At 58.8% G+C, this 57,671-nt stretch carries 47 protein-coding genes and 3 tRNA genes (1 of these 50 running past the window's edge); 12 read left to right on the plus strand and 38 right to left on the minus strand.

The features are described from left to right. Positions 1 to 35 precede the first annotated feature (35 nt). The 4 genes from AC3WP4_RS17855 to ptsP form a co-directional block, all read right to left on the minus strand. Positions 36 to 1,577, minus strand: a complete 1,542-nt coding sequence (locus AC3WP4_RS17855) for an alkaline phosphatase D family protein (RefSeq protein ID WP_102616054.1) — start codon at positions 1,575 to 1,577, stop codon at positions 36 to 38. Positions 1,578 to 1,663: 86 nt separating this feature from the next. After that, positions 1,664 to 3,403, minus strand: a complete 1,740-nt coding sequence (locus AC3WP4_RS17860; RefSeq protein WP_102616055.1) for a PTS fructose-like transporter subunit IIB — start codon at positions 3,401 to 3,403, stop codon at positions 1,664 to 1,666. Between the two features lie 11 nt (positions 3,404 to 3,414). Further along, the gene (gene pfkB, locus AC3WP4_RS17865) at positions 3,415 to 4,356 is read right to left on the minus strand and encodes a 1-phosphofructokinase (RefSeq protein ID WP_102616056.1); all 942 of its coding nucleotides are present in this window, start codon (positions 4,354 to 4,356) and stop codon (positions 3,415 to 3,417) included. Continuing rightward, positions 4,356 to 7,217: a phosphoenolpyruvate--protein phosphotransferase gene (ptsP, locus tag AC3WP4_RS17870; protein ID WP_074873696.1), complete on the minus strand. Its 2,862-nt coding sequence runs from the start codon at positions 7,215 to 7,217 to the stop codon at positions 4,356 to 4,358. Before ptsP ends, pfkB begins: the two co-directional genes overlap by 1 nt. Positions 7,218 to 7,505: 288 nt before the next feature. Here ptsP and cra point away from each other — a divergent pair, with 288 nt between their 5' ends. Both cra and AC3WP4_RS17880 read left to right on the plus strand, forming a co-directional pair. Then, positions 7,506 to 8,501 (plus strand): catabolite repressor/activator, encoded by a 996-nt coding sequence (gene cra / locus AC3WP4_RS17875; protein ID WP_074873694.1) that lies wholly within the window; start codon positions 7,506 to 7,508, stop codon positions 8,499 to 8,501. A gap of 3 nt (positions 8,502 to 8,504) precedes the next feature. Further along, on the plus strand, positions 8,505 to 9,284 hold the full coding sequence (locus tag AC3WP4_RS17880; RefSeq protein ID WP_074873693.1) for a TatD family hydrolase: 780 nt from the start codon (positions 8,505 to 8,507) through the stop codon (positions 9,282 to 9,284). A 118-nt stretch (positions 9,285 to 9,402) separates the two neighbouring features. Here the strand turns inward: AC3WP4_RS17880 and AC3WP4_RS17885 are convergent, their stop codons facing one another. The 4 genes from AC3WP4_RS17885 to AC3WP4_RS17900 all read right to left on the minus strand — a co-directional run bounded on the left by AC3WP4_RS17885 (position 9,403) and on the right by AC3WP4_RS17900 (position 15,398). Continuing rightward, on the minus strand, positions 9,403 to 11,433 hold the full coding sequence (locus AC3WP4_RS17885; protein ID WP_102616057.1) for a methyl-accepting chemotaxis protein: 2,031 nt from the start codon (positions 11,431 to 11,433) through the stop codon (positions 9,403 to 9,405). A 296-nt stretch (positions 11,434 to 11,729) separates the two neighbouring features. Further along, a complete protein-coding gene (ampE, locus tag AC3WP4_RS17890) occupies positions 11,730 to 12,566 on the minus strand; it encodes a regulatory signaling modulator protein AmpE (RefSeq protein ID WP_074873688.1) in 837 nt (278 codons plus the stop codon). Further along, positions 12,563 to 13,123 carry a 1,6-anhydro-N-acetylmuramyl-L-alanine amidase AmpD gene (gene ampD, locus AC3WP4_RS17895; protein ID WP_074873686.1) on the minus strand — a complete coding sequence of 187 codons (561 nt, stop codon included), beginning with the start codon at positions 13,121 to 13,123 and terminating at the stop codon, positions 12,563 to 12,565. Before ampD ends, ampE begins: the two co-directional genes overlap by 4 nt. A gap of 64 nt (positions 13,124 to 13,187) precedes the next feature. Next, entirely contained in the window at positions 13,188 to 15,398 is a 2,211-nt protein-coding gene (locus AC3WP4_RS17900; protein ID WP_102616058.1) for a DUF1631 domain-containing protein, read from the minus strand. A 276-nt stretch (positions 15,399 to 15,674) separates the two neighbouring features. Here AC3WP4_RS17900 and nadC point away from each other — a divergent pair, with 276 nt between their 5' ends. After that, positions 15,675 to 16,523 carry a carboxylating nicotinate-nucleotide diphosphorylase gene (gene nadC, locus AC3WP4_RS17905; protein WP_074873682.1) on the plus strand — a complete coding sequence of 283 codons (849 nt, stop codon included), beginning with the start codon at positions 15,675 to 15,677 and terminating at the stop codon, positions 16,521 to 16,523. Positions 16,524 to 16,573: 50 nt separating this feature from the next. Here nadC and AC3WP4_RS17910 read toward each other — a convergent pair whose 3' ends face one another. From AC3WP4_RS17910 to rlmE, 17 genes are all read right to left on the minus strand, one after another. Beyond that, positions 16,574 to 16,879: a DUF6388 family protein gene (locus tag AC3WP4_RS17910; RefSeq protein ID WP_074873679.1), complete on the minus strand. Its 306-nt coding sequence runs from the start codon at positions 16,877 to 16,879 to the stop codon at positions 16,574 to 16,576. Between the two features lie 137 nt (positions 16,880 to 17,016). Then, a tRNA-Thr gene (locus AC3WP4_RS17915) sits at positions 17,017 to 17,089 on the minus strand. A gap of 139 nt (positions 17,090 to 17,228) precedes the next feature. Further along, positions 17,229 to 19,334: a polyribonucleotide nucleotidyltransferase gene (gene pnp, locus AC3WP4_RS17920; RefSeq protein ID WP_008005453.1), complete on the minus strand. Its 2,106-nt coding sequence runs from the start codon at positions 19,332 to 19,334 to the stop codon at positions 17,229 to 17,231. A 197-nt stretch (positions 19,335 to 19,531) separates the two neighbouring features. After that, positions 19,532 to 19,801 (minus strand): 30S ribosomal protein S15, encoded by a 270-nt coding sequence (gene rpsO, locus AC3WP4_RS17925; protein WP_003176135.1) that lies wholly within the window; start codon positions 19,799 to 19,801, stop codon positions 19,532 to 19,534. Positions 19,802 to 19,918: 117 nt separating this feature from the next. Continuing rightward, entirely contained in the window at positions 19,919 to 20,836 is a 918-nt protein-coding gene (gene truB / locus AC3WP4_RS17930; RefSeq protein WP_074873678.1) for a tRNA pseudouridine(55) synthase TruB, read from the minus strand. Between the two features lie 3 nt (positions 20,837 to 20,839). Beyond that, positions 20,840 to 21,241, minus strand: a complete 402-nt coding sequence (gene rbfA / locus AC3WP4_RS17935) for a 30S ribosome-binding factor RbfA (protein WP_008149016.1) — start codon at positions 21,239 to 21,241, stop codon at positions 20,840 to 20,842. A 159-nt stretch (positions 21,242 to 21,400) separates the two neighbouring features. Next, positions 21,401 to 23,929: a translation initiation factor IF-2 gene (infB, locus tag AC3WP4_RS17940; RefSeq protein WP_033058116.1), complete on the minus strand. Its 2,529-nt coding sequence runs from the start codon at positions 23,927 to 23,929 to the stop codon at positions 21,401 to 21,403. A 27-nt stretch (positions 23,930 to 23,956) separates the two neighbouring features. Next, positions 23,957 to 25,438, minus strand: a complete 1,482-nt coding sequence (gene nusA, locus AC3WP4_RS17945) for a transcription termination factor NusA (RefSeq protein WP_008024459.1) — start codon at positions 25,436 to 25,438, stop codon at positions 23,957 to 23,959. A gap of 47 nt (positions 25,439 to 25,485) precedes the next feature. Next, a complete protein-coding gene (gene rimP / locus AC3WP4_RS17950; protein WP_010463487.1) occupies positions 25,486 to 25,944 on the minus strand; it encodes a ribosome maturation factor RimP in 459 nt (152 codons plus the stop codon). A 138-nt stretch (positions 25,945 to 26,082) separates the two neighbouring features. Next, positions 26,083 to 26,159, minus strand: a tRNA-Met gene (locus tag AC3WP4_RS17955). A 96-nt stretch (positions 26,160 to 26,255) separates the two neighbouring features. Then, positions 26,256 to 26,341: transfer RNA gene (locus AC3WP4_RS17960), tRNA-Leu, on the minus strand. A gap of 22 nt (positions 26,342 to 26,363) precedes the next feature. Then, positions 26,364 to 26,747: a preprotein translocase subunit SecG gene (gene secG / locus AC3WP4_RS17965; protein ID WP_030128079.1), complete on the minus strand. Its 384-nt coding sequence runs from the start codon at positions 26,745 to 26,747 to the stop codon at positions 26,364 to 26,366. Positions 26,748 to 26,751: 4 nt separating this feature from the next. Further along, the gene (tpiA, locus tag AC3WP4_RS17970; protein WP_074873676.1) at positions 26,752 to 27,507 is read right to left on the minus strand and encodes a triose-phosphate isomerase; all 756 of its coding nucleotides are present in this window, start codon (positions 27,505 to 27,507) and stop codon (positions 26,752 to 26,754) included. A gap of 66 nt (positions 27,508 to 27,573) precedes the next feature. Continuing rightward, a complete protein-coding gene (glmM, locus tag AC3WP4_RS17975; RefSeq protein WP_076028694.1) occupies positions 27,574 to 28,911 on the minus strand; it encodes a phosphoglucosamine mutase in 1,338 nt (445 codons plus the stop codon). 16 nt (positions 28,912 to 28,927) lie between these two features. Continuing rightward, positions 28,928 to 29,779 (minus strand): dihydropteroate synthase, encoded by an 852-nt coding sequence (folP, locus tag AC3WP4_RS17980; protein WP_102616059.1) that lies wholly within the window; start codon positions 29,777 to 29,779, stop codon positions 28,928 to 28,930. 8 nt (positions 29,780 to 29,787) lie between these two features. After that, complete coding sequence (ftsH, locus tag AC3WP4_RS17985) at positions 29,788 to 31,701, minus strand: ATP-dependent zinc metalloprotease FtsH (RefSeq protein ID WP_076028695.1); 1,914 nt, start codon at positions 31,699 to 31,701, stop codon at positions 29,788 to 29,790. A 202-nt stretch (positions 31,702 to 31,903) separates the two neighbouring features. Then, positions 31,904 to 32,533 (minus strand): 23S rRNA (uridine(2552)-2'-O)-methyltransferase RlmE, encoded by a 630-nt coding sequence (rlmE, locus tag AC3WP4_RS17990; protein ID WP_008005470.1) that lies wholly within the window; start codon positions 32,531 to 32,533, stop codon positions 31,904 to 31,906. A 105-nt stretch (positions 32,534 to 32,638) separates the two neighbouring features. Here rlmE and AC3WP4_RS17995 point away from each other — a divergent pair, with 105 nt between their 5' ends. Beyond that, positions 32,639 to 32,947 carry a YhbY family RNA-binding protein gene (locus AC3WP4_RS17995; RefSeq protein ID WP_008005472.1) on the plus strand — a complete coding sequence of 103 codons (309 nt, stop codon included), beginning with the start codon at positions 32,639 to 32,641 and terminating at the stop codon, positions 32,945 to 32,947. Positions 32,948 to 32,956: 9 nt separating this feature from the next. Here the strand turns inward: AC3WP4_RS17995 and AC3WP4_RS18000 are convergent, their stop codons facing one another. The 8 genes from AC3WP4_RS18000 to grpE form a co-directional block, all read right to left on the minus strand. Continuing rightward, on the minus strand, positions 32,957 to 33,361 hold the full coding sequence (locus AC3WP4_RS18000) for an MFS transporter (protein WP_074873667.1): 405 nt from the start codon (positions 33,359 to 33,361) through the stop codon (positions 32,957 to 32,959). A gap of 28 nt (positions 33,362 to 33,389) precedes the next feature. Further along, the gene (gene greA / locus AC3WP4_RS18005; RefSeq protein WP_019651075.1) at positions 33,390 to 33,866 is read right to left on the minus strand and encodes a transcription elongation factor GreA; all 477 of its coding nucleotides are present in this window, start codon (positions 33,864 to 33,866) and stop codon (positions 33,390 to 33,392) included. Continuing rightward, positions 33,863 to 37,084, minus strand: a complete 3,222-nt coding sequence (carB, locus tag AC3WP4_RS18010) for a carbamoyl-phosphate synthase large subunit (protein WP_102616060.1) — start codon at positions 37,082 to 37,084, stop codon at positions 33,863 to 33,865. The genes greA and carB overlap by 4 nt, the downstream gene beginning before the upstream one ends. 118 nt (positions 37,085 to 37,202) lie before the next feature. Continuing rightward, complete coding sequence (gene carA, locus AC3WP4_RS18015; protein WP_074873662.1) at positions 37,203 to 38,339, minus strand: glutamine-hydrolyzing carbamoyl-phosphate synthase small subunit; 1,137 nt, start codon at positions 38,337 to 38,339, stop codon at positions 37,203 to 37,205. A gap of 260 nt (positions 38,340 to 38,599) precedes the next feature. Continuing rightward, entirely contained in the window at positions 38,600 to 39,406 is an 807-nt protein-coding gene (gene dapB, locus AC3WP4_RS18020) for a 4-hydroxy-tetrahydrodipicolinate reductase (RefSeq protein WP_074873660.1), read from the minus strand. Between the two features lie 9 nt (positions 39,407 to 39,415). Next, positions 39,416 to 40,540, minus strand: coding sequence for a molecular chaperone DnaJ (gene dnaJ, locus AC3WP4_RS18025; protein ID WP_074873658.1), 1,125 nt, complete (start codon positions 40,538 to 40,540; stop codon positions 39,416 to 39,418). A gap of 297 nt (positions 40,541 to 40,837) precedes the next feature. Then, on the minus strand, positions 40,838 to 42,754 hold the full coding sequence (gene dnaK / locus AC3WP4_RS18030) for a molecular chaperone DnaK (protein WP_102616061.1): 1,917 nt from the start codon (positions 42,752 to 42,754) through the stop codon (positions 40,838 to 40,840). A gap of 102 nt (positions 42,755 to 42,856) precedes the next feature. Then, entirely contained in the window at positions 42,857 to 43,423 is a 567-nt protein-coding gene (gene grpE, locus AC3WP4_RS18035; RefSeq protein WP_102616062.1) for a nucleotide exchange factor GrpE, read from the minus strand. Between the two features lie 241 nt (positions 43,424 to 43,664). On the opposite strand from grpE, the gene recN reads away from it, so the two are divergent. Then, the gene (recN, locus tag AC3WP4_RS18040; protein WP_102616063.1) at positions 43,665 to 45,338 is read left to right on the plus strand and encodes a DNA repair protein RecN; all 1,674 of its coding nucleotides are present in this window, start codon (positions 43,665 to 43,667) and stop codon (positions 45,336 to 45,338) included. Between the two features lie 75 nt (positions 45,339 to 45,413). Here the strand turns inward: recN and fur are convergent, their stop codons facing one another. Next, the gene (gene fur / locus AC3WP4_RS18045) at positions 45,414 to 45,818 is read right to left on the minus strand and encodes a ferric iron uptake transcriptional regulator (RefSeq protein ID WP_003197684.1); all 405 of its coding nucleotides are present in this window, start codon (positions 45,816 to 45,818) and stop codon (positions 45,414 to 45,416) included. Between the two features lie 97 nt (positions 45,819 to 45,915). Here fur and AC3WP4_RS18050 point away from each other — a divergent pair, with 97 nt between their 5' ends. Next, positions 45,916 to 46,443: an outer membrane protein assembly factor BamE gene (locus AC3WP4_RS18050; protein WP_074873650.1), complete on the plus strand. Its 528-nt coding sequence runs from the start codon at positions 45,916 to 45,918 to the stop codon at positions 46,441 to 46,443. Between the two features lie 61 nt (positions 46,444 to 46,504). On the opposite strand, the gene AC3WP4_RS18055 is transcribed toward AC3WP4_RS18050, so the two are convergent. From AC3WP4_RS18055 to AC3WP4_RS18065, 3 genes are read right to left on the minus strand one after another with little or no spacing between them, the layout of a single operon-like run. Further along, entirely contained in the window at positions 46,505 to 46,819 is a 315-nt protein-coding gene (locus AC3WP4_RS18055) for an RnfH family protein (RefSeq protein WP_102616064.1), read from the minus strand. Next, positions 46,812 to 47,246 (minus strand): type II toxin-antitoxin system RatA family toxin, encoded by a 435-nt coding sequence (locus tag AC3WP4_RS18060; protein WP_033058141.1) that lies wholly within the window; start codon positions 47,244 to 47,246, stop codon positions 46,812 to 46,814. Before AC3WP4_RS18060 ends, AC3WP4_RS18055 begins: the two co-directional genes overlap by 8 nt. A 7-nt stretch (positions 47,247 to 47,253) precedes the next feature. Continuing rightward, the gene (locus AC3WP4_RS18065) at positions 47,254 to 48,657 is read right to left on the minus strand and encodes a sodium-dependent transporter (RefSeq protein ID WP_074873646.1); all 1,404 of its coding nucleotides are present in this window, start codon (positions 48,655 to 48,657) and stop codon (positions 47,254 to 47,256) included. A 118-nt stretch (positions 48,658 to 48,775) separates the two neighbouring features. Here AC3WP4_RS18065 and smpB point away from each other — a divergent pair, with 118 nt between their 5' ends. Beyond that, positions 48,776 to 49,258 (plus strand): SsrA-binding protein SmpB, encoded by a 483-nt coding sequence (smpB, locus tag AC3WP4_RS18070; RefSeq protein ID WP_008149046.1) that lies wholly within the window; start codon positions 48,776 to 48,778, stop codon positions 49,256 to 49,258. A 128-nt stretch (positions 49,259 to 49,386) separates the two neighbouring features. Here the strand turns inward: smpB and AC3WP4_RS18075 are convergent, their stop codons facing one another. Next, positions 49,387 to 50,154 (minus strand): GntR family transcriptional regulator, encoded by a 768-nt coding sequence (locus AC3WP4_RS18075; RefSeq protein ID WP_074873644.1) that lies wholly within the window; start codon positions 50,152 to 50,154, stop codon positions 49,387 to 49,389. Between the two features lie 262 nt (positions 50,155 to 50,416). Between AC3WP4_RS18075 and AC3WP4_RS18080 the strand changes: the two genes are divergently transcribed. From AC3WP4_RS18080 to AC3WP4_RS18100, 5 genes are all read left to right on the plus strand, one after another. After that, positions 50,417 to 52,111: a lactate permease LctP family transporter gene (locus tag AC3WP4_RS18080; RefSeq protein ID WP_074873641.1), complete on the plus strand. Its 1,695-nt coding sequence runs from the start codon at positions 50,417 to 50,419 to the stop codon at positions 52,109 to 52,111. A gap of 152 nt (positions 52,112 to 52,263) precedes the next feature. Then, on the plus strand, positions 52,264 to 53,088 hold the full coding sequence (locus AC3WP4_RS18085; protein WP_102616065.1) for a (Fe-S)-binding protein: 825 nt from the start codon (positions 52,264 to 52,266) through the stop codon (positions 53,086 to 53,088). Then, positions 53,085 to 54,539 carry a LutB/LldF family L-lactate oxidation iron-sulfur protein gene (locus AC3WP4_RS18090; RefSeq protein ID WP_102616066.1) on the plus strand — a complete coding sequence of 485 codons (1,455 nt, stop codon included), beginning with the start codon at positions 53,085 to 53,087 and terminating at the stop codon, positions 54,537 to 54,539. The genes AC3WP4_RS18085 and AC3WP4_RS18090 overlap by 4 nt, the downstream gene beginning before the upstream one ends. Next, complete coding sequence (locus AC3WP4_RS18095) at positions 54,539 to 55,210, plus strand: LutC/YkgG family protein (RefSeq protein ID WP_074873635.1); 672 nt, start codon at positions 54,539 to 54,541, stop codon at positions 55,208 to 55,210. The genes AC3WP4_RS18090 and AC3WP4_RS18095 overlap by 1 nt, the downstream gene beginning before the upstream one ends. Continuing rightward, positions 55,207 to 57,671 carry the 5' portion of an FAD-binding and (Fe-S)-binding domain-containing protein gene (locus AC3WP4_RS18100; RefSeq protein WP_102616067.1) on the plus strand. Its footprint extends 355 nt past the window's final position, so only the first 2,465 of its 2,820 coding nucleotides appear in the window; its start codon is at positions 55,207 to 55,209; its stop codon lies beyond the right edge, outside the window. The genes AC3WP4_RS18095 and AC3WP4_RS18100 overlap by 4 nt, the downstream gene beginning before the upstream one ends.

The following is a 57,671-nucleotide window of genomic DNA, read 5'->3' on the forward strand; positions in this document are numbered from 1 at the left end:
GGGGGGGGTGGGGGGGGGGGGGGGGGGCGGGTCTGTCAGACTGGTTGCAATCGTTGCTCAAACACCCCAACCCCATCCAGATCCCGCAACACCACACTCATCTCCCCCGTCTGCCCATCAATATTCACCTCACCAAAAAACTGAAACCCGGCAAACGGCGAGGTGTTCTGTGCCGGTGGTGCTTTCTCGAACACCACCTGCGGACCAAAGGTCTTATCCAGCGAATCAGGCCCGAAACTCCCCGCATTCAAAGGCCCGGCGACAAACTCCCAGAACGGTTCGAAATCCTGAAATGCCGCTCGATCCGGGTGGTAATGGTGCGCGGCGCAGTAATGCACATCCGCCGTCAGCCAGACAAAATTGCGCACCTGCTGCGCCCTCAGAAAACCGAGCAATTCGGCGATTTCCATTTCACGCCCCTGGGCCGGTCCCGGCTCGCCATTGGCCACGGCTTCCCAACGCGTCACGCCAGGGCTGACTTCACCGTCCGGTACGCCGAGGCCAATCGGCATATCAGCAGCGATGACTTTCCACTGGGCCTTGGAGGCCTTCAACTCACGTTTGAGCCAGTCCAGTTGTTCACGACCCAGGAACGGTTTGGCGGCGCCCAGATTGTCGTCATTGGCCCCGCGATAACTGCGCAAGTCGAGCACGAACACATCGAGCAACGGACCGTAACCGAGCTTGCGATAAATCCGCCCACCGCCATCGGCGCTCTGCAACCGCATCGGTGCATATTCGAGCCAGGCCTGACGCGCGCGACCGACCAGGCTGTGGATATCTTTACTCTTGTAGCGCTCATCCAGTTGCTTGCCCGGCGACCAGTTGTTGACCACTTCATGGTCGTCCCACTGCCAGATCTGCGGAACCTCGGCATTGAAGCGGCGGATGTTTTCGTCCATCAGGTTGTAACGGTAATTGCCGCGATAATCGTCGAGGGTTTCGGCGACTTTGCTCTTGGCTTCAGAGGTGATGTTGCGCCACACGCGGCCGCTCTCTGTGGTGAGCTGCGCAGGTATCGGGCCGTCGGCGTAGATGGTGTCGCCGCTGTGGATAAAGAAGTCTGGCAGGCGCAAACGCATGGCTTCGTAGATGCGCATGCCGCCGATGTCCGGGTTAATGCCGAAGCCCTGGCCGGCGGTGTCGCCGCTCCAGACGAAACGGAGGTCGCGACGGGTTTGCGGCACGCTGCGCAGATGGCCGAACCACGGTTCGCTGGCGACGCCGCTCTGGGCGTCTTCGAAGTGCACGCGGTAGAAAATCGCCTGGCCCGCGGGCAGGCCGGTGAGTTCGACACGGGCCGTGAAATCGGTATCGGACACGGCCAACGGCGAGACAAAACGACGGGGATTGCTGAACAGGCTGCGGGTGTCCCATTCCACCACCATGCGCGCAGGGCGATCGCAGCGGCTCCAGATCATCGCCCGGTCACCCAGCACGTCGCCGGACTGCACGCCATCGGTGAGTTGCGGCCGATCCTTGACCGAGGCAATGACGGCCGGCGCCAGGCCCGGCAACAACAGCCCGGCACCCACGGCTTGTATGACACGACGGCGGCCGAGGTCGAATTCGCTCATGGTGTTCTCCCTGAAAAGGAAAACTTAAGCACATGCCCATGAAACCGGTGTGACACCGCTCTACCCTGTGGGAGTGCGGTGGAGTATCAGGCGCTGACGGGCTCTATCGCCAGCCCAACGACCTCCGGCCGCTTGACCACCGCATAAACCACCGCCGTCAGCAAACTCCCGGCCACAATCGCCAGCAAATACAGCAGCGCATGGTTGATCGCATTCGGGATCGCCAGTACGAACAACCCGCCGTGCGGCGCCATCAGTTTGCAGCCGAAATACATCGACAACGCACCGGTCAGCGCACCACCGGCGATGCTCGCCGGGATCACCCGCAGTGGGTCTTTCGCGGCAAACGGAATCGCGCCTTCGGAGATGAAGCACAGCCCCAACACCAACGCCGCTTTACCGGCTTCGCGTTCGGTCTGGGCGAACTTGCGCCGCGCAATAAACGTAGCGATGCCCAGGCCAATTGGCGGCACCATGCCGGCCGCCATGGTCGCGGCCATCGGTGCATAACTTTGCGACGCCAGCAGCCCCACCGAGAATGCATACGCGGCTTTGTTGATCGGCCCGCCCAGGTCGACGCACATCATCGCGCCCAGCAGCACACCGAGCAGAATCGCATTGGTGGTGCCCATGCTGTCGAGGAAGTGCGTGAGGCCTTCGAGCATCCCGGCCACCGGTTTGCCGACCACGTAGATCATCACCAGGCCGGTGAACAGACTCGCCAGCAACGGGATGATCAGGATTGGTTTGAGCGCCTCAAGACTTTGCGGCAAGCGCGCATAACGGTTGATCGCCTGCGCCGCGTAACCGGCGATGAAACCGGCAATGATCCCGCCGATAAAACCGGCGCCCAGGGTGCTTGCCAGCATGCCGCCAATCATCCCCGGCGCCAGGCCCGGACGGTCGGCGATCGAGTAGGCGATGTAACCCGCCAGCAGCGGCACCATCAGCTTGAACGCGGTCTCGCCGCCGATCTGCATCAGCGCCGCCGCGAGGGTGCCTTGCTCCTTGAATGCGGTGATGCCGAACACGAACGACAAGGCGATCATCAAACCGCCTGCCACCACCATCGGCAGCATGAACGACACGCCGGTCAGCAGGTGTTTGTAGACGCCGGTTTTCTCTTGCTTGGCCGGGCCTTTGGCACCGCTCGCAGCGGTTTCCTGCGTGCCTTCGGCCAGCGCTTTATTCAGCGTCGCTTCGGCTTGTTTGAGGGCGATGCCGGTGCCGCAACGGTAAATCTTCTTGCCGGCAAAACGATCGGTGGCGACTTCGATATCGCAGGCCAGCAGCACCACGTCCGCATCGGCAATTGCCGCTGCACTCAACGGATTGCGCGCACCGACCGAGCCCTGGGTTTCCACTTGCAGGTCGTAGCCCAGACGCTTGGCCGCTTGCTGCAAGGCTTCAGCGGCCATGAAGGTGTGAGCGACGCCGGTCGGACACGCGGTAATCGCGACCAGACGCGGAGCGTTTTTAACGACGACAGCAGGTTCGGCCACGGCTTCGGGGGCGACGTAAACCTGAGCCTCTTCAGCACCGCGACGCAGCACCGCTTCGACATCTTGCAGGGCTTGCGCCGGGGTACTCTGGAACACCCGCTTGCCGACGAATCGCGACATATCCACCGGTGTGCTGGTCACCAGCAATACCCACTCGGCCGCCTCGATCGTGGCCGCCGACAATTGGCGTTCAGGGTGCGCGGCATCGTTGACTTCGACACTGGTGCTCCAGCCCTGACGCTGGGCCGCCGCGTCGAGCAAGCGGGCGCACAGCACACTGGTAACCATGCCGTTCGGGCAGGCCGTAACAATGGCTAACTTCATGACAAACCCTCTTATTGTTCTGTCAGGGGGCGCACGCGCACACCCTGTTCGAGCCGCGCCAACTGCGTGGCGTCGCCAATACCGAAACCGATCTGGGTGACCGCCATCGCGGCAATCGCCGTGGCGGTGCGCAACGTCTGCTCAGGCGTATCGGCGCTGAGCAAACCGTGGAGCATGCCGGCCAGTAACGAATCGCCCGCGCCCACGGTGCTGACGACACTGACCTTGGGCGGCGTAGCATGCATCGCCGAGCCGATACTGAACCAGTTCACGCCATCGGCACCGTCGGAGATCACCACGTGCTCGATGCCTTGAGCATGCAAGCGGCTCGCGGCTTCAGCCTGTGCCGCGACCGAAACCATCTCGCCGCCCATCACGTCGGCCAGCTCTTCGGTGTTCGGTTTTATCAACCATGGACCGGCATTGAGCGCGGCCCGCAAGGCTTCGCCACTGCTGTCCAGCGCCACGTTCAGACCGAGATTTTTCAAACGCACAATCAACGCCTGCAACCACTGCGGGCTGATGCCTTGTGGCAGGCTGCCGGCAACGACGACCGCGTCATGATCGGGTGCAATCTGATCGAGTCGATCAAGCAATGCCTGCTGCGCGGCTTCACTGACCAAGGGGCCGGGACCGTTGATGTCGGTGATGCGCCCATCGCTTTCCGCCAGTTTGATGTTGCTGCGCGTCTCACCCGGAACACGGATGAACGCGTCGACAAAACCGCGTTTGGCAAACAGCGTTTCGAACGCTTGAAGATTGTCCTCCCCGAGGAAGCCGCTGACCGTGAGCTGATGCCCAAGGTCCGCCAGCACTTGTGCCACGTTCACGCCTTTACCGGCGGCATGCGTGTGCATCTCGTCGCTACGGTTGACTTGGCCGGGGGTAAGCAGCGGCAACTGGACCGTGAGGTCCAGCGCCGGGTTGAGGGTCAGGGTCAGGATCTTGGCCATTACAGGGCCTCCACTAGTGCGCGCACTTCATTGGCGCTGCCCACGGCCAGGGCCTGTTGGGCAAGGATTTGGGTCTGGGCCAGGCTGAGCTCGCGAACCCGCGCCTTGACCTCGGCAATGCTGCGACCTGACACACTGAGCTCGTCCACACCCAGGCCGACCAGCACCGGCACCGCCAGCGGATCGGCCGCCAGCTCGCCGCACACGCCGACCCACTTGCCGTGGGCATGGGCCGCGCGCACGGTGATGTCGATCAGTTGCAGCACCGCCGGGTGCAAGCCGTCAGCCTGGGCCGACAAGGTCGGATGACCACGGTCGATGGCCAAGGTGTATTGGGTCAGGTCATTGGTGCCGACGCTGAAGAAGTCGACCTCTTTGGCCAGCACCGGCGCCAGCAATGCAGCCGACGGCACTTCAATCATGATCCCCAGTTGCAGGTCGGCAACCGGAATTTCCAGACGCAGACGTTCGGTCATGTCCCGGGCCTGACGCCATTCGTCGACGCTGCCGACCATGGGGAACATGATCCGCAGCGGACGGTTGTCCGCCGCACGGAGCAACGCGCGCAATTGCGCTTCCATGATCTGCGGACGTTGCAGGGTCAGGCGAATACCGCGCACGCCGAGGAACGGGTTTTCTTCTTTGGCAATCGGCCAATACGGCAGCGGTTTGTCACCGCCAACGTCGAGAGTGCGGACCACCAGCGGCCGACCGGCCAGGCCATCGAGCACGCGACGGTATTCGACTTCCTGGGTCGCCTCGTCCGGCGCCTGCGAGTGGGCCATGAAAATCAGTTCGGTGCGCAGCAGGCCAATGCCTTCGGCACCCTGCTCCACCGCGCTGGTCACGCCCGCGCTTTCGCCGATGTTGGCGAACACTTCGACCGCATGCCCATCAGTGGTCAGTGCCGGTTGATGACGTTGTTCGGCGGCCGCTTTCAAACGTTGCTCGCGGGTGTCGCGCTCTTCGGTGGCGCGCTGCAAGGTCGCCGCGTCGGCGTCCACGTGCAGGCGACCGCGTTGACCATCAATCAGTAACGGCGTGCCCGGCGCCAGCAGCAACACGGCCGGGCCGGCGCCGACCAGCGCCGGAATACCGAGGGCTCGGGCGACAATCGCACTGTGCGCGGTAGCACCGCCACGGGCGGTGAGGATGCCGGCGACACGCGCCGGATCAAGGCGGGCGACATCGGACGGGCCGACTTCATCCATCACCAGAATGTACGGTTGCTCAGGTTCGCTCGGGGTTTCGACGCCACTCAGTTGCGCGAGCACTCGACGGCCGATATCACGCAAGTCGGCGGCGCGTTCGGCGAGCAAGGCGTCCTGCAGCGACTCCTGTTGTTTGGCCGCTGCTTCAATCACCGCCATCCACGCCGCTTCAGCGCTTTCGCCCTGCTTGAGACGGGTGTCGACTTCATCGGTCAATTCCGGGTCGTCGAGCATTTCCTGGTGGGTGATGAAAATCTCGCGAATGGCCTTGGATTTGCTGCGTTCGATCAGGCCTTCGATGTCGCGACGTACGTCCGCCAACGCCTGCTGGAGACGCTCGCGCTCAATCGCAGCAGACTCGCCGCGCAGCGGGTAATCAATGGTTTGCAGCACTTGAATGTGCGCCGGGCCGATGGCGATGCCCGGTGCGGCGGCGATGGCCTGGATCAGGCTGCCGGAGGCTGGCGCGAGGATTACCTCGGCTATATCGGCGATCACTTCGCGCTGCTGGCTGACGGCTGGCAACGGCTCGACTTCTTCACCGAGGCCTTCTTCGATGGCGGCCAGCAAGGCTGGCAAGGCATCGGCGGCGATGCTCGGCTCGGCAACAAATTCCAGCACCTGACCGCGACGGGCGCCGAGGCTGAGCAGTTTGCTCAAGCTCTTCACCGACACCGCGCTATCCTGGCCATCGACGATGCGTACGCGGATTTCACCTTCAAAGCTTTTCGCCAGTTGCGCGAGGATCTTCGCCGGACGCGCGTGCAAGCCGTGGGCGTTGGCCAGGGCGATGCGAGCGCTCGGCCAATCGGCTGGCAGTTCACCGCCCAGGACTTCAAGGACTTTACGGCTGCTGGTGGCGCGGCCCAGTTCGTGGCCTCGACCTTCGATCAGCAACGCACAAAGGCGTTCGAGCAAGGCTTGGTGAGCTTCACCGAGGCTGGCCAGGCAGAACAGACCGCTGAGCGGCTGACCAAGGTAACGCATCGGTTTGTCCGGCGTGACGAAGGCCAGGCCCGGACGCTTGACCGTTTGCTCGCTGTGCAACCACCACAGCCCATCGCCCAGCGGCAGCGCGTCGACCTGCTGCAACACGGCGGAGAAACCGTTGCTCACACAATCGGCCTGACGCAGCAAACGTGCACCGCGCCAGACCAGCTCTTCGAAGTCGTCGGCGGACACACCGAGGCCGATCATCTGGGCATCCAGCGCCAGTTCTTGCGGCGCGCCTTGCAGCAGTTTCAACAAGGCTTCGGCGGAACTGGCGCGGCGTAGCGCCTGGCCCAGGTCGGTTTCGCCGAGGGCGCGGGTCAGCAGTTGCAGCAAGCGCAGGTGTTCATCGGATTTGGCCGCAATACCAATCGCCAGGTAGACGATCTGACCGTCGCCCCAGTCCACGCCTTCAGGGAACTGCATCAGCCGCACGCCGGTGGAAAACACCAGATCGCGGGTTTCCGGCGTACCGTGAGGGATGGCAATACCTTGACCGAGAAAGGTCGAGCCCTGGGCCTCGCGCGCCTGCAACCCGGCGAGGTAACCCTCGGCCACCAGACCATCGGTGACCAGATGCTGCGCCAGCAGGTGCAACGCTGCGGACTTATCCACGGCCGATTGGCCCATGGATATCTGCTCTATAGTGAGCTCGAGCATGCTTTCTCCTTTTTGGCGTCTTGTGACGCCAGGTATTGTTTTGAATGATTCAGCTTAGGCTCTTGGTCATCACTTTTGGCGGTTTCGCGGCAGAACCGGCAAAGAAGCCCATAACGTAGAAAATACGCTTGCTGAAACGTTTAATCTAGAATGATTGGCACGTTACTCGATTATGTCTCATCCTTGAAGTCCAATTGTCGGATGCGTCGCGACGATGGTCGTCTGCCTTAATCGGGTAGGATTGGCGAAAATGTCGAGGCAAGCTCGAAAAAACAAGGAAAAACCGGGTTGAAACTCAGTGATATCGCCCAGTTGGCCGGTGTGTCCGTAACCACCGCCAGCTACGTCATCAATGGCAAGGCAGAACAACAACGTATCAGCAGTGCCACCGTCGAGCGCGTACGCGCGGTCGTTGAAGAACATGGCTTTACGCCCAATCCGCAGGCCGCCGGGTTGCGCAGTCGGCACACCCGCACCTTGGGTTTCATTCTGCCGGACCTGGAAAACCCCAGTTACGCGCGCATCGCCAAACTGCTGGAACAAGGCGCCCGGGCTCGCGGCTATCAGCTGCTGATCGCCAGTTCCGACGATGCACCGGACAGCGAACGACAATTGCTGAAGCTGTTCCGGGCCCGGCGCTGCGATGCATTGATCGTTGCCAGTTGCCTGCCGGCCGGCGATGACAGCTACCGCCAGTTGCAGGCCAAGGGCATTCCGATCATCGCGATCGACCGGGTCATGGAGCCTGAGCATTTCTGCTCAGTGATCAGTGATGACCGCGAGGCCAGCCTGCAACTGACCCGCAGTCTACTGGCCCCGTTGCCCAAGCAGATCGCACTGATCGGCGCACGCCCCGAACTGAGCATCAGCCAGGAGCGGGCGGCCGGTTTCAAAGGAGCGTTGAACGGGTTCAAAGGCGAGGTGCTGATCGAGCACGGCGAGTCGTTCAGCCGTGAGTGCGGCAAACAGTTGATGGAAGAACTGCTACAGCGTCTGGGCCATTTGCCGGATGCGCTGGTGACCACGTCCTACGTGCTGCTTCAGGGCGTGTTCGATGCCTTGCACGACTTCCCGCTCAAAACCCGCCCGTTGCGCCTCGGCACCTTCGGCGACACGCAGTTGCTGGATTTCCTGCCGCTGCCGGTCAACGCCATGGCCCAGCAACATCAGCTCATCGCCGACAAGGCGCTGGAACTGGCCCTGGCCGCCATCGAGCAATCGGATTACCAACCCGGCGTGCAGGCCATCGCGCGGACCTTCAAGCAGCGTATTCGCCAGGACTGAACCGTGGAGCTGATCGACAGCCACACTCATCTGGACTTTCCGGACTTCGACGAGGATCGCGCGGCGGTGTTGGCCGAGAGCCGCGCCCTCGGAGTGCGGCGGATGGTGGTGCTGGGGGTTTATCAGGGCAATTGGCAGCGGGTCTGGGACCTGGTGCAAAGCGATCCCGACCTGTATGCGGCGTTCGGTTTGCATCCGGTGTATCTGGATGATCATCGCCCTGAAGACTTACACGAACTGGGTGATTGGCTGACTCGGTTGGCGGGTCATCGACAGTTGTGCGCGGTGGGCGAGATTGGCCTGGATTACTTTATCGAAACCCTGGATCGTGAACGCCAACAGGTGCTGTTCGATGCGCAGCTGCAACTGGCGGCGGACTTCAATCTTCCCGCGCTGATTCATGTGCGACGCAGCCACGCGGCGGTGATTGCCACGCTCAAGCGGTTTCGCTTGAAACGCGCGGGGATCATTCATGCCTTCGCCGGCAGCAAGGAAGAGGCCCGCGAGTACATCAAGCTTGGTTTCAAACTGGGTTTGGGTGGTGCCGCGACCTGGCCTCAGGCCTTGCGCATGCATCGTGTGCTGGCCGAACTGCCGCTTGAATCAGTGGTCCTGGAAACCGACTCGCCGGACATGGCGCCCGCCATGTTCCCCGGTCAACGGAATAGTCCGGCGCATCTGCCGGCGATCTGTACGGCGCTGGCGGGGATCATGGCGATCACGCCTGAACAACTGGCCGTCGCCAGCACTGCAAATGCCTGTGAACTGTTCAACTGGCGTTAGTCACCGATCGTTCCCACGCTCTGCGTGGTAACGCCTCCTGTGACGCTCTGCGTCACGACTTTTGGGACGCGGAGCGTCCCGGGCTGCATTCCCACGCAGAGCGTGGGAACGATCCTGCTTAAACCCGGAACGCGCTGATCAGCTGCTTCAATTCCACCACCTGAGCCGACAACGCACGACTGGCATCCTCAGTCTGGTGCGCACCTTCGGCAGTACGCTCACCGGCGCGGTTGATTTCGACAATATTCTGGTCGATGTCATGGGCCACGGCGGTCTGCTGCTCTACCGCGGCGGCGATCTGTTGGTTCTGATCGACGATCATGCCGACCGCACCGAGGATGTTTTCCAGCGCTTGCTGAACCTTTTCCGACTGCCCCACCGTGCCGTTGGCCATCTGATGACTGGTACCCATCGCCTTCACCGCAGCGCCGACACCGCTGTGCAGCTTGGCGATCATCTGCTCGATTTCCTCGGTAGATTGCTGGGTGCGCTTGGCCAGGGTCCGGACCTCGTCCGCCACCACCGCAAAACCACGACCTTGCTCACCGGCCCGAGCGGCTTCGATGGCCGCGTTGAGCGCCAAGAGGTTGGTCTGTTCGGCGATGCTCTTGATCACCTCCAGCACACGGCTGATGGACTGGCTGTCGCTGGCCAGTTGATTGATCACCAGCACCGACTGGTCGATCTCACTGGCCAGTGCCGCGATGCTGCCCTGCTGGGATTCCACCAGCCCACGACCGCTGATGGTCTCATCGTTGACGCTATGAGCGCTGCTGACCGCTGCCGCGGCACTGCGTGCAACCTCCAGGGAGGTGGCGGACATCTGGTTCATGGCCGTGGCGACCTGCTCGATCTGCGTGCGCTGCCCCGCCACCGCCTGGTTGCTCCGGGCGGAAACGTTCTCCACCTGCCCGGCCTGGCGCTCTACCTCACTGACGGTCTGGCCAACCCGCTCGATCAGGTCATGGATTTTCTTCACGGTGCCGTTGAACACCTCGCCCAGCTCGCCCAGTTCATCGCGGCTGTTGGCGCTGAAGGTCACTGTCATGTCGCCGGCCGCGACCTTGTCCATCACCGCGCCAAGACGCTTGAGGGTGGTGCGGGTCGAGGCGTAGAAGCCGCCATAGAGGTAAAAAATCAACACGAACACCACCGACAGCGCCAAGGCCTGCAAGACCATGTGGGTGCGGTTCTGCTCCAGTCGCTGCTGCAATTGGGTGCCAAGAAACTTCAGCGTGGCTTCGTTGAGTTGGTAGGTCTGGTCCATCAGGCCCGTGACCTGGTCGTAAAAGCCCTGCCAGGGCGCATCCAGCGTGTCGGCCATCACTACCTGTTCTTCGAACAGTTCACTGGCCTTTTTCAGCGATGCCTTGCTGTTTTCGGCCTGCGCCGCCAGGGTTTCGCGTGCCGCTTTGCTGGAGCCCAGCGCGTCCTGCAACTTCAGGGCATATTCGGCCTGCAGTTTTTCGATCTGCGCCAGCAACTCATCAAAACGGGTACTCGATGCCGAGTTGAGAAAACCCTGCCCCAGCGAAAAAGAGCCCATCGCCCGGCCTTCGCCCAGAAGCTGGGTCACGGGCGGGGTGACATTGGTAATGAGTTCGCTGAGCTGGCGCATGTCGCTCTGGGTGTCGCGGCTGAGGCCGGCCTGACTGGCGATGACCTGGCTGAAAATTTGGGCGTTGCCGAGCAGCTTGCCGATCATCGCACTTTTGCTTTGCAGGGAGCTTTCCGCTTGCTGGGCCTTGAACGCGGCGATCATCTCATCGCGTTTGCCATCGAAAACCGTGATCTGCTCGGGGTCCGTGGTCATCGCCGTCAGCCCTTGCAAACGGGTCAGCACATTTTGCCCCAGGGTACTGATCTGCGACTCGACATTGCCGGCCTTGCCGGACTGACCAAGGGTGACGTTGATCTGCACCAGGTTGTTCAGGGTTTCCAGATCGCGCCGCAACGTCAGGCTGCTGCCCAACAGGTCAAGGCTCTGCAGCTCGACCCGGGTGCCCTGGAATTCTCGATAAGAATCGCGCACCAGATAGAAGTTGGTCACCAGCATCGGCACAAGGAACAGCACGCTGATCAGGCTGAACTTCATGCCAAAGCTCAGGCGGTTCATCAGCGCGACGGCGGGATAGAGCAAGCTCTTCACTATGAAGTCTCCCTTCGATTTCTTATTTTTATTGGCAGGCGCAGGTCGAGAGCAGATAGCCACTATTCGGCGCTGTCTCTGTATAGCTTAAATCGGCGGGATGTTTTGTAACTTAAGGTTAACGGCGAGATGCACACTTAGGACGATAGATACCCCTGTGGCGAGGGGGCTTGCCCCCGTTCGGCTGCGAAGCAGTCGCAGAACCTGATTGCACAGTTTGACTGGAAAAATGCTAGGGGCCGCTTCGCGACCCAACGGGGGCAAGCCCCCTCACCACAACGGAGTCCACTCCAGAACTAAGCAAGAACGGTCCACAGCGCGAAACCGGCATACCAGAGCACTGCCGCGCGCAGCAGCAGTTCCCAGATCCGGTCGAGGCTGTTGATGCCGTCAGGCCCGACCATTGGCGCCGGAATTTCACCGGCCACCAAGCCCACCTTCTCGATCAATTGGGCGGCGCTGATGTTCCAGTTCAGCAGCTCGTTCAACATTACCCGGCCGACCGCGACAAAGTTGCCGACCAACGCAAAACTCGCCGCCAACAGACGCACCGGCACCCAGTCGAACGCATGACGCAGTTTTGCGGCGCGCTCGACCACGGCCGGGGTCTGCCCATGTTCTTCGGCCAGGGCCAGCAGTCGATAGCTCAGGGCTGCGACCGGCCCCAGCAGGAAGTACCAGAAAATCACCGCGAAAAAGCCCTGATAAGCCTCCCACAGCAAATGCCCTTCGACCCGTTCCAGCAATTGTTCGCCGCTATCGGCGCAGATACCCACATCACGGTCCGCTACATGAGCGGCCGCTTGCAGGTCTTCCCGGCGCCAGGCATCGCGAAACGGCCCCAGACCGGCCAGCAGATCACCGCGGCCCAGACTGTAAATCACCACCAGCAGGTGCACCGGCAACGCCAGCAGACCGTAAGCCACCGGGTCCAGAACCAGTAGCAGCAAACCCAGCAATGCCACTGGCAACAACACCAGTATCACCAGGATCAGCCACGGACTTTTCGCCAGACGCGGACTGACCTCAAGCTTGTTCAGCTCGCGAACCCATCCACCATCGCGCTGAATCCGATGACGCAGGGCCGAGAATTTCTCGATCCAGACCGCCAACAGCAACACCAGAAAACTCATTGTTGTTCCTCTTTTGCCAGGGCGGCGCGATAGCGTGCCCAGTCGAATGCAGGCCCGGGATCGGTTTTACGCCCCGGTGCAATGTCGCTATGCCCGCAAATGCGCTCTGCGGTGATGGCCGTGAACGTGCTTTGCAACTGCCGGGTCAGGGTCGTCAACGCTTGATACTGGGCATCGGTGAACGGCAGATCATCCGTGCCTTCAAGTTCAATGCCCACGGAAAAATCGTTACAGGTTTCCCGTCCTTCGAAACTCGAGACGCCGGCATGCCAGGCACGCTCAAGACAAGAGACAAACTGAGTGACGGTGCCGTCACGTTCGATCAGAAAGTGCGCAGATACACGCAGGTCGGCGATCCCTTCAAAGTAGGGATGTTCCGTGACATCCAGACGATTCTGGAAAAACGCCTGCACCTTGCCGGTGGCGAATTGCGCAGGCGGCAGGCTGATGTTGTGGATCACCAGCAGGGAAATTTCATCCGAGGGGCGCGCATTGAAGTTGGGCGATGGGCAAATATCTACGCCCTGACACCAACCGCTCGCGGGGTCCAACTGCATACAGGTTCCTTCAACGACGACTGTGTTGGCGCCCAGTATGCCGCGATAGCCCCTCCGGGCGCGATCACTTGCCGCGATTGAGGCGCCGCAGGTTGCCAATCACCGACTCCAGCGCCCGGTCGAACAGCAAAGTGTCGTCCAGTGTGCGCACCGCGCCACGACGGAATTCCAGCGCCAGGCCGGTGCGGCTGCGTTCCAGCACTTTCATCCCGGTGCGGTTGACGAAAATGTATTTGCCGGTGGCTTCAATGATCGCCGCCAGTTTGCAGCGAAGGGTGTTTTCCTCGTCTTCCTGAAACTCGACCCAGCCCCCCAACCGCAGTTGATCGACCTGAAGCAGGCCGGCATCGTCTTCCGGCAAGCGCACTGACGCCGTATCGACCGGCCCTTCGTCGGCGGTTCGCAGGACAACTTCCTGCTGCACTTCGACCATTACCGGCGTATCGACAGACTGTGCAAGCTTTGGCCCTGGACGTTCGAACAGCTGAACGTGCAAGGCTTCCAGCTCACTGAAAAATTCGCTGGTGGCGAACGGATCGAAGGCCGAACGGCTCAACCCGTCGCGCAACGACTTGAGCAAGCCAGGCACCAGCGCCAACAAGCGCTGGCTCGCATCGGGCTCATCATGACGCTGCACGCTCCAGATCAATTGCTCCATGGTCTGCACATCGGCGTGCCACTCGGCCGCCTGATCGCCGTGCTTGAGGCACGTCAGCAGCAACACCTGGCTCCACGCTTCCTGGACAAATACCACCACCCGCTGCGGCAATACTTGGCCCAACAAGGCCTGATTCAGCACCTGTTCGACGCGCTGGCGGGCCAGTTCAGTCCTGGCGCGGCCCTCTTCGGCGTCGCGGGTGCGTTGCTCTAGCAGCTCACTGCGACGGCGTTCATCGCTGGTGAAGGCGAGAAAATCCGCGAGCAATTCGGAGAAGACCGCCGGATCATCGACAAAATCGTTGAGCAAGCGTTGCACCACCTGTTCGATGCGCAGATACAGGCTGTCGCGCTCATGGTCATCGCACTCCCCCCAACCCATGGCGGCGGTGGCGATTTCATTGAGCAGGCGTCGGGCCGGGTGACTGCTGCGGCTGAAGAAGCTCTTGTCGAGCACCGCCACTTTCAGCATCGGAATCTGCAAACGGCCGATCAACGCCTTGAGCGAATCCGGCAGGTTGCGGTCATCGAGGATGCATTCGAAGAGCATGGCAATCAGGTTGATCACGTCTTCGTCGGCCACCCCGACCACGCGTGACTTGCCACTTTTGACGCTGACCCGGGTCAGCAGCTCTTCGAGCTGGTTTCGCAGATCGAAGTCGTCCTGGGCTTCCGGCGCCGGCACGTATTGCTGCAGGTGCGAGAGCAGGCGCATCAGGTCACGGGTGGTAATCGGCTGTGTCTGGGCGCTGGCTTCAAGCGTGGGCGCGACACTGCCACGCACGTTAAGCAGCAACTCCTGCAACGCCGCGAAAACTTCCTGCACGCTGTCGTCGGTCGGCGGGCCACTGGCGCGAGTGTTGGCGTGAGCCGGTTCAGTATCAACGTCGGCTGCCGCACGCTCCTTGACCCGGCGCGCAGGCGCAGGCTTGAGCTCAGGCAGAACACCGGTGGCGAGCAGCAACTGATTGGCTTCGGCGTAAAGCTGATTGGCATCCCTGAGCACATAGCGGTCGAACAGTTTGAGGATGATCAGCTTGACCTTGATCTCCACTCCCAGGTTGCGCCCGGCCTGCAAAAAGTACTCGCAGAGCATCGACGGCGCCATGGGATTGTGCTGATCGAGCAACTCCCTCCCCAACAGTGCGCTGAAGCGGGCGGTCAATTGGCCGAGGGCGAAACCGTCGCGGCTCAGCACTTTGCTGACCATTGCCTCCACTGCCACCCTGCGCTCCACGTCGTCATCGGGCGGTGCCACCGAGGCATCGAAGGCCAGCGACTGGGGCAAGGCAGATTGAGTGCTGTCGTACCGGGTGAGGCTGACAAAAGCCTCGAAGAATTGTTCGAGAAAGCCGCGTTCGATGTTTTTGCGCTTGAGGCGCAAGTCGCGCATGGCTTCGAAGAACAGGTTCTGTTCGACGTCATCGCGGGCCCGGTCGGCCATTTCGAACAGCGTGTCGTCGGCGTTATCGAACAGTTCCTGCAAACCATGCCTGAGCTGTTGCGCGGCCTTGTCGCGAACCTGAAGCAGAATCACAGGCAGGCGGGCGAGCGGCGAGTGAGTCGCCTGGTCGGTAGCGACCTTGTGCAAAGGCACTACATTCCCGTCGTTGTGCATTCAGCCCTCCTGAAACGGTGAGTCTTCAAAGTCGTCAATCACGTCAAAGCCATGACGTCAAAAGCAAGGCGGATTATCTTGCAAAAGATGTCTTCTCTACCAGCAGACTCTGCGTTTCCTTTTGAAATAGACGCTCGCGGCAGACGCTGACTTAGTACCGATTGCTCAGGCGAATCGACCAAATGCAGGTTTCAGAGCGATGGGAACGCCTCTGATGCCTTGGGTTGCCCAGCACCATGGCCCTATAATCGGGCCACTTTGTTTGTGGAGTCCGTTATGCCGAATCTACGTCTCGCCGATTTGACCGCCGAAATCGAAGCCAACGTGCGCCGTGCGTTGCTCGAAGACATCGGCAGCGGCGACATCACCGCACAGCTGATCCCGGCCGAACGCCTGGCCAAAGCCACGATCATCACCCGCGACGCTGCCGTCATCTGCGGCACAGCCTGGGTTGATGCCGTGTTTCGGCAGCTGGACCCACGTGTTGCGGTGCACTGGCAGGTGCGTGATGGCGAGCGGGTGAAACCCAATCAGGCGCTGTTCCACCTGGAGGGCCCGGCGCGTTCGCTATTGACGGGCGAACGCAGTGCACTGAACTTCCTGCAGTTGCTGTCTGGCGTGGCCACGCGCGCGCAATACCTGGCGGATTACGTTGCCGAGACTCAAGTGAAGTTGCTCGACACCCGTAAAACCTTGCCGGGGCTGCGTCTGGCGCAGAAATACGCCGTGACCTGCGGCGGGTGCCACAACCACCGCATCGGCCTGTACGACGCCTTCCTGATCAAGGAAAACCATATTGCCGCCTGCGGTGGCATCCCGGAGGCCATCAAGGCCGCGCACAAGATTGCCCCGGGCAAACCGGTGGAGATCGAAGTGGAAAGCCTGGAAGAGCTGAAGGAAGCCCTGGCGGCTGGTGCCGACATCATCATGCTCGATGAACTGAGTCTGGATGACATGCGCGAAGCCGTGCGTCTGAACGCAGGCCAGGCGAAACTGGAGGCCAGCGGCGGCATCAACGAAAGCACGCTGCTACCGATCGCCGAAACCGGGGTGGATTACATCTCGATTGGTGCGATGACCAAGGATGTGAAAGCTGTCGATCTGTCGATGCGCCTGAGCCTTTGATAACGCCTGTGTGAATGAAAAACGCCAGCCTCGTGAGGCTGGCGTTTTTGTCAGACCACCAGATTATTCATCTCGCAGTACTCTTCCCACTCGACACCCAACACCTCGGCAGCCTCCTTGTGCAGAACAAGGCGCGCAGCCTCGAACTCTTCAGGGGTTGAGGTGTACTTGAGCGTCAGCTCCCACGGCTGCAAGCCCTGGGACTCTGCCTCATCCTCGAACGCCCACTGGATCTGGTCTTTCTGATCGTCAGCGGGCAAGTCCTTGATCTCTTCGGCTAGCTGAGGCGACTCCGCCAAATACTTCTCCAGCGCTTTTTCGTGTCTGGCTTCTTGGGTCAATTCTTTAACGGTCATGGCGTTCTCTTTGATCTGAGGAATGGAAGATGGATCTGGATCATCAAGGATCTCTCTGACGCAAAAAAACCGTTTGAAGCCCGGTTTGTCTGGCCTTCAGAACCATTCGGGATCATCTGAAAACAACGTGTCGCTCGTGCCCGAGACAGGAATCGAACCTGCGACCTTCGCGTTACGAGTGCGCTGCTCTACCAACTGAGCTACACGGGCAGTGGGCTAAACCTAGCACTGACTTTGGGGTCAGGCAACTTCATGGCTCGTCTCATTTTTTTGCAGGCAAAAAAATGCCCCGCAGCTTTCACTGCAGGGCATTTTTTACAACGTTGAAGCGGTCAGGCGTGGGGAGTGATTAAACGCCCGAAGCCTTGGCTGCTGCTACGTCTTTGATGGACAGCTTGATACGGCCGCGGTTGTCCACGTCCAGTACCAGTACTTCCACTTCCTGGCCTTCTTTGAGGATGTCGGTCACTTTTTCTACGCGAGCGTCGCTCAGCATCGAGATGTGAACCAGACCGTCCTTGCCCGGCAGGATGTTGACGAATGCGCCGAAGTCGACGATGCGCTCAACCTTACCAACGTAGATCTTGCCGATTTCAGCTTCTGCGGTGATCCCCAGAACGCGCTGACGTGCAGCTTCAGCAGCTTCTTTGGTTTCGCCGAAGATCTTGATCGAGCCGTCGTCTTCGATGTCGATCGAAGCCTTGGTCTCTTCACAGATCGCACGAATGGTCGCGCCGCCTTTACCGATGACATCACGGATTTTGTCGGTGTCGATTTTCATCGCGATCATGGTCGGAGCGTTTTCCGACAGCTCGGTACGCGACTGGCCAATGATCTGGTTCATCTGACCGAGGATGTTCAGGCGCGCTTCCAGGGCTTGGCCCAGAGCGATCTCCATGATTTCTTCGGTGATGCCCTTGATCTTGATGTCCATCTGCAACGCGGTCACGCCTTTGGCGGTACCGGCTACTTTGAAGTCCATGTCGCCCAAGTGGTCTTCGTCACCCAGGATGTCGGTCAGGACGGCGAATTTCTCGCCTTCTTTAACCAGACCCATGGCGATACCGGCAACCGGTGCCTTCATCGGAACGCCGGCATCCATCAGAGCCAGGGAAGCGCCGCAGACCGAAGCCATGGAGCTCGAACCGTTGGACTCGGTGATTTCCGACACAACACGGATGGTGTACGGGAACACGTCGGCAGCAGGCAGCATGGCCTGAACCGAACGACGAGCCAGACGGCCGTGACCGATTTCGCGACGACCAGCGCCACCCATGCGACCACACTCACCTACCGAGAACGGAGGGAAGTTGTAGTGCAGCATGAACGGGTCTTTTTTCTCGCCTTCCAGGGTATCCAGCAGCTGTGCGTCACGGGCGGTGCCCAGTGTTGCAACTACCAGAGCCTGGGTTTCGCCACGGGTGAACAGAGCCGAACCGTGGGTCTTCGGCAGAACGCCGACTTCGATGTTCAGCGGACGTACGGTCTTGGTGTCGCGACCGTCGATACGTGGCTTGCCGTTAACGATGTTTTCGCGAACGGTGCGGTATTCGATTTCGCCGAAAGCCGCTTTGACTTCAGCGGAAGTCGGTTGGCCTTCTTCGCCGGACAGCTTGGCAACCACCTGGTCTTTCAGTTCGCCCAGACGAGCGTAACGGTCGGCCTTGATGGTGATGGTGTAGGCCTGGGAGATCGCGTCGCCGAACTCGGCACGGATAGCGCCCAGCAGAGCAGTGGCTTCTGGCTGTGGAGCCCAGGTCCAGGTCGGCTTGGCAGCTTCAGCGGCCAGTTCTTTAACGGCGTTGATCACCACCTGGAACTCGTCGTGAGCAAACAGTACCGCGCCCAGCATCTGGTCTTCGGTCAGCTCTTTGGCTTCCGATTCAACCATCAACACGGCTTCCGAAGTACCGGCAACGACCATGTCCAGGCTCGAAGCTTTCAGTTGTTCGTAAGTCGGGTTCAGCAGGTAGCCGGTGCTTTCGTGGAACGCAACGCGGGCAGCGCCGATCGGGCCATCGAAAGGAATGCCGGAGATGGCCAGCGCAGCCGAGGTACCGATCATCGCAGCGATGTCCGGATCGGTCTTCTTGCTGGTGGAAACGACGGTGCAGACAACCTGCACTTCGTTCATGAAGCCTTCTGGGAACAGCGGACGGATCGGACGGTCGATCAGTCGGGAAGTCAGGGTTTCTTTCTCGGAAGGACGGCCTTCACGCTTGAAGAAACCGCCAGGGATCTTACCGGCAGCGTAAGTTTTTTCCTGGTAGTGAACAGACAGAGGGAAGAAGCCCTTGCCTGGATCGGCTTGCTTGGCGCCGACCACAGTCACCAACACGCTGACGTCGTCGTCAACGGTGACCAATACTGCGCCGGAGGCCTGACGGGCGATACGGCCAGTCTCGAGGGTAACGGTCGACTGACCGAACTGGAATTTTTTGATTACCGGGTTCACGGTGTCCTACCTTCTTTTGTGGCTCTTGGGGAACTTGTCTTCTTGCGAAATTCTTGGGCAACGCCGGGAATCGGCCCGACTGTCATTGTCCAGGTAAAGCAGGTATCCAGATAAAACTTGAGGCTGGGAGCCTGCCATGCGCCAGCGGGAAACCCACTGACGTACGACAGACAACCAACCTCTAGCGCAATCGCTTATTAGCGACGCAGACCCAGGCGACCGATCAGAGCCTGGTAACGGCCCAGATCCTTGCCTTTCAGGTAGTCCAGCAGCTTACGACGCTGGTTTACCATGCGGATCAGACCACGACGGGAGTGGTGATCTTTACCGTTGGCCTTGAAGTGACCTTGCAGCTTGTTGATGTTGTGGGTCAGCAGTGCAACTTGCACTTCTGGCGAACCAGTGTCACCAACAGCTTGCTGGTAGTCAGCTACGATTTGAGCTTTTTCTTGAACGTCGAGAGCCATGAGGCAATCCTTTTATCAGGAAACTGTTTCAAAGAAACAGTTTCAACAGGCCAGGGACAAATCCCTGTATCTAAAAATGAGTAGTGACCGTGCCTGTTAACAGCCACCCTCGTCCGGTCATTCTGACCGAATCAGTCGACGTGGCGCGATGCGCCCGTCTTCGCTCACTTCACCGATACCGATGAAGCGGCCATTGTGATCCTGTACCCGCACCATGCCGAACTTCGGTGCATCCGGGGCTCGTACCGGTTGGCCGTTAAGCCAGTAGAACGAGCTGTGCTCCGAGAACTGCAACAGTGGCCAATCCAGCAGGCCGCTGTCCGAGGGCATCAAAAAGCGGTCGACCGCTTCGTTGCCGCCTTCGGCATGTACCGCTTCCAACTCTTCCAGCGTGACTGTCTGTGCCAGCGTGAAGGGCCCGGCCTGGGTACGTCGCAGTTCTGCAACGTATGCGCCACAACCGAGTTGCTCACCGATATCCTCCACCAGGGTGCGGATATAGGTGCCTTTGGTGCAATCCACTGCAAGCCGCGCAGTATCACCTTCAAAGGCCAGTAATTCCAAGCGCGTAATAGTAACAGAACGCGGTTCACGCTCCACTACTTCACCTGCCCGGGCCAGCTTGTACAACGGCTGGCCATCACGCTTGAGCGCCGAGTACATGGGCGGTATCTGGCTGATTTGCCCACGAAATTTCGGCAGTACCGCTTCGACATCGGCGCGACCAACGGTCACCGGGCGCTCCAGCAAAACTTCACCTTCGGCATCGGCCGTGGTGGTGGTCTTGCCCAGTTGCGCCAGGGTTTCGTAACCCTTGTCGGAATCGAGCAGGTATTGCGAAAACTTGGTGGCCTCACCGAAGCACAACGGCAACACGCCGGTGGCCAGCGGGTCGAGACTGCCAGTGTGCCCGGCCTTCTCGGCGTTCAGCAGCCAGCGAACCTTCTGCAACGCCGCATTGGAGGTGAACCCCAAAGGCTTGTCGAGCAGGATGATGCCGCTGACGTTACGACGGATACGTTTGACCTGAGCCACCGATTACTCCTTGGTGTCTTCGGCTTCTGCCGCAACCGGATGCTGATTGTCTTCAGCGACCGCACGTTCGATCAATGCCGACAGATGAGCACCACGCACGACGCTTTCGTCGTAGTGGAAGTGCAACTGCGGAACGCTGCGCAACTTCATTTCGCGAGCCAACTGCATGCGCAGGAAACCGGCGGCGGAGTTGAGCACCTTGATGCTTTGCGCGATGTCTTCGGCGTTGTCCTGCCCCATCACCGTGATGAAGATCTTGGCGTGACCGACGTCACGGCTGACTTCAACAGCCGTAATGGTGACCAGGCCGACGCGCGGGTCTTTGACTTCACGACGGATCAGCTGTGCCAGCTCACGCTGCATCTGATCGCCGATACGTTGGGTACGGCTGTATTCTTTTGCCATGTCTTGTTACCTGTTACTGCCCCACGGTGAAACCCGAAGGGTCTGAAAGCGGCAAACGCCCGGCCTGACAAAAGCCAGACCGGGCGTTGCGTTTAGAGTCCTGACGATGCGCCGTGCATCTGCATGCGGCGGCTCATCGTGGCCCTTGAAGTGCGCGAGTTAGAGGCTGCGAGCAACCTGAACCTTCTCGAAGACTTCGATCTTGTCACCGACTTTGACGTCGTTGTAGCTCTTCACGCCGATACCGCATTCCATGCCGGCACGTACTTCGGAAGCGTCATCCTTGAAGCGGCGCAGGGATTCCAGCTCGCCTTCGAAGATAACGATGTCTTCACGCAGTACACGGATTGGACGGTTACGGTGAACAACACCTTCGATAACCATGCAACCGGCGATCGCGCCAAACTTCGGCGAACGGAACACGTCACGCACTTCAGCGGTACCCAGGATGTTCTCGCGAACATCGCTGCCCAGCATACCGGTGAGGGCTTTCTTGACGTCTTCGATGATGTCGTAGATCACGTTGTAGTAACGCATATCCAGACCTTCCTGCTCGACGATCTTGCGAGCGCCAGCATCGGCACGCACGTTGAAGCCGAACAGTACAGCGTTGGAGGCCAGTGCCAGGTTGGCGTCGGATTCGGTGATACCACCGACACCGCCACCGACAACACGCACTTGCACTTCGTCGTTACCCAGGCCGTTCAAGGCACCGTTCAACGCTTCCAGCGAACCACGGACGTCGGATTTGAGGACGATGTTGAGCGTCTTCTTCTCTTCCTGACCCATGTTCTCGAAGATGTTTTCAAGCTTGCCAGCGTGAGCACGGGCCAGTTTGACTTCGCGGAACTTGCCTTGACGGAACAGAGCCACTTCACGGGCTTTCTTCTCGTCAGCAACTACGCTCATCTCGTCGCCAGCGTCCGGGGTACCGTCCAGGCCGAGAATCTCGACAGGGATGGAAGGACCGGCTTCCTTGATTGGCTTGCCGTTCTCGTCGAGCATGGCGCGAACGCGGCCATAGTTCGAACCGACCAGCACCATGTCGCCTTGGCGCAGGGTACCGTCTTGAACCAGAACGGTAGCAACCGGGCCACGACCTTTGTCGAGACGCGATTCAACCACGACGCCACGGCCAGGAGCCGAAGGAGTCGCTTTCAGTTCCAGAACTTCAGCTTGCAGCAGAACAGCTTCGAGCAACTCGTCCACGCCAGTACCGACTTTCGCCGAAACCGATACGAACGGGGTGTCGCCGCCCCACTCTTCCGAAGTCACGCCGTGAACCGACAGTTCGCTACGGATGCGATCGAGATCAGCGCCCGGCTTGTCGATTTTGTTCACCGCAACAACCAGTGGAACACCAGCGGCCTTGGCGTGCTGAACGGCTTCAACGGTCTGCGGCATTACGCCGTCGTCCGCTGCAACCACCAGGATCACGATGTCGGTCGCCTTGGCACCACGGGCACGCATGGCGGTAAACGCGGCGTGACCAGGGGTGTCGAGGAAGGTGACCATGCCGCGTTCGGTTTCAACGTGGTACGCACCGATGTGCTGGGTGATACCACCGGCTTCGCCAGCAGCTACCTTGGCACGACGGATATAGTCGAGCAGCGAGGTCTTACCGTGGTCGACGTGGCCCATTACGGTCACAACCGGTGCACGGGAGAACGCTTCACCTTCAAACTTCAGGGACTCGGCCAGGGAATCTTCCAGGGCGGTGTCGCTGACCAGGGTCACTTTGTGGCCCAGCTCTTCGGCAACCAGTTGGGCAGTTTCCTGATCCAGTACCTGGTTGATGGTCGCTGGAGTACCCAGTTTGAACATGAACTTGATGATTTCAGCAGCCTTGACCGACATCTGCTGGGCAAGATCGCCAACAGTGATGGTCTCGCCGATCTTCACTTCGCGCACTACAGGGCCGGTTGGGCTCTGGAAACCGTGAGCGTTGCGTTTCTTCAGCTTGGCCTTGCCGCGACCACCACGACGGAAGCCATCGCTTTCTTCGTCGGTAGTACGTGGAGCAACGCGTGGAGCAGGCGCTTTCTCTTTGACCGAAGCACGATGCGGAGCGTTTTTGCGCTCACCATCGCCACTGCCACGACGACTGTTATCGTCGGCACGTGGTTTGTCCGGACGGCGCTGTTCGTTCTGCTTGTTACGAACGTCGGCAGACGGTGCTGGTGCAGCCGCCACAACCGGCGCGCTTTCACGTACTGGCTCGGCAACTGCAGCAGGCGCTGCAACGGCGTCGTTAGTAGCGGATTGCGCAGCAGCAGGCTGGCGACGTGCTTCTTCTTCGGCGCGACGCTTGGCTTCTTCTTCAGCCTTCTGACGTGCAGCATTTTCTACTGCGCGACGTTCTTCCAGTTCGCGTTTGCGCTCGGCTTCGATTTCTTCCGGGCTGCGCTGTACGAAAACTTTCTTTTTACGTACTTCAACACTGATGCTTTTGCTGCCAGCAACACGCAATGTGCTGGTGGTTTTACGCTGCAGTGTGATCTTGCGTGGTTCTTCCACTTTCGCCTTGTGGCTGCTTTTCAAGTGAGTCAGCAAAGATTGCTTCTCACTGTCAGTCACATGTTCTTCGGCGGCGGTGTGCGGCAGACCTGCCTCACGCATCTGCTGCAACAGGCGCTCTACCGGTGTTTTGACCTCATCGGCCAGTTGTTTCACCGTGACTTGCGTCATGCACTTCTCTCCTCAGGCCGCGCCTAATTACTCGAACCAGTGGGCTCGGGCGGCCATGATCAACTTGCCGGCACGATCATCGTCAATGCCGTCGATGTCGAGCAGGTCGTCAATAGACTGCTCGGCCAGGTCTTCGCGGGTAATTACGCCGCGCACCGCCAGTTCCATCGCCAAATCCTTGTCCATACCCTCAAGCGAGAGCAGGTCTTCGGCCGGATGGGCGTCTGCCAGCTTTTCCTCAGTAGCGATGGCTTTGGTCAACAAACGATCCTTGGCGCGAGCGCGAAGCTCGTTGACGGTTTCTTCGTCAAAGCCGTCGATGTTGAGCATTTCTTCCAACGGTACGTAGGCAATCTCTTCCAGGCTGGTGAAACCTTCATCTACCAGCACCTGTGCCAGGTCTTCGTCGACTTCCAGCTCGTCGATGAAGTTGCGCAGGATGTCGCCGGTTTCTGCTTGCTGCTTAGCCTGGATGTCCGATTCGGTCATCACGTTCAGGGTCCAGCCAGTCAACTGGCTAGCCAGACGCACGTTCTGACCACCTCGACCAATGGCCTGAGCCAGATTGTCTGCGCCAACGGCGATGTCCATTGCATGGGCATCTTCGTCAACGATAATTGCCGCCACTTCAGCCGGCGACATTGCATTGATTACAAACTGAGCCGGGTTGTCGTCCCACAGGACGATGTCCACACGCTCACCGCCCAACTCACCCGACACTGCCTGGACGCGCGAACCGCGCATACCGATGCAAGCGCCTTGCGGGTCGATGCGTTTGTCCTTGGAACGGACCGCGATCTTGGCGCGCGAACCCGGGTCACGGGATGCTGCCATTACTTCGATCAGGCCTTCAGCGATTTCCGGCACTTCGATGCGAAACAACTCGATCAGCATTTCCGGCGCGGTACGCGACAGGATCAGCTGCGGGCCGCGGTTCTCGGTGCGGATTTCCTTGAGCAGCGCACGCAGGCGCACGCCAACCCGGAAGGTTTCGCGAGAAATGATGTCTTCACGAGCCAGCAACGCTTCGGCGTTGTTACCCAGGTCGACGATCACGTTGTCGCGGGTCACTTTCTTCACGGTGCCGGAGATGATCTCCCCCAGGCGCTCGCGATAGGCATCAACGACTTGAGCGCGCTCGGCTTCGCGAACTTTCTGCACGATGACTTGCTTGGCAGTCTGCGCAGCGATGCGACCGAACTCAATGGACTCGATCTTTTCTTCGACTACGTCACCAACCTGAGCACCAGGATGCGTTTCGGCAACCTTGCTCGGCCAGGTTTCGATGGCCGGATCGTCCAGGTCTGCTTCCTCGACGACCGTCCAGCGACGGAATGTCTCGTAAGCACCGGTGTGGCGATTGATTTCCACACGCAGATCGACTTCGTCCTCGAAACGTTTTTTGGTAGCAGTGGCCAGAGCCAGCTCCAACGCTTCAAAAATTACGTTTGCCGGTACGCCCTTTTCATTGGATACCGACTCAACAACCAGCAGTACTTCTTTGCTCATCGTACGCCTCGCCTTTCGCAAGCCATTGGATCCGCGGGATCCGCGTCTCAGTCAAAACTGGGAATAATGTTGGCCTTGTCGATCATATCGATCGGCAACAGGAACTCATGGTCTTCTACCTGCACCACGACGTCCTGCTCTTCTACACCGCGCAGAAGGCCCTGAAAGTTGCGTCGGCCTTCAAAAGGCGAGCGCAGCTTGATCTTCACTTGTTCACCGGCAAATTTTGCAAACTGCTCAATAGTGAACAGCGGGCGTTCCATGCCAGGCGAGGAAACTTCAAGGGTGTATTCAACGGCGATTGGATCTTCAACATCCAGAACACCACTGATCTGACGGCTGACAATGGCACAATCGTCCACCAGCACACCGCCCTCTTTATCGATATAAACGCGCAACATTGAGTGGCGACCTTGAGCCGAAAACTCAATACCCCAGCATTCATAGCCTAGGGCCACGACCACCGGGGCCAGCAAGGCCTGCAACTCTTCTAGCTTGCTCGACACCTGAACCCCCTCGTGCATGTATGTGCATGCTGTGCAAAATAAAAAAATGGGCGAAACGCCCATCCTTGAAACGCCGTCGAACAGCGGCGTTGAAAGTGTCCAGCTAACAAAAAGCCCCTTAAAAGGGGCTCCTTAAACTGGTTGCGGGGGCCGGATTTGAACCGACGACCTTCGGGTTATGAGCCCGACGAGCTACCAGACTGCTCCACCCCGCGACAAAGCTGGGGCGGAAGTATACGACCGATCCCTGACAGGGTCAATGTAACCTTCCACCTACAAGAAAGCCCGCTACTGCGGGCTCTCCTGATAATTGGTACCGAGAAGGGGACTCGAACCCCTACACCCTATGGGCACAACCACCTCAAGGTTGCGTGTCTACCAATTCCACCACCTCGGCAATACTACGTTTGAAACTCTTCTTACTTTTGCTCTTGAGCTGGAGGCACGTCAGTCGCTGGAGTAGCCGACTTTTGCTCTTGAAGCACCGGTACATCATCAGAAGCCGGTTGTTGCTTTGGAACTTCCAACACTGCTGGATTTGGCAAACCTACTTGAGTCAGCTCATGAGCCTTCTCTTTAGCAAAGTAACCTAACCCTAAGCTGGTTATGAAGAAACCGGCGGCAAGTATAGCAGTAAACTTACTAAGAAAGGTAGAGGAACCTTGGCTTCCGAACACAGTATTTGAAGCACCTGCTCCGAAAGACGCGCCAGCATCCGCACCTTTACCCTGCTGAAGCAATACCAGAGCAACTACGCCCAACGCACCCAGCAGATGAAAAACGACTACGACTGTTTCCAGCATTTTTTCAGTTTCCCGCGGCGCGACAAATCGCACCGAACTCATCTGCATTCAGGGAAGCCCCACCAATGAGCCCCCCATCGATATCCGGCATGCCGAACAGTTCGACCGCATTGGCCGCCTTCACGCTGCCGCCGTATAGAAGCCGCACACCTTGTGCGACCTCAGAATTCTCTGCCGCCAACTGAGCGCGAATGGCTGCATGCACATCCTGCGCTTGTTGCGGCGAAGCAGTCAGTCCGGTGCCAATGGCCCAGACCGGCTCGTAAGCGATTACTGCCTTTGCAAAAGCACCAACACCGAGCTCCTCAATGATACTGCCTAGCTGACGCCCGACAACCTCAAGAGTTTTTCCAGCTTCGCGCTCTTCAAGGGTTTCCCCTACGCACAACACTGGAATCAAGCCACATGCCTGTGCCGCTGCGAACTTGCGAATCAGCATTCCGTCCTGCTCGCCCATTATCTGGCGGCGCTCGGAGTGCCCGACAAGCACCAGGGAACAACCTGCATCCACCAACTGACTCGGCGAAATCTCACCAGTCAATGCACCTTGCATGGATTCCACCGCAGAATTCTGCGCGCCGACCGAAATCGACTTTCCTTCCAGGCCATCAATCACTTGATTGATATGCAAGAAAGGCGGGAATACCGCAACATCAACATCGCTCGGCAAGGCCAGATGACGAAGGCCATTGATCAGCTCAGCGACGCTGGCGCGGGTACCGTGCATCTTCCAGTTACCAGCTACCATAGGGCGACGCATGCTGTACCTCGTCGGTCAAAGTGGGCGCAGATGTTACCCAACACAATCATGGCTGGCAAGCCGAAATCAGGCAGAAACTTCAGTAACCAGTTTTGCCAGCTCTTCGGCATAGCCGCGAACCTGTTTTTCGTCCTCGCCTTCGACCATGACCCGCACCAGCGGTTCCGTCCCGGACTTGCGCAGCAGCACGCGCCCACGACCAGCCATGGCCTGGGTAACGCGCTCGCTTGCCTCTGTGACGAACGGGTGATCAAGAGGGCTCGCACCGCCGCCGAATCGAACATTGATCAGCACCTGAGGACACTTGCGCAGCGCCTGACGCGATTGCGCAAGCCCCTCGGAGCGAGTCTTCAGCGCCATCAATACCTGCAATGCAGCAATGATCGCGTCACCGGTGGTGGTGTGGTTGAAGCAGACAATGTGCCCCGAGTTTTCACCACCCACCAGCCAATTGCGCTCCAGCAACTCGGAGATTACGTACCGGTCGCCAACATTGGCCCGCACAAAAGGAATTGCCAGATCCGCCAGGGCCAATTCCAACCCCAGGTTACTCATCAGCGTACCGACCACGCCGCCCTGCAACTTGCCCTGCACATGCAGGTCGCGAGCAATGATGAACAGCAACTCATCACCGTCGACGACAGCACCGGTATGGTCAACCATCTGAACGCGGTCGCCATCACCGTCAAAGGCGATACCCAAATCAGCATGCTCGGCCAAGACGGCAGCTTGCAGCGGCTCCATATGGGTCGAACCGCAGTTTTCGTTGATGTTCAGGCCATTAGGATGAGCAGAAAGTACAACGACTTCGGCTCCCAGCTCACGGAATACACTCGGAGCCACCTTGTAGGTCGCGCCGTGAGCGCAGTCGATCACGATCTTCAAGCCCGCGAAACTGGTGCCTGTAGGGACGCTACTTTTGCAGAATTCGATATAGCGACCTGAAGCATCGTTGATGCGCGATACCTTGCCGATCTTGCTCGACTCGACCACGGTCATCGGCGTGTCGAGCAACTCTTCGATCATATGTTCGACTTCATCAGGAAGCTTGGTGCCTTTCCCGGAGAAAAACTTGATGCCATTGTCATCGTGAGGGTTGTGCGAGGCACTGATGACGATACCCGCTTCGGCCTGGAAGGTACGCGTCAAGTAGGCGATGGCCGGTGTAGGCATCGGCCCCAAGAGCATGACATCGGCACCCGCTGAAGTAAGTCCGGCCTCGAGCGCAGACTCGAACATATATCCGGAAATCCGGGTGTCCTTGCCCACCAACACCTTACAGGCGCCCATTTTGCGGAACGCCATGCCCGCAGCCCAGCCGAGCTTGAGCATGAAGTCAGGAGTAATCGGATACTCGCCCACCCGACCACGAATGCCGTCGGTACCAAAGTATTTCTTAGTCATAAGTACTCCATCATTCTTATTCGGCTGATTCTACTGCAGCGATCATTTGCACCACATCGACAGTTTCGGCCACATCATGGACGCGCAATATACGCGCCCCCTTAACCGAAGCCAGCGCTGCCAGCGCCAGACCGCCATATAGACGCTCGCCAATCGGGCGATTCAAAGCCTGACCGATCATGCTCTTTCGCGAAACCCCGACCAACAGGGGCCGCCCCAATGCATGCAAGGCTTCCATATGTTTGAACAAGCTTAAATTGTGTTGCAAGGTTTTTGCGAAGCCAAAGCCCGGATCAAGGATGATCCGGTCCGCTGTAATTCCTACCGACGCACACTGGGCCATGCGCTCGGCGAGAAACTCGCCCACCTCTTTCGTGACATCCCGATACTGCGGATTATCCTGCATGTCGCCCGGCTCACCAAGCATATGCATCAGACAGACTGGCAGGCCAGTGGCCGCAGCCGCATCCAGAGCGCCATCGCGCCGCAGAGAACGCACGTCATTGATCAACCCTGCGCCAAGTCGTGCAGCTTCGCGCATCACAGCTGGCGTCGAAGTGTCGACCGAGATAATGACATCCAGCTCCCGGTGAATTCGCTCGACGACCGGAGCTACGCGCTCAAGCTCTTCCAGCGGTGAAACCACCCTGGCACCTGGCCGGGTCGATTCGCCACCAACATCAATCAACGTCGCGCCAGCCGCCACCATAGCCTCGGCATGACGCAAGGCCGCATCGAGCTGGCTATATTGGCCGCCATCAGAGAAGGAATCGGGAGTGACATTGAGAATACCCATGACATGCGTCAGGGCTAAATCAAGAACCCGATTGCCGCAAGGCAACCGGGTCGAGGACTGAACAGAAGTCATTTCAAACCTTAAACGTCAGCAGCCGGACCGCCGATCGGTGTTTCCGGACGCGGATCCTGTGCCACCGGAGGCGTTCCGGAGCTACCGGCGCCGCCGCCTGACCAGTCGCGAGGCTCACGAGGCGTACGACCCGCCATGATGTCGTCGATCTGATCAGCGTCGATCGTTTCGTACTTCATCAAGGCATCAGCCATGGCATCGAGCTTGTCACGGTTATCGGTGAGGATCTGCTTGGCCGTGCCGTAGCACTGATCAATGATGCTGCGTACTTCGGAGTCGATCAACTTGGCTGTCTCACCGGAGAAGCTTGCACCCTGACCGCCACCGCCGCGACCGAGAAAAACCTCGCCCTCTTCTTCTGCGTACATCAACGGGCCGAGTTTTTCCGACAAGCCCCACTTGGTGACCATGTTCCGTGCAATCTGGCTGGCACGCATGATGTCGTTGGACGCACCGGTGGTGACGCCGTCGAAGCCCAAGGTCATTTCTTCAGCAATACGGCCGCCGTACAACGAGCAGATCTGACTGATCAATGCACGCTTGGACAGGCTGTAGCGATCTTCTTCCGGCAGGAACATGGTCACACCCAGCGCACGTCCGCGCGGGATGATCGACACCTTGTAGACCGGATCATGCTCAGGCACGACACGACCAACAATTGCGTGGCCAGCCTCGTGGTAAGCGGTGTTCTGCTTCTCTTTCTCGGACATAACCATGGATTTGCGCTCGGCGCCCATCATGATCTTGTCCTTGGCCAATTCGAACTCTTTCATTTCGACGATGCGCTTGCCAGCCCGGGCCGCGAACAACGACGCCTCGTTCACCAGGTTAGCCAGGTCAGCACCAGAGAAACCTGGGGTACCACGAGCGATCACAGCCGGAGCGACGTCGTCACCCATTGGCACTTTGCGCATGTGAACCTTGAGAATCTGCTCGCGACCACGGATATCCGGCAGACCGACGACGACCTGACGGTCGAAACGGCCCGGACGCAGCAGCGCAGGGTCCAGTACGTCCGGACGGTTGGTTGCAGCGATGACGATAATGCCGTCATTCATTTCAAAGCCGTCCATCTCTACCAGCAACTGGTTGAGAGTCTGCTCGCGTTCGTCGTGACCGCCACCCATGCCGGCGCCACGGTGGCGACCGACGGCGTCGATTTCATCGATGAAGATGATGCATGGCGCGTGTTTCTTGGCCTGTTCAAACATGTCGCGAACACGGCTGGCGCCGACACCGACGAACATTTCAACGAAGTCGGAACCGGAAATGGTGAAGAACGGCACTTTGGCTTCGCCGGCAATCGCCTTGGCCAGCAAGGTTTTACCGGTACCAGGAGGACCCACCATCAGCACACCGCGAGGAATACGACCGCCCAGACGCTGGAATTTGCCCGGATCACGCAGGAACTCGACCAGCTCACCAACCTCTTCCTTGGCTTCGTCACAACCGGCAACGTCACCCAAGGTGGTTTTCACCTGATCTTCGGAGAGCAGGCGCGCCTTGCTCTTGCCGAAGCTCATTGGCCCGCCCTTGCCACCGGCGCCGCCCTGCATCTGCCGCATGAAGAACATGAACACGGCGATGATCACCAGGATCGGGAAGCTAGCGACCAGGAGTTGAGTCCAGATGCTTTGCTGTTCAGGCTGCTTGCCTTCGACTACGACATGGTTGTCCACGAGGTCGCCAATCAGACCGTTGTCCTGGATTGCCGGACGAATCGTCTTGAAGCTGTCGCCATCGTTGCGTTTGCCGGTAATCACGTAGCCATCAACCGCTACGCGCTCGACCTTTCCATCCTTGACCTGCTGGATGAAATCGGAATAGTTGAGGGTCTGCGGCTCGTTAGGGCTGGAGAAGTTGTTCATCACTGTCACCAGGACAGCCGCGATGATCAACCACAGGATCAGATTCTTTGCCATATCGTTCAATTAACTACCCTCTGAAGCAAGCTCCGCTAATGGCGCGCGCTTCGCATGATATTCACCGGCCTAACTTACTACATTACCTACGGCTCTGGCAGGCGCCGTCTGTAACCCTTTGTGAAACACTTTCTACACAGTATTCGCTAATGCTCACGGGGCGAAATACGAAAAACCTATCGACCCGCAAAAAAACCTCGATTTACTCACTACGGCCGCGATAGCCCCAAGCCAGCATGTATTGCTCGCGGGAACTGCCACGGGAAGAGTCCGGCTTGATCATCTGAACCTTGTCGAATTTCTGACGAGCGTCCTTCACGTAAGCATCAAACCCTTCGCCCTGAAACACCTTGATCACGAAATTACCACCCGGCTTGAGTATCCGAGCCGCCAGATCAAGAGCCAGCTCACATAGAAACATGGCTTTTGGCATGTCCACCTCAGGCGTACCACTCATATTGGGGGCCATATCGGAAATCACAAGGTCCACCTGCGAATTACCTACGGCTTCAAGGATCTGAGCGAGCACTTCGTCCTGGGTGAAGTCACCCTGGATGAAAGTCACGTCCGGAATGCTGTCCATTTCCAGGATGTCCGAGGCGATCAGACGCCCCTGACCACCGATCAGCCGACTAGTGACCTGCGACCAGCCGCCGGGCGCCGCACCCAGGTCGACAACGCTCATACCCGGACGGATCAGCTTGTATTTCTCCTGGACCTCCAGAAGCTTGTAACTCGCACGCGAGCGGTAACCATCCTTCTGCGCCTGCTTCACATAGGGATCATTGACATGTCTTTGCAGCCACTTAAGGCTTGTCTTGGAACGGGCCACAGGCCACCTCGAAAATAAAACGGGTCGTGATTAATTGGGCGGTCCCGGACTCGCTCGGGTAAACTGGCCGCCGCTTTTTACAAGATCAGACGCAGGGGTCAGATTATGCCGCTCACTCAAGAGCAGAAGAAACAGTACAAATCCATTGGCCACCATCTGAAACCAGTTTTGACTGTGGCTGACAACGGCTTGACTGAAGGTGTGTTAGCCGAACTTGAACGCGCGTTGGCGGATCACGAGCTGATTAAAATCAAGCTCAACATCCTCGATCGCGAGTCGCGCCTGGCGAACATTGCAGAACTGTGCAAGGTCGGCAAAGCGGACCTGGTTCAGGTCATCGGCAAGATGGCACTGATTTACCGCAAGAACTTCAGCGTCAACAAGCAGCTGTCGAACGTTCATCGCTTCAAGTGATGACAAGGGTCAAGGGTGTGCTTCGCGCACCCTGGCACCCCACCCTGGCACCGGCTGCAACACCAGCACCAGTCCGGAAAAACCCAGGACAAGATAGCTGAACACCTGCCAACGCACGGCATCCGGCCAGCCAATACGCACCGCGACATACATCGCACACGCATACAGCGCCATCAGCAGCAGTTGCCCGCGAATATCCCGCCATAGACTGGCAAGGCCCTCGGCCTGAACCAGCACCAAAGCCTGAAAGATCACACACGCTGCGGCGAACCCCACCATCAGCGCATCAAACATGCCTGCAATTTCGTCGATCAGCAGCGGCGCCAGGCCAATTTTGCCCAGCACCGGCAGCAGACCGATATGCAACAGCCACAGACCACCCACCCACAACATCTGAGCGAGCTGCCAAAGCATGGCGCCCGCACGTAGCGGGCGCCTGCGTTTAGATGTGGCGAACTTCGACAATCTCGTACTCGATAACGCCGCCAGGCGTTTTCACGGCAACCACATCACCCTCTTCCTTGGCAATCAAGGCGCGAGCCAGTGGCGAGCCGACCGAAATCTTGCCGAGTTTGAAGTCAGCCTCATCCTCACCCACGATGTGGTAAGTGACGCGCTCGTCAGTCTCGACATTGGCGATTTCAACGGTGGTGCCGAAAATCACTTTCCCGGTGTGAGGAATGGTCGTGACATCAATGATGACCTGATTCTGAATCCGGCCTTCAATGTCACGAATCCGCGCCTCAACCATACCTTGCTGCTCGCGAGCAGCGTGGTATTCGGCGTTTTCTTTCAAGTCACCCAACTCGCGGGCCGTACCGATGTCCTGGCTGAGCTTCGGACGGACGACCTTGGTCAGGTGAGCGTGTTCTTCTTCCAGGGCCTTCGCGCCCTTGACGGTCATTGGATACTTGATCATGCCTTCAATCCTGCGTGTAGATCCTGCAAGCGGCGCACGGTCTTCTCGGGACCGAACTTCAGCGCTTCGCAGATAGCTTCGCCAGCAGCAATAGTTGTGGTGCAGTAAATCTTGTGCTGCAAGGCATTACGACGAATGGAATAGGAGTCAGCGATCGACTGACGGCCTTCGGTGGTGTTGATGATCAGAGTGACTTCGTCGTTCTTGATCATGTCGACCACGTGCGGACGACCTTCGGTCACCTTGTTCACACGACGCACTTTCAGGCCTGCGGCTTCGATCAGCTTGGCAGTACCGGCTGTGGCGACCACTTCGAAGCCCAAGTTGATCAGATCACGCGCCACGCCTGCAACCAGTGGCTTGTCGTCATCACGCACGCTGATGAACGCAGTTCCGCCGGTCGGCAGCACTTCGCTGGCACCCATCTGGGCCTTGGCGAACGCTTCGCCGAAGGTGTCGCCCACGCCCATCACTTCGCCGGTGGACTTCATCTCTGGGCCCAGGATCGGGTCCACGCCAGGGAATTTGGCGAATGGGAACACCGCCTCTTTCACGCTGTAGAAGTTCGGAATGATTTCTTTGGTGAAGCCGATTTCCTTCAGGGTTTTACCGGCCATCACGCGAGCCGCGATCATTGCCAGGGAAACACCGATGCACTTGGACACGAACGGTACGGTACGGGAGGCGCGCGGGTTGACTTCGATGACGTAGATGTCTTCGCCTTGCAGCGCCAACTGAACGTTCATCAGGCCGACAACACCCAGTTCCAGGGCCATTTTCTTGACCTGTTCGCGCATCTCGTCCTGGATGTGTGCGGGCAGCGAGTACGGCGGCAGGGAGCATGCGGAGTCACCGGAGTGAACGCCAGCCTGCTCGATGTGCTGCATGATCGCGCCGATCACCACGTCGGTGCCGTCGCAGACCGCATCCACGTCCATTTCGATGGCGCAATTGAGGAAGTGGTCGAGCAGCACCGGGCTGTCGTTGGACACTTTCACCGCATCGCGCAGGTAGCGCTTGAGCTCTTCTTCTTCGTAGACGATTTCCATCGCACGGCCGCCCAGTACGTAGGACGGGCGAACCACCAGCGGGTAACCGATCTTGGCGGCGGCACGAATTGCTTCGTCTTCGCTGCGCACAGTGGCGTTTGGCGGCTGACGCAGGTTCAGGCGCTCAACCATTTGCTGGAAGCGCTCACGGTCTTCGGCACGGTCGATAGCGTCAGGGCTGGTGCCGATGATTGGCACGCCAGCTTCTTCCAGGGCACGAGCCAGTTTCAGCGGGGTTTGGCCGCCGTACTGGACGATCACGCCTTTTGGCTTCTCGACGCGGCAGATTTCCAGCACGTCTTCCAGGGTCACTGGCTCGAAGTACAGGCGATCGGAGGTGTCGTAGTCGGTGGATACGGTTTCCGGGTTGCAGTTGACCATGATGGTCTCGTAACCGTCTTCGCGCAGGGCCAGTGCCGCGTGTACGCAGCAGTAGTCGAACTCGATGCCCTGGCCAATACGGTTTGGACCGCCGCCCAGGATCATGATCTTGTCGCGGCCCGTCGGTGCGGCTTCGCACTCTTCCTCGTAAGTCGAGTACATGTAGGCGGTGTCGGTGGCGAACTCGGCCGCGCAGGTATCAACGCGCTTGTAGACCGGGAAGATCTCCAGCTTGTGACGGTGGCGACGCAGAGCCTTCTCGGTCACGCCCAGCAGCTTGGCCAGACGCATGTCGGAGAAGCCTTTGCGCTTTAGGCGGAACATCAAGTCGCGGTCGATGCTGGCCAGACCCAGGGTCTTGACCTTCTCTTCTTCCTTGATCAGATCTTCGATCTGCACCAGGAACCACGGGTCGATCATGTTCATGCCGAAGATGTCGTCGACCGACAGGCCGGCGCGGAAGGCGTCAGCCACGTACCAGATACGCTCGGCGCCCGGCACGGTCAGTTCGCGCTTGAGGATGCTCATGCTTTCCGGGTTGCTCAGGTCGAGCTTCTCGTCCAGGCCGCAAACGCCCACTTCCAGACCGCGCAGGGCTTTCTGCAGGGATTCCTGGAAGGTCCGGCCGATCGCCATGACTTCACCGACCGACTTCATTTGAGTGGTCAGGCGTGCGTCGGCTTTCGGGAATTTTTCGAAGGCGAAGCGTGGCAGCTTGGTCACGACGTAGTCAATCGACGGCTCGAAGGATGCAGGAGTAGCGCCGCCGGTGATTTCGTTCTGCAGTTCGTCCAGGGTGTAGCCGATCGCCAGCTTGGCGGCGATGCGCGCAATCGGGAAACCAGTGGCTTTCGAGGCCAGTGCCGAGGAGCGGGATACACGCGGGTTCATCTCGATCACGACCATACGACCAGTGTCCGGGCAGATGCCGAACTGGACGTTGGAGCCGCCGGTTTCCACGCCGATCTCACGCAGTACCGCCAACGAGGCGTTACGCATGATCTGGTATTCCTTGTCCGTCAGGGTCTGTGCCGGAGCAACGGTGATCGAGTCACCGGTGTGCACGCCCATCGGGTCAAAGTTTTCGATCGAGCAAACGATGATGCAGTTGTCCTTCTTATCGCGGACAACCTCCATTTCGTATTCTTTCCAGCCGATCAGGGATTCGTCGATCAGCAGCTCTTTGGTCGGCGACAGATCCAGACCACGGGCGCAGATTTCTTCGAACTCTTCACGGTTGTAAGCGATACCGCCACCAGTGCCGCCCATGGTGAAGGACGGACGGATGATGCACGGGAAGCCGAGCTTCTCGAGGACCGCGTTGGCCTCTTCCATGCTGTGGGCGATACCCGAACGCGGGCAGTCCAGGCCGATGGATTTCATCGCCTTGTCGAAGCGCGAACGGTCTTCGGCCTTGTCGATGGTGTCAGCGTTTGCGCCGATCATCTCTACGCCGAACTTCTCCAGAACGCCTTCGCGCTCCAGATCCAGTGCGCAGTTCAGAGCGGTCTGGCCACCCATGGTTGGCAGCAGCGCGTCTGGACGCTCTTTCTCGATGATCTTGGCAACGGTCTGCCACTTGATCGGCTCGATGTAGGTCGCGTCGGCCATGTCCGGGTCGGTCATGATGGTCGCTGGGTTGGAGTTCACCAGGATGACGCGGTAACCCTCCTCGCGCAGGGCTTTACAGGCCTGGGCGCCGGAGTAGTCGAATTCGCAGGCCTGGCCGATCACGATCGGGCCAGCGCCGAGAATCAGGATGCTTTTAATGTCTGTACGTTTTGGCATGGGTTTGTCACTCAAATCCGCAGGTCAGTCGGCAAGCCGTCTTGTTCAATCTTTGAAGTCTTGAGGGGGCCACCGGTGTCGGGACCGCCCTCAAGCTTTGCTACATCACGGCAAGCGATTAGCGTCGCTTGGCCATTTCATTGATGAAGCGATCGAACAGGGGTGCTACGTCGTTCGGGCCAGGGCTGGCTTCAGGGTGACCCTGGAAGCTGAAGGCGCTCTTGTCGGTAAGTTCGATACCTTGCAGGGTGCCGTCGAACAGCGATTTGTGGATCGCGCGAACGTTGGCTGGCAAGGTCGTTTCATCTACCGCAAAACCGTGGTTCTGGCTGGTGATCATCACCACACCGGTATCCAGGTCCTGGACCGGGTGGTTGGCACCGTGGTGGCCGTGCCCCATTTTCAGGGTCTTGGCACCGGAGGCCAGAGCCAGCAGTTGGTGACCAAGGCAGATACCGAAGACCGGAATTTCGGTTTCCAGCACATCCTTGATCGCCTGGATCGCGTAGTCGCAAGGCTCCGGGTCACCAGGGCCGTTGGACAGGAACACGCCGTCCGGCTTCAAGGCCAGCGCTTCAGCAGCCGGCGTCTGTGCAGGCACTACGGTCACGCGGCAACCGCGCTCGACCAGCATGCGCAGGATGTTCAGCTTGACGCCGTAGTCGTAGGCAACCACGTGGTACGGCAGCTCGGAGGCTTCGATAGTCGCGTGGCTGTCGGTTTTCAAATCCCAGACAGTCGAGCGCCACTCGTACTTCTCTTTGGTGCTGACGACTTTCGCCAGGTCCATGCCTTTGAGGCCAGGGAAACCCTGGGCGGCGGCGATGGCGGCTTCTTCTGAAATGTTGTCACCGGCCATGATGCAGCCGTTCTGCGCGCCTTTTTCACGCAGGATGCGCGTCAGGCGGCGAGTGTCGATACCGGCGATTGCCACAACGTTGTTGGCTTTCAGGTAGTCAGACAGAGACATCGTGTTACGCCAGTTACTCGCAACCAGTGGCAGGTCACGGATAACCAGGCCCGCGGACCAGACGCGGTCGGACTCGGCGTCTTCCGGCGTGGTGCCGGTGTTGCCGATGTGCGGGTAAGTCAGGGTAACGATCTGTTGGGCGTAGGAAGGATCGGTAAGGATTTCCTGATAGCCGGTCATGGCGGTGTTGAACACCACCTCACCAACGGTTTGACCGTCGGCTCCAATGGCTTCGCCGCGAAAAATGCTGCCATCAGCAAGGGCGAGTATGGCTGGCTTAGTCAAGAAGACCTCCCGTAAATAAAGCCTGAAAGGGCGATCGCAGGTTGTAAAAAAGCGGAGTGACGTATGGACACGTCACCCCGCTTCTTCACCGAATTATTCTGCGCGCTTTTAGTGGACACACTAAAGCTGTAGCTTACAGAAAAAGGCTTTTTTGGTCTACCGCCAATGAGCCTTAAAGGCCGAGGAATGCGACAGCACGTCGCTTGGCGGAGTAAAACCGGGTTCAAACACACTCTTTGAACCCGATTTCGGGACGCATCTTAACGCAGATCGAGGACGTCTTGCATGTCATAAAGACCTGGCTCACGACCGTCCAACCACAACGCGGCACGTACCGCGCCCTTGGCGAAGGTCATGCGACTGGACGCTTTATGCGTGATCTCCAGCCTTTCCCCCTCACAGGCGAACAGCACCGTATGGTCGCCGACCACATCACCACCGCGAACAGTGGCAAAGCCAATCGTTTCACGTTCGCGAACACCGGTATGACCTTCACGGCCATACACCGCAACCTTCTGCAGATCACGATCCAGGGCACTTGCGATGACTTCACCCATACGCAGAGCAGTACCTGAAGGCGCATCGATCTTGTGCCGATGATGAGCCTCGATGATCTCGATATCCGCGTCATCACCCAGCACACGAGCAGCCATGTCGAGCAGCTTCAGCGACAGGTTTACACCGACACTGAAATTGGCTGCGAACACGATCGGGATATCCTTGCCGGCCTCGGCCAGCAGCTGCTTCTGCGCGACGTCCAGCCCTGTCGTGCCGATCACCATGGCCTTGCCCGCCTTACGGCAGAACGCCAGGTTTTTCAGCATGACTTCCGGAAGGGTGAAATCGATCAGCACGTCGAACTCATCAGCCACCGCGTCCAGATTGCCGGACAACGGAACACCGATACGCCCCAGCGAGGCCAGTTCACCGGCGTCCACGCCAATCAGCGTGCTGCCGGGGCGAACGATGGCTGCCGTCAGCCCGGTCAGCGGCGCGCGTTGCTGCACCGCCTCGACCAGAATCTTGCCCATGCGCCCGGCAGCGCCCATCACAGCTATACGTCGCATGCCGACTCCTTACAAATCGCCGAAGAAGCGCTTCACACCTTCGAACCAACCCGTGGTTTTAGGCGAATGGCTGTTGTTTTCCGCCAGCGAACTGCGGAACTCTTCCAGCAATTCGCGCTGACGACGACCCAGGTTGACCGGGGTTTCGACCGCCACACGACACATCAAGTCACCAGCACCGCCGCCGCGCACTGGCGCAACGCCCTTGCCGCGAACACGGAACTGCTTGCCGGTCTGCGTCCCTTCAGGGATTTTCAGTTTGACTCGACCATCAAGGGTCGGAATCTCCAGCTCACCACCCAGCGCAGCATCGACAAAGCTGATAGGCACTTCGCAGAACAGGTGCTTGCCGTCGCGCTGGAAGATCGCGTGCTCACGCACGTTGATCACCACGTACAGGTCGCCAGTCGGACCACCCTGAGCCCCCGCCTCGCCTTCGCCGGACAGACGAATGCGGTCACCGGTATCGACACCGGCCGGCACTTTCACCGAGAGGGTTTTGTACTCTTCGACACGCCCTTGACCGTCGCACGAGTCGCACGGATCGGAAATGATCTTGCCCTGGCCATGGCAGCGCGGGCATGTCTGCTGCACCGAGAAAAAGCCCTGCTGCATACGGACTTGACCGATACCGCCACAGGTGGGGCAAGTGATCGGCGAGGAGCCTTTCTTGGCTCCCGAACCGTCGCACGGCTTGCAGTTGACCAATGTCGGAACACGGATATTCACGGTTGTACCGCGCACCGCTTCTTCCAGATTCAGTTCCAGGGTGTAACGCAGGTCGCTGCCACGCTGAGCGCCGCCACGAGAACCGCCGCGACCGCCGCCGAAGAAGTCACTGAAGACATCACCAAAGATGTCGGAGAAGTTCTGACCGCCAAACCCGGCACCGCCGCCGCCCATGCTTGGGTCGACACCGGCATGACCGTACTGGTCGTACGCCGCGCGCTTGCTGGAATCGGACAGGACTTCGTAGGCCTCGTTGGCCTCCTTGAACATATCTTCCGACGCTTTGTCATCAGGATTACGGTCCGGGTGGTGCTTCATCGCCAGGCGACGGTAGGCCTTTTTCAGGTCTGCTTCGCTAGAGCCACGCTCAACACCCAACACTTCGTAATAGTCACGCTTTGCCATAAGTCTTTGCACTCTTAAGGACGTTCGGCAAACCCCTCCTGAGCCTTGCCAAACTCGTTGAGCCCCAATACAGGCCCGGACCCAACTCACGTCAATTCAACGATCCTGGTCTTTGATTCATTGCAGTACTTTCGGCTCGAAAAGCAGGAGCATTTCCGGCCATACCGCCAACACACGAGCCTTGTCGCACGCTGTAAAAATTCGCTAACTCCAGACACGCCAACGCGGGAGCAAGCCCCCGCGCGGCGACATCCTACCAGTCACCGCCTAAAGGCAGTCAACCGGCCGACCAACAACTTACTTGTGGTCTTTGACTTCTTCGAACTCAGCGTCGACGACGTCGTCAGCCTTCTCGGCCGATTCGCCTTGCGGTGTAGCGCCTTCAGCAGGTTGAGCCTGCTCGGCGTACATCTTCTGCGCTACTGGAGCGGAGACTTTCGACAACTCTTCAACCTTGGCTTCGATCGCGGCCTTGTCGTCGCCTTTGACAGCGGCTTCCAGCGCAACCACAGCGGCTTCGATTGCAGTCTTCTCTTCAGCAGTCACTTTATCGCCAGCGTCTGCAACCATTTTGCGCGTCGAGTGAACCAGCGCATCGCCCTGGTTGCGAGCGGTTGCCAGCTCTTCGAACTGGCGATCTGCGTCGACGTTGGCTTCAGCATCGCGAATCATCTGCTGAATCTCTTCCTCGGACAGACCGGAGTTGGCCTTGATCACGATCGACTGAGTCTTGCCGGTAGCCTTGTCTTTGGCGCCTACGTGCAGAATGCCGTTGGCGTCGATGTCGAAGGTCACTTCAATTTGTGGCACGCCACGTGGTGCTGGTGGAATCTCGGCCAGGTCGAACTTGCCCAAGGACTTGTTCTGTGCGGCTTGCTTACGCTCACCTTGCAGCACGTGAATGGTCACAGCGCCCTGATTGTCGTCGGCAGTCGAGAACACTTGCGATTTCTTGGTAGGAATCGTGGTGTTTTTCTCGATCAGCGCGGTCATCACGCCACCCATGGTTTCGATACCCAGGGTCAGCGGGCTAACGTCCAGCAGCAGAACGTCTTTCACGTCACCGGCCAATACTGCGCCCTGGATAGCAGCACCCATGGCAACGGCTTCGTCCGGGTTCACATCTTTACGCGCTTCTTTACCGAAGAACTCGGTCACCAGCTTCTGAACCAGTGGCATACGGGTCTGACCGCCGACCAGGATCACGTCGTTGATGGCGCCAATGTCGATGCCGGAGTCTTTCAGAGCGATGCGGCAAGGGTCGATGGTGCGTTGAACCAGGTCTTCTACCAGCGCTTCGAGCTTGGCGCGGGAGATTTTCACGTTCAAGTGCTTAGGACCGGTGGCGTCTGCAGTGATGTACGGCAGGTTCACGTCGGTCGAATTGCTCGAAGACAGCTCGATCTTGGCTTTTTCAGCGGCTTCTTTCAGGCGCTGCATGGCCAGCGGGTCACCTTTAAGGTTCATGCCGCTTTCTTTCTTGAATTCGTCAACGAGGTAGTCGATCAGGCGAATGTCAAAGTCTTCACCGCCCAGGAACGTGTCACCGTTGGTGGCCAGAACTTCGAACTGGTGCTCGCCATCGACTTCAGCGATTTCGATCACGGAAACGTCGAAAGTACCGCCGCCCAAGTCGTAAACGATCACGGTGTGATCGCCCTTCGCCTTGTCCATACCGTAAGCCAGAGCAGCTGCGGTTGGTTCGTTGATGATACGTTTTACGTCCAGGCCCGCGATGCGGCCGGCGTCTTTGGTGGCTTGACGCTGGCTGTCGTTGAAGTAGGCCGGAACGGTGATTACCGCTTCGGTCACTGGCTCGCCGAGGTAATCTTCGGCGGTTTTCTTCATTTTCTTCAGAATTTCAGCCGAGATTTGTGGCGGCGACATTTTCTGGCCGTTCACTTCAACCCACGCATCGCCGTTATCAGCCTTGGCGATTTTGTACGGGACCATCTTGATGTCTTTCTGTACGACTTCTTCGTCGAACTTACGACCGATCAGACGCTTCACCGCATACAGGGTGTTGTGCGGATTGGTCACAGCCTGACGCTTGGCCGATTGACCAACGAGGATTTCACCATCGTTGGCATAAGCGATGATCGACGGCGTGGTACGCGTGCCTTCAGCGTTTTCAATAACTTTGGCTACGCCGTTTTCAAGCACGGAGACGCAGGAGTTGGTAGTCCCCAGGTCGATACCGATAATTTTGCCCATGTTCACTCTCCCGAAACTTTGGATTTGGTTGCCGCAGCAGTGGTGGCTAACTGCGGTAGCACTTAAACGCTTGACTTCTAAATGGGGGCCTTGCGGCTAATTTCAAGCCTGCTCGTCAATCGAAGGCGAAACCGGTGCCGGTGCCTTGCTGACTACGACCATGGCCGGGCGCAACAGGCGACCGTTGAGCTGATAGCCCTTCTGGAACACCTTGAGCACGCTGTTCGGCTCGACGTCGGCGCTTTCCTGCATGGCCATTGCCTGATGCTGAACAGCGTTGAACGGTTCGCCATGCGGATCGATCGCTTCCAGCTGATAACGCTTCAGGGTGTCCTGGAACATTTTCAGGGTCAGCTCGATGCCTTCGCGCATTGGACGAATGCTTTCGTCGTCCGGGCTGGACAACTCCAGACCACGCTCCAGGCTGTCGATGATCGGCAACAAGTCACCGGCGAACTTCTCCAGGGCGAACTTGTGAGCCTTTTCTACATCCTGCTCGGCGCGACGGCGGACGTTCTGCAGATCAGCCGCTACACGCAAAGCCTGATCATGAGCACCAGCCAATTGCTCTTCGAGCACTTGAATACGAGCCGCCAGCTCATCACCCGAATCCTGGGTAGCCTGATCGGCGTCTAGATTTTGCGTATCCACTGTCTGTTCGTCAGCCATAGATTTCTCCTTTCAATATCGTCCGCGAGCTCAACTCACGCTTCTGCCCAGCTATATGGGGCCGCAAAATCCAGCTTCAAGGGGCGCTTATTTATTAACCCTACAAAAAACAGCTGCATTGTCATTCCTGGGTGCACTAAGGATTTCGTCGGGCCAAGCAAATCGAGCTAAGGGAGGGCATTGTCAGCCAGAAACAAAACACTGTATAAATAACCAGACCTAAAGCCTGGGAGCGGCCTTCATGCTGGTGCACCTTTCCGTACATAACTACGCCATCGTTGAACATCTCGATCTCGAACTTGATCGCGGGATGAGCGTGATCACTGGGGAAACCGGCGCCGGTAAGTCGATCATGCTCGACGCCCTCGGCCTGACCCTGGGCGATCGGGCCGACAGTGGCGTGGTCCGTCCCGGTGCCGACAAGGCCGATATCCTGGCAACCTTCGATCTGGTCGATATTCCAGAAGCCAGTGCCTGGCTGGCCGAGCGCGACCTGGAGAGCGACGGCCCGTGCATCCTGCGCAGGGTGATCACCGCCGAAGGGCGCTCGCGTGGCTACATCAACGGCACGCCCTGCCCCCTCGGCGACCTCAAGGCCCTGGGTGAACTGCTGATCGATATCCACAGCCAGCACGAACATCAATCCCTGCTCAAGACCGACACACACCGTCGCCTGCTCGATGAATACGCGGGTGCAACAGACCTTGCCCGTCAGGTACATCTGGCCGCCCAACGCTGGCGCCAGACCCGCCAGGAGCTGGAACGTCTTTCCAATTCCGGCGATGAGCAGCGCGCCCGCCATCAATTGCTCAGCTATCAACTCGAGGAACTGGAAAACCTCGGCCTCGGCGAAAATGAGCTGGAGCAGCTGGAACAGGAACACAAGAACCTGACTAACGCCGAAACCCTGCTGGGCATTTGTCGGCAAGTGGTCGAACAATGCAGCGAAAGTGACTCCGGGAATGTGCTGAACGCCCTTACTGCCAGCCTCAATCGCCTTTCGAGCGTCAATAATTCGATTGGCGCCCTGGGCGAAGCCAGCAGCCTGCTGACCAGCGCACAGATCCAGGTCGAAGAAGCCGTGGGAGAACTGAACCGCTTCCTTGACAACTTCGATGCCGATCCAGCGCGTCTTCAGTACCTGGAGGAGCGCCTTGATGCGATCTATACCATGGCGCGCAAACACCGCATCCAGCCGACCGAAGTCGCCGAGATGCAGCAGCGCTTGCTGGATGAAATCGAAACCCTGAACGCCAATGACGAATCCATCGAGCGACTGAGCGATGAACTGGCCTCCTATGCCCGTCATTATCAGGAAAAGGCTCGCGAGCTCAGCGATTTGCGTCATCAGGCCTCAAGCAGCCTTGCCAGCGCCGTGGAGCATGAAATCCAGCGACTGGGCATGCCTGGTGGGCGCTTCACTATCGAGCTGCGCCCCAACAGTAGCGATGAACTGCTACCCAATGGTCTTGAGCAGGTAGAGCTGCTGGTGAGCGCTAACCCGGGCCAACCTTTGAAAGCGCTGGCAAAAGTGGCATCCGGCGGCGAACTGTCACGGATCAGCCTGGCAATTCAAGTGATCACCGCGCAAACCTCCCGGGTACCGACCCTGGTGTTCGATGAAGTAGACGTGGGCATCGGCGGTCCAACCGCCGAAATCGTAGGCCAGTTGTTGCGTCGACTTGGGGAGCGCGGGCAGGTATTGACAGTCACTCACTTACCGCAAGTAGCTGCACAGGGACATCAACATCTATTCGTACACAAAGTGCGCGGCGAAGATGCCACTCACACAGCCGTCGCCAAGTTGAGCAAGAACGATCGTGTCGAAGAAGTCGCGCGAATGCTGGGAGGCATCGACCTTACAAAGGAATCTCTGGCTCACGCCAGGAAAATGGTCGTCACCGCAAAAATTTAAGATCGATAGAAAGCACGAAGGCGACCCTGGGGTCGCCTTCGCTCGTTTCGCGAACCTTAAGTTCGCGCGACATGCTTACTTTTTCTTGCGTACGTACAGTACGAGATTGTGATCCACCATCTCGAAGCCATACTTGTCTACGATTGCTTTCTGCAGTCGCTCGATTTCTTCGTCGAAGAATTCGATCACTTCACTGGTCTCGACGTTGACCATATGGTCGTGATGCTTGCCGTCGTCCAGTTCGAAGACCGCATGGCCCCCGTCGAAGTTGTGTCGCACCACAAGGCCAGCTGCCTCGAACTGGGTCAGGACACGGTAAACCGTGGCCAGACCGACGTCCTCACCAGCCTCCATCAGCGCCTTGTAGACGTCCTCGGCACTCATGTGGCGTTGCTCGGCGGAATCGAGCATTTGCAGAATTTTGACCCGTGGAAGGGTCACTTTGAGGCCGGCTTTGCGTAGTTCGCTATTTTCAACCATGGTCAGCTTTCTCGCGATGCTGCTTCGCAGCTTCTCTTAATGCGGGTATGATCGGCGTTTACGTTGTCCCAGCCAAGATAGTGGAAGTCGCCCACCGATGCAAAACACCAAGCTCTTGCTAACCAGTTTCACCTTTGTGGGACTGCTCGCACTCGCCGGTTGTTCATTCCCCGGGGTTTACAAAATCGACATCCAGCAGGGCAATGTCGTCACGCAGGACATGATAGACCAGTTACGCCCGGGAATGACCCGCAAGCAAGTACGGTTTATCATGGGCAACCCTCTGTTGACCGACACGTTCCATGCCGATCGCTGGGATTATCTGTACAGCCTGCAACCGGGTGGCGGTGAACGCCAACAGGAACGCATTAGCGTTATCTTCAACCCAAATGACCAACTTGTCAGCCTCTCTGGCGATTTCATGCCAGGCGTGAGCCGCGACGAAGCCATTCTCGGCAAGGACAGCGGCACTACAGTTGCTGCACCAGCAGAAAACGTCGAGACGCCGAAACCGGAGAAACCGGTCAAGCCAGGTTCGTTGCTGGACCAGATCCAGAAGGATGTCGACGGTGTAGAAACCGTTCCAGTCCCGACTCCAGAACCTCTGGAAACCTCGCCGCAATAATTTGCGACGCAATAAAAAACCCGGCATGTCCGGGTTTTTTATTGTCCAGCATTTAAGCGAATCATTGATTCCGGGTTTTGGCCTCAGCAGCTTTGGCTGCGCGCAACCGACGAACTTCTTTCGGATCAGCCTGCAATGGCCGGTATATTTCGATGCGATCTCCAGCCTGGACAAGATGTTTGTCCGGATCAGCAATGACTTTACCGAAGATCCCCACCGGACAGCTGGCCAGATCCAGCTCGGAAAACGCCTCGCCGATGCCTGACTTGAGCAAAGCCGCCCGCACAGTCGTTCCTGCCGGCACAGTTACCGACATGAGCACTTGACGATCAACGGCGGCATACACCACTTCAACCTCAATCATCGACTCAACCATGCATCTGTTTGGCGCGCTGGCAGAAAGCATCCACCAGCGTATTGGCCGCTTGATTGAACAACGGCCCCAAGGTCGCGCGCACAATCGGCCCGGCGTAATCGAACGACAGGTCCAGGCTGATCTTGCAGGCTTTCTCGCCCAAGGGCTTGAACACCCAGACGCCATGCAATTGATTGAACGGCCCTTCCTCGAGGTTCATCTCGATCGAATGCCCAGGCACCAGCGTGTTGCGCGTTACGAAATGCTGGCTGAGACCACCCTTGGCCACGCCGACGCTAGCGCGCATATGCTCGGGAGAACTCTCCAGGACTTCGGCCGATGAGCACCACGGCAGAAATTCCGGGTAACGCGCCACGTCGTTGACCAGGTCATACAGCGCTTGCGCCGGATACGGCAGCAGGGCCGAACGTTGAATGTGTGTCGTCATGTCAGCGTCACTTCCACAGCTGGGCGGCAAATACTACGAGAATGCCGATGGGCGCCACATAGCGCATCAAGAACAGGGACAGGGCGAACAGCGCAGGGTTGCGGATCGACAATTCGTCGCGTACCGCTTCACGGCCCATCACCCAGCCTGCAAACACCACGAAACACAAACCACCGAGTGGCAGCATGATCCGCGAGGTGAAGAAATCGATCACGCCAAAGAAGTCCAGGCCACCGGCCGCGCCCCATTGATAGAGATGGAACATCCCGCCTTCGTTCACGAAAAACTTGGCTTCCTTCCAGATATTGAAGGAAAACACCGTGCCCAGACCGACAAACCAGCAGATAAATGCCAGCCAGAAGGTGACCCACGCGCGGCTGACTTTCGTGCGCTCAACCAAGTAAGCCACCATCGGCTCAAGCAGGGAAATCGCCGAACTCCAGGCGGCAATCGCTACGAGCACGAAGAACACTACGCCCATCAACTGGCCGAACGCTACGTTACCAAACGCAAAGGGCAGGCTGACGAACATCAAGCCAGGACCTTCGCTTGGGTTCAGGCCGCCAGCGAACACAATCGGAAACAACGCCAGACCGGCCACCAGGGAAACGAAGGTATCGAGCAGTGCCACGCCGACAATGGTGCCGGAAATCGATGAATTCTTTGGCATATACGCGCCGTAGATCATGATCGAACCAACGCCCACGCTCAGTGAAAAGAACGCGTGCCCCATGGCTGGCAGCAAACCGTCGAGTACTTTTTCCGGGTGGAAGTCGAACATGAAATGCACGCCTTCCATGAAATGCCCGGTAGTCATGCTGTAGCCCAGCAGAACAAGCACCATCACAAACAGCAGCGGCATCATGATTCGCAAGCTGCGTTCCAGCCCCGCGACCACGCCTTTGGCGATCACTACGGCCGATAGCAGCATGAAAATCGTGTGCCAAAGTGTCAGGCGCCACGGATCAGCGATCACATTGCCGAAATAAGCGCCGACCTCATCAGGTGTTGCACCCTGGAAGTCGCCACGGCCCATGTCGATGATGTAATCCAGCGACCAGCCGCCCACCACACTATAGAAAGACAGGATCAGCAACGCCGTGATCATCCCGGCGAATGCGCCCCAGGACCATTTGCCCGAATGCCCGGCTTCCAGCGCCAATACCTTCAAGGCGTTGGCCGGGCTTTGACGTGCACGACGGCCGATCAGGGTTTCGGCCAGCATGACCGGCACACCGATCAGCGCGATACAGGCCAGGAACATCAGCACGAAGGCGCCGCCGCCATAGACACCGACCATGTACGGGAATTTCCAGATACTACCCAGGCCCACGGCCGAACCGGTCGCGGCGAGTATGAAGACCCAGCGGCTAGCCCAACTGCCGTGGACAGAAACCTTGTCTGTCGACATCGTTATCACGCCCAAGCGTTCAAAAAAGAGGCCGCATTGTCCGGGATTCAATCAACCTGCTCAAGCACGTAGCGATACCGTAGCCGACTCGCTTGCAACTCCCTATAATGCCGCCCCTATGGCTAAACAGAAGAAACACCCAACAGGGACCATCGCGCAAAATAAAAAGGCGCGACACGATTACTTCATCGAGCATAAGTTCGAGGCTGGTCTGGTCCTGGCCGGCTGGGAAGTAAAAAGTCTGCGGGCAAGCAAGCTGCAACTGGTTGACAGTTACGTATTGCTCAAGGATGGCGAAGCCTGGCTGCTCGGCAGCCACATTACGCCACTGATGACCGCCAGCACCCACGTCATCGCTGATCCGACCCGCACCCGCAAATTGCTGCTCAACCGGCGCGAGCTGGAAAAACTGGCCACGGCCGTGCAGCAAAAAGGTTACGCCTGCGTATGCCTGTCCTGGTACTGGAGCAAGCACATGGTCAAGTGCGAGATCGCTCTGGGCAAGGGCAAGAAGGAATACGACAAGCGTGATACCGAACGCGAGCGCGACGCCGGTCGCGAGTTGCAGCGCGCGGTGCGCAACAAGGGCAAGGAAGATTAATCTTCCTGCCCTGTGGCGAGGGAGCTTGCTCCCGCTGGGGTGCGAAGCAGCCCTCGCTTGACGACTGCCGGCAACTGCTGCGCAGTCGAGCGGGAGCAAGCTCCCTCGCCACAATCATCCCCTTATCACTACATCCCCTTGCGCCGCTCCGCTCGAGCCATGCGCTGTACTTCCTGACGCACTTCTTCCAGCACTTCCTGCACATACAAAATGTGTCGGCTGGAGACTTCCCGCGCCTGCTCGGCCCTTCCTTCAATAATTGCCAGGTACAACTCCCGGTGCTGGGTGATCAGCATGTCGCGGGTTTCCGTGCGTTGCTTGTACATCCCGCCGATGTTGGTCACCACGTTACGTTTGAGCAGATCGAACAATCCGCGAATGGTGTGCAGCAACACCGCGTTGTGACTGGCCTCAGCAATAGCCAGGTGGAATTTCGCATCCGCCGCGCCCTCTTCCGCCCGACTTACCTCGTCGTGACGCGTATAGCAGTCCTGCAATTCATTGAAAGCCGCGGTCAATCGCTCGCGATCAACGTCCGTAGCACGCATGGCTGCGTAATAGGCACAGGAGGCTTCCAGGGTGTGACGAAATTCCAGCAGATCGCGCTGCGCCTCAGGGTTGCTTTCCAGCAGATGCAGCAGCGGATCGCTGAACGTTGTCCCCAGCGACTCCACCACATAATTGCCACCGCCCTGGCGACTGACCAGCAAGCCTTTGGCCGCCAGTTTCTGAATCGCTTCGCGCAACGAAGGGCGTGACACGCCGAACTGCTCGGCCAGCGCACGCTCGGCCGGCAAACGCTCACCCGCCTTCAGCGTGCCCTCGAGAATCATCCCCTCGAGCTGCTCGACAATATCGTCAGACAAACGGCGCTGACGAATTTGATCAAACCCCATAACTCAATTCTCCACGATCCCGACGGCTCGCCGGGGTGTCTATTCTGGCCTATCAGGGCTGCTTCAGCACCTGCCAGACAGCATTTGGTCGAGCGGACCAGATGGCTTGCGCACCGCGTATTCGACAAAAGTTTTAGAGCGGCAAATTGACACGCCGCCTACAACGCTTTTACCCTAGCCAACAGCGATTGTAAATTGGTATTACCAATTATCCAAGAACGCTGACCAGTGCCTGACCAACAACAATTAGGGGCCACCCCATATGCAAACCTGGCAACAGCTCTATTCTCCGCTCGGCAGTCTCGGCGTGTCCGCGCTCGCGGCCGTTATCCCCATCGTGTTTTTCTTCCTGGCATTGGCCGTGTTCCGACTCAAAGGACACGTGGCCGGCAGCATCACGCTGGCCTTGTCCATTGCCGTTGCGATCTTCGCCTTCCAGATGCCGGTCGACATGGCTTTCGCCGCCGCCGGCTATGGTTTCGCCTATGGCCTGTGGCCGATTGCCTGGATCATCGTGGCGGCGGTATTCCTCTACAAACTGACGGTCAAGAGTGGTCAGTTCGAAGTGATCCGCAGCTCGGTGCTATCGATCACCGACGACCAGCGCCTGCAAGTGCTGCTGATCGGTTTCTGCTTCGGCGCCTTCCTGGAAGGTGCCGCCGGTTTCGGTGCACCGGTCGCGATTACCGCCGCACTGTTGGTCGGACTGGGCTTCAACCCGTTGTACGCCGCCGGCCTGTGCCTGATCGCCAACACCGCACCGGTGGCCTTCGGCGCCCTGGGGATTCCGATCATCGTTGCCGGGCAGGTCACCGGTATCGACGCCTTCAAGATTGGCGCCATGACAGGCCGCCAACTGCCGCTGCTGTCGCTGTTCGTGCCGTTCTGGCTGGTGTTCATGATGGACGGCCTGCGCGGCGTTCGCGAAACCTGGCCGGCAGCACTGGTAGCCGGCTTGAGCTTTGCCATCACCCAATATTTCACGTCGAACTTCATCGGCCCGGAACTGCCGGACATCACCTCGGCCCTGGCCAGCCTGGTTTCCCTGACGCTGTTCCTGAAAGTCTGGCAGCCGAAACGCGCCGCAGGGCAACACATCGTCGGTGCCGTCTCGGCTTCCGTGGTGGGTGCCAGCGCTGGCGGTTTCGGCCTGCCGCGCAGCACTGTGGCTTCGCCCTACAGCTTTGGTGAAATTCTCAAAGCCTGGTCACCGTTCCTGATCCTCACCGTACTGGTCACCATCTGGACACTGAAACCGTTCAAGGCGATGTTCGCTGCTGGCGGTTCGATGTACAGCTGGGTATTTAACATCGCCATCCCGCACCTCGATCAATTGGTGATCAAGGTTGCGCCGATCGTGACCGCCCCGACCGCTATCCCGGCAGTGTTCAAACTCGACCCGATTTCCGCGACCGGCACGGCGATTTTCTTCTCCGCGCTGATCTCGATGCTGGTGCTGAAGATCAATGTCAAAACTGGTCTGACCACTTTGAAAGAGACCTTCTACGAGCTGCGCTGGCCGATTCTGTCCATCGGTATGGTGCTCGCCTTTGCCTTCGTCACTAACTACTCGGGCATGTCCTCGACCATGGCGCTGGTTCTGGCAGGCACTGGCGCAGCATTCCCGTTCTTCTCACCGTTCCTCGGCTGGCTGGGTGTGTTCCTGACCGGTTCCGATACCTCGTCCAACGCCCTGTTCAGTTCGCTGCAAGCGACCACTGCGCACCAGATCGGCGTCAGCGACGTGTTGCTGGTAGCGGCGAACACCAGCGGTGGCGTGACCGGCAAGATGATCTCGCCACAATCGATCGCCGTGGCCTGCGCCGCGACCGGTCTGGTGGGCAAGGAATCGGATCTGTTCCGTTTCACCCTCAAGCACAGCCTGTTCTTTGCAACGATCGTGGGCTTGATTACCTACATCCAGGCCTACTGGTTGACCGGCATGCTGGTGCACTAAGTACTACACGATAAAAAGCAAAAACCGACGCCGGACCACGATTCCGGCGTCAGCTATTCACAACCCGGTCTGTAAGGCTGCTGAAAGCTTGCCTCTCTATATTTCAGCAGCCTCGACAGACGGATAACCGGGACCACCCGGAGACACGCCTGATGAGCGAGCTTTTTTACAACGCTGTGCCGAACGCGACCCGCGTCGCCCCGCCACTGCCCGAGCCCCGGCAATACCCCAGCGAGAAACCGTCACGGGTCTACCTGTTCGGAACCTGTGTGGTGGATTTGTTCTACCCCGAAGCCGGGATGGACGCGATTCACTTGCTGGAACGCGAAGGCATTCGTGTCGAGTATCCGCAGGGGCAAAGCTGCTGTGGACAACCGGCCTACACCTCGGGTTACACCGAGCAGGCGCGGACCGTGGCACGCTCGCAACTGGCGCTGTTTGCCGGGGACTATCCGGTGGTGGTGCCGTCGGGGTCGTGTGCCGGGATGTTGCGCGAACACTACGCCGACTTGTTCAAGGACGAGCCGGACATGCTGAAACAGGTTCAGGCGCTGGCTGCCCGGACTTATGAACTGGCCGAGTTTCTGTTGTTCGTCTGCAAGGTGCAGCTCAAGGACAGTGGCGAGCCCGTCAAAGTAGCGTTGCACACGTCGTGCTCGGCACGCCGTGAGATGAACACCCACTTGCATGGCCGCGAGTTATTGGCGCAGCTGCGTAACGTGGAGCGAGTCGACCACAGCCATGAAAGTGAATGCTGTGGCTTCGGTGGGACTTTCAGCGTCCGTATGCCAGACATTTCCGGTGCGATGGTGGCTGACAAGACCCGCTCGTTGAAGGAATCCGGCGCGCACAAGGTACTCAGTGCCGACTGCGGTTGTCTGATGAACATCAACGGCTCGCTGGAGAAACAGCAGGAAGCATTGCGCGGCCAACACCTGGCCAGCTTCCTTTGGCAGCGAACCGGAGGTGTTCTATGACCGCTTCCGCGATTATTCCTACGGTTGCCGTGGAAGAAGATTTTCGCATCCGGGCTCACAAGGCGTTGGATGACAAGCAACTGCGAAACAACTTTCGCACGGCGATGGATTCGCTGATGACAAAACGGGCAGCGTCCTTCAGCGATGCCCACGAAAGAGAACATTTGCGAGCGCTGGGCAATGCTGTCCGCGCCCGCGCGTTATCCAAGTTGCCCGACCTGCTCGAGCAACTTGAACAGAACCTGACCCGCAACGGTGTGACAGTGCACTGGGCGGAAACGGTGGACGAGGCCAATGGCATCGTCCTCTCGATCATCCGCGCTCACGAGGGGCGGCAAGTGATCAAGGGCAAATCGATGGTCAGCGAAGAGATGGAAATGAATCACTTCCTCGCTGAACAGGGCATTGAATGCCTGGAATCGGACATGGGCGAGTACATCGTCCAGCTCGACCACGAGAAGCCTTCACACATTATTATGCCGGCGATCCACAAGAACGCCGGTCAGGTCGCGTCCTTGTTCCACGACAAACTTGGCGTGGAATACACCAAGGACGTTGACCAACTCATTCAGATCGGTCGCAAGGTCTTGCGGCAGAAATTCTTCGAAGCGGACATCGGCGTCTCCGGCGTCAACTTCGCCGTGGCCGAAACCGGCACCTTGCTGCTGGTGGAAAACGAAGGCAACGGGCGCATGACCACCACCGTGCCGCCGGTTCACATCGCCGTCACTGGCATCGAAAAAGTCGTGGAAAACCTGCGCGATGTGGTGCCGCTGCTGTCACTGCTGACCCGTTCAGCCCTCGGCCAGCCGATCACCACCTACGTCAACATGATCTCCGGCCCGCGCAAGCAACATGAACTCGACGGCCCCCAGGAAGTGCACCTGGTATTGCTCGACAACGGTCGAAGCCAGGCCTTCGCCGACAGCGAACTGCGCCAGACCCTGAACTGCATCCGCTGCGGCGCCTGTATGAATCATTGCCCGGTCTACACCCGAATCGGCGGTCACGCCTATGGGGAGGTTTACCCTGGGCCTATCGGAAAAATCATCACTCCGCACATGGTCGGCCTGGCGAAAGTCCCGGACCACCCGAGTGCCTCGTCGTTGTGTGGCGCCTGCGGTGAAGTCTGCCCGGTAAAAATTCCGATTCCGGCGCTGCTGCGTCGTCTGCGGGAAGAGAACGTCAAAGCCCCGGACAGCCCTCATCAAGTGATGCGCGGCCAGGGCAGCAAGTACTCGCGTAAAGAACGGTTTATCTGGAATGCCTGGGCGAAGCTCAACAGTTCTCCCACGCTTTATCGACTGTTCGGCTTCTTCGCCACTCGCTTGCGCACGCTGGCACCGAAAAACGTCGGCCCCTGGACGCAAAACCACAGCGCACCGAAACCCGCTGCCCGCTCACTGCATGACATGGCCCGCGAACATCTGGCCAAACAGGGAGATCGCTGATGAGCGCCAAGCAAAATATCCTCGCCAAGTTGCGGAACAGTCTGACGGGCACCACACCAGTGCCTGACGATTTTGACGTCGAACTGGTGACAGCGCCCTACACCTACACCGCCGAGCAACGCATCCCACAGCTGCGCAAACAGATGGAAGCGGTGCACACCGAAATCCATCTGACGTCAGGCGAAGGCTGGCCTTCGTTGCTTGCTCAGTTGTTGCTGGACCGTCAGTTGCCGAGTTTGTTGATTGCACCGACTACGCCTCACGGGCAACGCGTCACTCAGCACTGGGCGAAAAATCCTGATCTGCCAACGCTCAAATCCTACGACCGTCCGGTTGAAGAATGGAAAGCCGAGTTGTTCAACGACACGCCGGCCAGCCTGACCGGCACCCTCGGCGCAATCGCCGCCACAGGTAGTCTGATTCTCTGGCCGACGCGGGAAGAACCGCGCCTGATGAGCCTGGTGCCGCCCGTGCATTTCGCCCTGCTCAAGGCCAGTGAAATCCGCAACAACTTCTATCAAGTGCAGCAGGAATTCGATTGGGCCCAAGGCATGCCGACCAACGCCCTGCTGGTGTCCGGCCCGTCGAAAACCGCCGATATCGAGCAGGTCCTGGCCTACGGCGCTCACGGTCCGAAAGACCTCGTGGTCATGATCTTGGAGGACCAATGAATCTACCCGCGGCTTTCCTGCGAGATGCGCAGCAACTGATTCCCCAGGAGCGACGTTTCGACGATCCGCTGTCGACGTTGGCCTTCGGCACTGACGCCAGTTTCTACCGGCTGATTCCGAAACTGGTGATTCGTGTCGAGTCTGAAGATGAAGTCGTCACGCTGCTGAAACTGGCACAACGGGATCTGGTCCCGGTGACCTTCCGCGCCGCCGGCACCAGCTTGTCCGGCCAAGCCATCAGCGACTCGGTGTTGATCGTGCTGGGGGATAACTGGAACGGTCGCGAGATCCGTGGGCAAGGTACGCAAATCCGTCTGCAACCGGGCGTGATCGGCGCACAGGCCAACGCGTGGCTGGCGCCGTTCGGGCGCAAGATCGGCCCGGACCCGGCGTCGATCAATGCCTGCAAAATCGGTGGCATCGTCGCCAATAATGCCAGTGGCATGTGTTGCGGCACGGCGCAAAACACCTATCACACGTTGGCTGGCATTCGTCTGGTACTGGCGGACGGCAGCCGTCTCGATACTGAAGATGCGACGAGTGTTGCAGCGTTTCGCGAGAGCCACGCTTCGCTGCTTGAACGCCTGGCAACGTTGGGCCGCGAGACCCGCGCCAATGCCGAACTGGCGGCAAGAATTCGCCACAAATACCGTCTGAAAAATACCACCGGGCTGTCACTCAATGCGTTGGTGGATTTCGACGAGCCTGTGGATATCTTGAGCCACTTGTTGGTGGGCTCCGAAGGCACCCTCGGTTTCATCAGCGCGGTGACTTACGACACGGTGATCGACCACCCGAACAAGGCCTCGGCGCTGATCGTGTTCCCGGATGTGGAAACCTGCTGCAATGCCGTGACGGTGCTGAAAAGCCAGCCGGTGTCGGCCGTGGAACTGCTGGACCGGCGCAGTCTGCGCTCGGTGCAGGACAAACCCGGCATGCCCGTTTTCGTACAACAGCTGTCGAACAATGCCTGCGCGCTGCTGATCGAATCCCGCGCCGCATCGTCCACATTGCTGCAGGAACAACTGGCGCACATCATGGCGTCGTTGTCCTCGTTCCCGGTGGAAAAACAGGTCGACTTCACCGAAGACCCGGTGGAAAACGCTCGGCTCTGGGCGATCCGCAAGGACACTTTCCCTGCCGTCGGCGCCGTGCGCAAAACCGGCACCACGGTGATCATCGAAGACGTGACCTTCCCGGTTGAACAACTCGCCATCGGCGTAAACCGCCTGATCGAGCTGTTCGACAAACATCACTACGATGAAGCGATCCTTTTCGGACACGCGCTGGAAGGCAATCTGCACTTCGTCTTCACCCAAGGCTTCAACAACCCGGAAGAAGTCGCACGCTATCAGGCGTTCATGGACGACGTGGCACAGTTGGTAGCAGTGGAGTTCGGCGGCTCGCTGAAAGCGGAACACGGCACCGGACGCAACATGGCGCCCTTTGTCGAACTGGAATGGGGCAGCGATGCCTACCAGTTGATGTGGCAGCTTAAACGCCTGCTCGATCCCAACGGCATCCTCAACCCGGACGTGGTGCTCAGCGAGGATCCGCAGATCCACCTCAAGCACCTGAAGCCGTTGCCGGCCGCCGATGAGATTGTGGACAAGTGCATCGAGTGCGGTTTCTGTGAACCGGTCTGCCCGTCGAAAGGCCTGACCCTGAGCCCGCGCCAGCGCATCGTGATCTGGCGTGACATTCAGGCAAAGAAACGCGCTGGCGTGGACACCACCGAACTCGAAGCCGCTTACGAATACCAAGGCATCGACACCTGCGCTGCCACCGGCCTCTGCGCACAACGTTGCCCTGTAGGAATCAATACCGGCGAGCTTGTGAAAAAGCTCCGCAGCCGGAAGGCAACTCATACAAAAACCGCCAATTGGCTGGAAAGCAATTTCGCCACTGCGCTGCAAGGTGCTCGTTTCACCCTGCATGTGGCCAACGGTGCGCGAATGCTGCTGGGGGCGCCACGATTGGCAAAACTGTCTGCGACGTTGACGCGCCTGTCCAAAGGTCAGGTCCCACAGTGGACCAACGCCATGCCGCAACCGGAAAAAGCCATTCGCTTCAGCCCGACCGTGTCGGACGAACGCCCTCGAGTGGTGTACCTCGCGGCCTGCGTGTCGCGGGCAATGGGCCCGGCGGCGGGTGATAAAGAGCAAATGTCGCTGTACGACAAAACCCGAGGACTGCTGGAAAAGGCCGGCTATCAAGTAGTCTTCCCGGACAATCTGGACAATCTCTGTTGCGGGCAACCGTTCGCTTCCAAGGGCTACGCCGAACAGGCCGAACACAAACGCCAGGAACTGATCGGCGCCTTGCTGCACGCCAGCCGCGGCGGGCTCGACCCGATCTACTGCGACACCAGTCCGTGTACGTTACGGCTGGTTCAGGACCTGGGCGATGTGCGCCTGGACCTGTACGACCCGGTGCGTTTCATTCGTACGCATTTGATGGA

Source organism: Pseudomonas sp. FW305-20, from assembly GCF_058788075.1.

Coding starts and splice junctions, on each gene's coding strand:
- AC3WP4_RS17855 (WP_102616054.1), bottom strand. CDS start 1,577: ATGAGCGAATTCGACCTCGGCCGCCGTCGTGTCATACAAGCCGTGGGT.
- AC3WP4_RS17860 (WP_102616055.1), bottom strand. CDS start 3,403: ATGAAGTTAGCCATTGTTACGGCCTGCCCGAACGGCATGGTTACCAGT.
- pfkB (WP_102616056.1), bottom strand. CDS start 4,356: ATGGCCAAGATCCTGACCCTGACCCTCAACCCGGCGCTGGACCTCACG.
- ptsP (WP_074873696.1), bottom strand. CDS start 7,217: ATGCTCGAGCTCACTATAGAGCAGATATCCATGGGCCAATCGGCCGTG.
- ampE (WP_074873688.1), bottom strand. CDS start 12,566: ATGAGTTTTCTGGTGTTGCTGTTGGCGGTCTGGATCGAGAAATTCTCG.
- ampD (WP_074873686.1), bottom strand. CDS start 13,123: ATGCAGTTGGACCCCGCGAGCGGTTGGTGTCAGGGCGTAGATATTTGC.
- AC3WP4_RS17900 (WP_102616058.1), bottom strand. CDS start 15,398: ATGCACAACGACGGGAATGTAGTGCCTTTGCACAAGGTCGCTACCGAC.
- nadC (WP_074873682.1), top strand. CDS start 15,675: ATGCCGAATCTACGTCTCGCCGATTTGACCGCCGAAATCGAAGCCAAC.
- AC3WP4_RS17910 (WP_074873679.1), bottom strand. CDS start 16,879: ATGACCGTTAAAGAATTGACCCAAGAAGCCAGACACGAAAAAGCGCTG.
- rpsO (WP_003176135.1), bottom strand. CDS start 19,801: ATGGCTCTCGACGTTCAAGAAAAAGCTCAAATCGTAGCTGACTACCAG.
- rbfA (WP_008149016.1), bottom strand. CDS start 21,241: ATGGCAAAAGAATACAGCCGTACCCAACGTATCGGCGATCAGATGCAG.
- infB (WP_033058116.1), bottom strand. CDS start 23,929: ATGACGCAAGTCACGGTGAAACAACTGGCCGATGAGGTCAAAACACCG.
- nusA (WP_008024459.1), bottom strand. CDS start 25,438: ATGAGCAAAGAAGTACTGCTGGTTGTTGAGTCGGTATCCAATGAAAAG.
- secG (WP_030128079.1), bottom strand. CDS start 26,747: ATGCTGGAAACAGTCGTAGTCGTTTTTCATCTGCTGGGTGCGTTGGGC.
- tpiA (WP_074873676.1), bottom strand. CDS start 27,507: ATGCGTCGCCCTATGGTAGCTGGTAACTGGAAGATGCACGGTACCCGC.
- glmM (WP_076028694.1), bottom strand. CDS start 28,911: ATGACTAAGAAATACTTTGGTACCGACGGCATTCGTGGTCGGGTGGGC.
- folP (WP_102616059.1), bottom strand. CDS start 29,779: ATGACTTCTGTTCAGTCCTCGACCCGGTTGCCTTGCGGCAATCGGGTT.
- ftsH (WP_076028695.1), bottom strand. CDS start 31,701: ATGGCAAAGAATCTGATCCTGTGGTTGATCATCGCGGCTGTCCTGGTG.
- AC3WP4_RS17995 (WP_008005472.1), top strand. CDS start 32,639: ATGCCGCTCACTCAAGAGCAGAAGAAACAGTACAAATCCATTGGCCAC.
- AC3WP4_RS18000 (WP_074873667.1), bottom strand. CDS start 33,361: ATGCTTTGGCAGCTCGCTCAGATGTTGTGGGTGGGTGGTCTGTGGCTG.
- greA (WP_019651075.1), bottom strand. CDS start 33,866: ATGATCAAGTATCCAATGACCGTCAAGGGCGCGAAGGCCCTGGAAGAA.
- carB (WP_102616060.1), bottom strand. CDS start 37,084: ATGCCAAAACGTACAGACATTAAAAGCATCCTGATTCTCGGCGCTGGC.
- dapB (WP_074873660.1), bottom strand. CDS start 39,406: ATGCGACGTATAGCTGTGATGGGCGCTGCCGGGCGCATGGGCAAGATT.
- dnaJ (WP_074873658.1), bottom strand. CDS start 40,540: ATGGCAAAGCGTGACTATTACGAAGTGTTGGGTGTTGAGCGTGGCTCT.
- dnaK (WP_102616061.1), bottom strand. CDS start 42,754: ATGGGCAAAATTATCGGTATCGACCTGGGGACTACCAACTCCTGCGTC.
- grpE (WP_102616062.1), bottom strand. CDS start 43,423: ATGGCTGACGAACAGACAGTGGATACGCAAAATCTAGACGCCGATCAG.
- recN (WP_102616063.1), top strand. CDS start 43,665: ATGCTGGTGCACCTTTCCGTACATAACTACGCCATCGTTGAACATCTC.
- fur (WP_003197684.1), bottom strand. CDS start 45,818: ATGGTTGAAAATAGCGAACTACGCAAAGCCGGCCTCAAAGTGACCCTT.
- AC3WP4_RS18050 (WP_074873650.1), top strand. CDS start 45,916: ATGCAAAACACCAAGCTCTTGCTAACCAGTTTCACCTTTGTGGGACTG.
- AC3WP4_RS18055 (WP_102616064.1), bottom strand. CDS start 46,819: ATGGTTGAGTCGATGATTGAGGTTGAAGTGGTGTATGCCGCCGTTGAT.
- AC3WP4_RS18060 (WP_033058141.1), bottom strand. CDS start 47,246: ATGACGACACACATTCAACGTTCGGCCCTGCTGCCGTATCCGGCGCAA.
- AC3WP4_RS18065 (WP_074873646.1), bottom strand. CDS start 48,657: ATGTCGACAGACAAGGTTTCTGTCCACGGCAGTTGGGCTAGCCGCTGG.
- smpB (WP_008149046.1), top strand. CDS start 48,776: ATGGCTAAACAGAAGAAACACCCAACAGGGACCATCGCGCAAAATAAA.
- AC3WP4_RS18075 (WP_074873644.1), bottom strand. CDS start 50,154: ATGGGGTTTGATCAAATTCGTCAGCGCCGTTTGTCTGACGATATTGTC.
- AC3WP4_RS18080 (WP_074873641.1), top strand. CDS start 50,417: ATGCAAACCTGGCAACAGCTCTATTCTCCGCTCGGCAGTCTCGGCGTG.
- AC3WP4_RS18085 (WP_102616065.1), top strand. CDS start 52,264: ATGAGCGAGCTTTTTTACAACGCTGTGCCGAACGCGACCCGCGTCGCC.
- AC3WP4_RS18090 (WP_102616066.1), top strand. CDS start 53,085: ATGACCGCTTCCGCGATTATTCCTACGGTTGCCGTGGAAGAAGATTTT.
- AC3WP4_RS18095 (WP_074873635.1), top strand. CDS start 54,539: ATGAGCGCCAAGCAAAATATCCTCGCCAAGTTGCGGAACAGTCTGACG.